This window comes from Paenibacillus hubeiensis, assembly GCF_032334105.1.
In the GTDB taxonomy this organism is placed as follows: Bacteria; Bacillota; Bacilli; order Paenibacillales; family Paenibacillaceae; genus Paenibacillus; species Paenibacillus hubeiensis.
In genome coordinates, this window is sequence record NZ_JAVYAE020000005.1 from 1 (window position 1) to 57,671 (window position 57,671).

Genomic DNA, 57,671 nt, shown 5'->3' on the forward strand with positions numbered 1-57,671 from the left:
TCAACTCCGCTCGACTTGCATGTATTAGGCATGCCGCCAGCGTTCGTCCTGAGCCAGGATCAAACTCTCCAATAAAGATGAATTTCGGTCACGAGGTTAATCGTGATGAAAATCATCTGAGGTATTGAAAAGAGCGATTAGCTCATTTTGAATCTGACGAGATAAAATATCTCAATGTCGCTCCGGTTTTCATACAGTCATACGACATGTACCAAAAACCTTCGCATTACTCACTCGTTGTTCAGTTTTCAAAGATCAAACAATTTCTTACCGTCCGTCTCGCGGCCGGAATAAAAATATAACATGTTTCATTAAGCAATTGCAACTTGTAAAAAAAACCATTTACTCAAACGACAATTCAACGAAAAATGAGCAGCTTCCCAAACTACAGACTGCTCATTGATTTGTTGAACTATTTTTCCCGTTAACGTAATAGTTTATTCTATTACTGCCTCATTTTTTAGCCGCTTGATAATTTCATTAACCGTCTCTTCTGGGGACAAATCTGATGAATCTAACCACAGTCCCAAGCGTGGAGTTTCATTTCGCAGTACGCGATCTAACTCATCAACGCTCCATATCCCATAACCTTTCTTTGTGCGGTTTGCCTCTCTCATTGCAACCACAGCAGTGTTTGGACATAGCACTACTAAATACAATGGGCGGTTATTAATATATGAGATGAAATCAGTAAGTAGTGGTCCGATGACAACATCTTGTACAACAACTGTATATCCCGACTTATAGTACATCTCCGCTGACAGAGCAGCGAGCTGATATCGCAGCCTCAGCTGATCGAACTCGTCACTTCCTGAATCAGGACGAACTTCTTTGCGGTTATTTACAATCATTCTCCGAAAAATGTCTCCACGTAAATGTACCGAATTATCAAATTGTTCAGAAAGTAACTGCGCTACGGTAGATTTTCCACTAGCCATGATTCCGGTGACCAGTATGATGCTTGGACTCTCCACTAACATAAAACCACCATCCTTTAAGTAATTACATAAACATAATATTTGATAAGAAAAAACGATAAAAGGTCGACGAATAGATATATTCAGTTATTACGCCCTTCAGCCTGTTAGACGATTGAAAGCAGCCAGTCACAATGATCGACTGCTTTTTATTGTTATTGAACTAACGTTTCCCGTTAGCGGAACGTTTGTATGTAAGTTATCTCATCACGTTTTTTATTTTGAGAAAAATATTAAAATAAATCGCTTGCACCTTACGTTACGTAAGGTTTTATAATCAGGCTACCGGGATCAAGCTAGCGACAAAGAACGGAGATGATCATGAAACCATATTGGAAGGTCGGGGATCTGGCCAAGCTGACGGGGTTAACCGTGCGTACGTTGCGCTTCTACGACCAGATTGGACTGCTCTCGCCGTCGGCTGCCACGGAATCGGGACATCGGCTCTACGACGACGATGATTTGTCACGACTCTATCAAATTATATCGCTGAAGGAGTTGGGCCTGTCGCTCGACGAAGTGAAAGCTGCACTAACGGGCCCCGGAATTGACCCGCTCGAGGTCGTCGACATGCAGATCGAGCGCGCGCAAGAGCAAATACGGCGGCAGCAGAAGCTGCTTGATCAGCTGAGGCACGTATCTAAGTTGATGAAAGGAAAGCAGCAGGTGACGGTAGACGATTTCACCACACTGCTGCAAGCGATGAAGAACGACTACGAGAAGCCGATCCTGAATCGTCAACACAGTTGGGAGCAACGCTTGGGCCTGCTGGGGATGTTTTTAGCAGGCGGGAATGAGGGAACAAACCCTACAAAAAAAGAACACAAGGAGGATTAAGAGCATGAAAGAAAAATTTGTAAGACATGGAACATTTGTAATTGAAAAAACGTATCCGGCATCCAGGGAGCAGGTATACCAAGCAATGGCTGACGCTGAAGCCAAAGCACGCTGGTTCACGAAGCCGGAAGTGTTCGAATTCCGGGTAGGCGGACGGGAATTCAGCAGCGGCGAAACGCCGGACGGCGGATTGTTCACATTCGACGCGACTTATCAGGAGATCGTTCCGCTTGAGCGGATTGTTTATACGTACGTAATGGACTTTAACGGCGTGCGGTTCTCGGTGTCCATTACTACGATTGAGCTTGCAGACACGGATGGAGGCACGAAGCTGACCTTTACGGAGCAAGGCACCTTCTTCGATGGGCTCGATGCGGTGGAGAATCGGGAACACGGGTCAAGGGAGCTTCTAGAGCTGCTGGGTCATTCGCTTACTCAGGGCGGAGATGCGGTTGCTGCGGAAGACGACGCCGATCTGATTCCCGGCCAATTGGAGTTTGCTCATACGCGTTTGTACGACTTCCCGAGCGAAGATGTTTACCGGGCGTGGGCGCAACCGGAGCTTCTGGCGCAGTGGTGGGGGCCTAACGGCTTCACAAGCACATTCCACGAATTCGACTTCCGCGAGGGCGGCTTCTGGCGCTTTACCTTTCACGGACCGGACGGCAAGGATTATCCGAACGAGAACAAGTTCATCGAAATCGAGTCGGGGAAACGCATCGTACTGGAGCATCAAGGCACTCCTGAATTCAGGTTGACGGCAACATTTACCGATATGGCCGGTCGGACGCGTGTGACATTCCGTCAACAGTTCAAAGACGAAAACTTATTCCAGCAAGCAAAATCATATTGCCCGGACAGCAACGAGCAGAACCTGGACCGTCTTCAAGCTGTGCTAGAAGGACGGCGCATATAGTAACCACGCGGAAGGACGGCCAGCCAGCGCCTGGATTTAGGTGTCGCGAGCAGGATTCATAAGCACCTCTGCTTGGAAAACGTCATTAAATTGATATACCCAATTGGAACTTTCCTACCCGTTAGATGAGGAAAAAGGCGGCCGGCTTTTGGGGCGGCTGCCTTCAAATGTCTTCATTGAGCTAACGTTTGGATGTGGGGGCCCAGTTCATTTCTTATTTAGTCTCCATAGAAGTTGTAGTCCTACTACTGCTCACATTTTTCTCAATCCATTTCGCTAAATGGACACAGGCCGCACCCGAATTCATCCTCTTTTCCGTCAATGTCTTTCCACAACACAACCTGAGGGCCTTGAATCTGCTGCCGAATTTCCGTTGTTAATAAAAGATTCAATTGACGAAATCACGTTCCCTTATTGCTCATACCGCTTCAAAAATCCCTCAACCAGCTCCGGGCGGGTCATCAGCGCAACCGATTCGTTCTCCAGCTCCTCTGCCTGATCGTCATCCGTCATGGACACAAAAAAGACGATGTCTTCCTTGGATTGCCCGTATTCGGCAAAAACTGACGGTTCCGTTTCCTGAACCACCCTTGCAATGATCTCGATCAATTGGTCCTTGTAGTCATATGCATTTTCTACGGCATACAACAGCTTGCTGATATCATTGAAATGCGTGTCGTCACCATATTGGTACTCCGAACAACCCCACCTGAAATAAATTTCATCCTCTTTCGAGTTACACAGCCCTTTCTTCTTCATGTCGGCAATATGCCGAGCCAGCGATTCCTCCGTATTTACGGCCAAAAATAAGGTGACGAAGTCGCTATCCGTGCCAAAAGCACAGGCATACACGCGTTCATTTCGCGTTTGTTCCAACGTTCTTTTCAAATCTTCCACAAAGCTTGCCCGAAAGCGCTCCTCAAATTGCTTCAAAAAATCAGTCATGATGGTTCGTCCTTTCCCCAATTTATTCCCTTCCACCCTAGCAACGCAGGTCCAAATAAGCTTCCCACTCCTCAATCGTCGACGTATTGATGCCATCTTAACGTTTAATCCAAAATAACGGTTTTGCTCGGATCATCCAGAAACTGAAACATCGTTTGAATCTGCTTCACCGTATTTCGCTCCAACGAGAGCTCTGGCAACCGGTCTCTATCAAAAAAGGCAACTTCGCTCGTTTCAACCCCGCCACTGGGCTGTCCGGCCACAATCTGGCATTCGATAAAGATTTTATACACGTGATATTGTTCCGGAGGATGATCGTGGAATTTTTTATCCATCACGGCAAGTATCCGCTTGGGTACCGTAATGTAACCTGATTCTTCTTCGATTTCTTTTACGGCGATTTCCGAAGGAGAATGTCCAATGTCAGCCCACCCGCCCGGCAATGCCCAGGCATTGTCGGCTTTTTCCCGCACCAGCAATATTTTTCCCTCTTTAAAGACGACTCCGCGTATGTCCACCTTAGGCGTGGCATATCCCGTTTCGCTTCCGAAGTGAAGCTTGATTTTCTCCCGGCTGACATTCGTATAATTCGCAAGCATTTCCATGCTAAGTTCTCTTAACTCTTCAAATCGTTCAAGGTCGTACACGTCCTTGGAGTATGTCAGCCCGGTTTGGGCGATCGCTTGAATTCGCTTAACCCAATCAAGCCATTGCATGTCTGAGCTCATCGACTTCCACCTGCTCTCTTGTATTTAGGCATCTGGAAAAAACGGGTCTTTCGTGTCTGCCGGATTCGCCGATCACATCAAAATGGGAGACAAATGCTCGATCACCATAGAGCGAATGCGTTGTTCCTCCGGGATCTGGTCAATCAGCAGATGGCCCTTGCCCGCATGTTCCAACCGTTCGCGCATGGCCGCAATGCGCCCTTTGTTCATATCGATAAAACGAAAATCCACCTGCCTTAGATGCTCCATTTCTGCCAATGGGTCAAAAGCTTCCGCTTTAATCGACGTGTTGATCTCTTTAAGCGTAATCGCTTCAAGGTTGCGCGCAGTCCATAGTTGGTCTATATTCCGCAGCGATTTCATGTAATCCAGCTCCAATTGTCTGAGCCTGTCCAGCTTCGAAAAATTGCACAGGTACTCCACCTTGGGCAATGCCAAATGCAGAAATTCCAAGTTGTGCAACAGGGCCAACTCGCCGATGTCGCTCAACTTACGGACTGCGGACAATCTCAACATGCTTACGTTCGAATCTCCCAACGCGGCAAGCGGAGCATTTAATTCACAACTGTCGATGCCGAGGTATTTGAGCAGCGGCAGCTCTGCCGCCACGTCCAACCGATCCACCTTACAATTTAGTACGAGCGTATCCAGATGAATGCATTCCGAAATCGGCGTTAGATCCGTGAATTTGCCGTGCAGCTCCAAATAGGTCAAGCGTTTATAGGACTCGATAAACTCCAAGTTTACCGCTTTTTTGGGCGAACTCACGTTCAGGAACTGCATTTGCTCCATGGCGCCAAGCGTGGACAGATCCTGCGATTGCCGGAGATCCAGCTTCAAGGCGGCTGCATGTTTCAGTTGCGCGAGCGTTTCGAGAAACTCCTTCGTGTAACTGGCTTTCTCATCCCTGTTCCACACGTGCAAAATGAGATCCGGCCGTCTAAAAAACACCTGCTTGTCCAAAGCAAACAAATCCTCCGTTTGATCCGCCCCGACTGCAATGCTGACCGTCGCGCGATGCCGCAAACAGCGGACTGCCTCATTCATTTTGTCCTCGTTCCAGGGAACGCCTTGCATGGAAGCATGCCAACTTCCGCTCATGATTTTCCCCCTTTGCATACGGCTTGTTTCCATCAATTGTAAATCAAATTCATGCGTTTGGAAACCAGATGCCTGGTGCCAGCATGACCTTCTGCGATGCACAATACCAAAATATATGTCAATGCAAAAAAAGGCGAGGATGGCGGAGTTTCCTCCTTTCCTTGCCTTTGACGATTCCTGCAACCAAATGCCAACGTTTATTCGGTCAGATCCGCATTTCGTGCAGCAGCTTCGGCGAGACTTCGATGTATGGTGCGCCATCGGCAGGTTTGATCGCCTTCACTTATCCGACATTTAGTAGCCATACTCCTGTACAGAAGCGAAGCCAGTTCGCCCGTTTCATCCAATACATCAGGCTGACCCTCGAGATATTGCAAGCTCGGCCATATCTTTATTCATAAGTCCTCAGGGCCTATTTCCGCGCAATTAAATATCCTGGATTCCATTCAAAAAGGAATAACGGATGCCTGTCTCCACTCTTCATACATCCATGGAGCCTTCCTCTCCACATGTTGAAGAAATGGAGCTAAATAGCCTATATTTGCAAGACTTTTCAGTATCCTTGCCGGATATGGTTGTACTGTCCTATACGAATTCACATGATCAATCACTTTGACTTTTCCTGCGGGAGTGACATAAACATGGCGTAATGCAGCATCAATTCTTGTAAATCCAACTCGTTTCATCTCATGAAGCATTGTTAATAATTCTTCAGCGAGAAATGAAGGAAATACTTGTCGGTGTGAAAGATATGCTTTAATTCCCTGCCCTCGGATAAGTTCCATGATGATGTAGTTTGGACCGACCTCATATACCTGAGGGACAAACGAAGCAGAGGAAGCTCTTCGGAGTGTCTCAGCCTCCTGATGAGTATCGAACTCGTTTACATAGACCTTGACGCATGTATTAACCGATAACTGAAAAACGGCTCCTTGCGCCCCTGCCCCAAGAAAAGGATATCCATCCGGGTTACGCCACTGTACGACATAAGGAAGATTAGGACTATGAATGCCAGGATACACTTGGATATTAAAGACTGTCATGATTCTATCACAACCCTCCATGTTGACTTCTCCACATAGGGAAATGGTCTTGCAGATGGCTTATCCAATAGGGAAGATAATTCTTTCGCACTTCTAATGCATGTGACACCGCAGCTATTTCCTCGTGACTAACCCCCCATTCAGCTGGCATTACAGCCATAACTTCGATCAGTTCGCCTGTGGGTAGAGCTATAATATTAGCTATTGCTTTGCCAAAAGGATCGGGACCATCCAAGAAAGGAACAAACATCGCATACAGTGCCCCCCAAAACATGGGATGTACTGAAACCGAATTAAACATCGACTGAATCGTCCAGTTGGGACCAGCGAATATATTGGCATTATCAATCATCCACAACTTTGGAGTTGGCGTTCGTGAAACCAAAATATTTTGTCCATTATCCCGCCTCAAATAACGGTCATTGTTATCCAACCAACAATCAAAAGCGATAATATCTGCCGCTTGGCCAATATTGCAACAACTAGCAAGCTCTGATTGTGAAGGGTAACTTGTACTATCAAAAATAAATTGACTGCCGTAATGCGGGCCATGTCCGAGATCGTACCCAAGTTCTAAATATTGTTTCCTTAATGAATCATTGATATAGATTACCTGACTGCAAGGAACAGGGATCCCCAATCGTCCTGCCAACCAGCAGCAAATCATCTCATTCGCTAAAGCGCGACTTCCTTGGGGATTCTTATTAAGTTTAACAACGTAGTAGTTACCATCATCACATTGCATAAGATGAGGTAAACTGGTACCCGTAAGTGATTGGACATAGGTAACGGCTTGAAGCATGAATCCACCTCCCCGAAAGCGAACCAATCTGATTTTACTAATATATGTTTCCTATAAACTTTTGGTATAGTCATGCTCCTATTGAAATACTCTGACTTCAACCGCTAGATAAGCCAAATTATTTCACATTCTGCTCTACTGGTTCTTCTCGGGAAAACACGTTTATAATCAATGTTTCCATTTCGTGAACCGCAGACTTGGGATAGCATGATCGTATCGAATAAAGAGGGTCAGATTTAGCGGAGGGGATAATACATGCCACGTACGTTTCAAATCAGCTCAGAGGAAAATGTAAGAAAAATACTCGCCCATTCCAAACATGCAGCGCTCAGAGCGCTGCAAAGTTACGATTTGGATTTGGATTGGGATCATATCCGGTTCAATCAATTGTCCGATACGTGTACGTTTGTTGTGCAAACAAGTAAAAGCCAGACCTTATTGCTGCGCATTCATCCGGGAATGAACAAGGAGGAACTGCGTTCTGAACTCGTTTGGCTGGATGCGCTGAATAGGTTGACGAACATTCCCGTTCCCCAAGGCGTTCCGAATCGGCATGGCGACAGCGTGTTGGAACTTAAAGGGGACCATGGCGACGATCTGCCCGTTTATGCGACATTAATGCGCTGGGTTGATGGCATAAACGAGGGCCGGGAACTTTCCGAGGAACAGGTTTTTAATGAAGGAGTCCTGCTTGCAAAGCTTCACCATGCATCCCGGCAATTCGAACCCCCAGCCGACTTCACTCGGCCTGAATGGGGTTTGCCAAGCTTCAATGCATCGATGATACGCCTGGCAGAGCATCACAAAGCCTTTCTTTCCCATGACGGGTTTGCGCTGTATCAATCCGCTGCCGAAAAAGTACGCACCCACTTGACCGGACTTGTCAAAGACACTACAAATTACGGATTAATCCATGGCGATCTGCATCAAGGAAACATCGTGTTTGACGGCAAGCATCCGCGTCCCATCGATTTCGGCAGATGCGGATTCGGATATTTCCTGTACGACGTGGCTCATACGATCTTGGGCCTGTATCCGGCTCAACGAAAACTTGTGCTTGAGGGGTACCAAAGCATTCGGAAACCAGCCGCGGATGGGCTGCAGGAACTGGAGTCGTTTGCCGTGATGGCCATGCTCGAAAATTTCGCCCACCATGCACCCGATCCAAGGGAGACCGACAGTCTGAAAGAAGAACAGTCGTATGCGCAAGCCATCTTGCGTCATTATTTGAGTGGCAGCCCCTTTCTATTTCAAGCGATAGAGCTATAGTCTCTTGCCATAATTCTGCCTAAATGCGTGTATCAATATGGAACACGCGGTTGTTTTGAACGGCTTTCAGCGCGTTTGACGCACGAAGCTCCATCCCATTCTCCACGCCAAAGAGGGCCGCACATGAAGTGCAGCCCTCTATTTGGAAAGCCGGGACGAACGTTATTGGCGGATCCAGGCATTGGCCAGGAGCATTGCGCCTTTGGCGGCATGGGTATCGGCCAGCGCATTCAGCATGACAAAGTCATGAATGATGCCTTGGAAGCGAACCGCCGTTACCGGTACTCCCGCTTCACGCAATTTGTTGGCATATGCCTCGCCTTCATCGCGAAGCACGTCAGCTTCACCGGTAATCACCAGCGCCTCAGGCAAGCCTTGCAATTGATTCAGGTTTGCGCGCAGCGGGGAAGCGTAGATTTCCGCTCTTTGTGCCGGATCGGTCGTATATTGGTCCCAGAACCATTGCATCCCATCCCGGCGCAGGAAGTAACCTTCCGCGAATTGGTGATAAGACGGGGTGTCGAACGACGCATCGGTTACTGGATAGAACAGAAGCTGTTTGCTGATTTTCGGGCCTTTGCGGTCTTTGGCCATCAGCGTAATAGCCGCCGTCATGTTGCCGCCGACGCTGTCCCCCGCTGCCGCAATAGCGTCGGATTTCAGGTTATGGCTGGCGCCTTCACTCGAGATCCACTCCAACACGGCGTAAATTTGCTCGATCGCAACAGGATAACGGACCTCTGGAGACAGGTCGTAGTTCGTGAACACGACGGCCGAATTCGAACCTACAGCCAGTTCGCGAATCAAACGGTCATGCGTATGGGCATTGCCGAACACCCATCCAGCCCCGTGAGTGTATAGAATGACCGGCAAAGCCCCGTTAGCGTTTTGCGGACGTACGATTCGGATCGATACTTCGCCCGTTGGTCCGCCCTGGATCGTTAAATCTTCAATATCAACCGCAGGTTTCGCGATATCACCGGACTGCACTTCGTCGACGGTTTCGCGTCCTTTGGCTGGACCCAGGTCAAACAAATACGGAGGATTGGCGGTATCTTCCACGAATTTTTGCGCTGCCGGTTCAAGAACTACCTTGTTTTCATTGTTTGGGTTGTTTGCTGTTGTCATGATAAATTCCTCCTAAAATGTGATGTTTGTTTTTATTCATATACAACGAAATAAAGAATCTTAAATTTAAAATACTTAATTTATAAACGAATTATAACCCGTTTAAAACCCATTGTCAACACTCTCCATTTTTTTACCCAAATCCATCCTGTTTTACGCGCCGGAGTCGCCTTGAATGCACGTAAAAAGTCTCAATATTATCAACCATCTGATTTCAGGATGGCGTTTATCCGCTCCCCTTGCGATTTCGAAACGAATATGCTCTGACCTCCCTTCTCATTTGACCCAAGTCCCTTTATGATAGAAGAATACTATTGGACAACAGGTTTGGAGGCTGCATCATCATGAAATTCGCCAATCGCATGAACCATTTTCAGGAAGGCATCTTTTCCCGACTGCTCGAAATCAAGCGCCAACGGATCGAGAACGGGCAGACCGTGATCGATCTGAGTGTCGGAGCTCCAAATACCCCTCCCGCGCAGCATATTATCGATGCATTGCTCGAAGCTGCCGGGGATACCCAAAATTATATTTACGCCATCAACGATCAGAGCGAGCTGCTGCAAGCGGTCAGCGAATGGTATGCACGGCGCTATCAGGTAGAATTGAACCCGGCTACGCAAATCTGCTCACTTCTTGGCTCACAGGAAGGCCTTGCCCATATTTCCCTGGCCATCGTGGACGAGGGCGACCTGGTGCTGGTCCCGGACCCTTGTTATCCGGTGTTCGCCGATGGGCCTCTTCTGGCAGGTGCAGAGCTTTATTACATGCCGCAAAAAGAGGAACACGGTTATGTCATCCAGCTGCAGGATATCCCGGAAGAAATCGCGAAACGAGCTAAGTTCATGCTCGTATCCTATCCGAACAATCCAACCACGGCCATGGCGCCCGAGCAGTTTTACCTGGATCTGATCGCGTTTGCCAAGCAGCATGACATCATCGTTCTGCACGACAACGCTTATAGCGAGCTGGTATTTGACGGGAACAGCTGCGGCAGCTTTCTTTCCTATCCCGGAGCCATGGAGGTCGGAGTCGAGTTCAATTCCCTCTCCAAAACATATGGACTCGCCGGTGCACGGATCGGATTCTGCGTCGGCAATCCGTCCGTCGTATCTATCCTGAAAAAGCTGAAATCCAACATGGACTATGGCATGTTCCTGCCGATCCAGAAGGCGGCCATCGCAGCCATTACCGGGGATCAGTCCGACGTGGACCGGGTACGGGCGATCTATGAGGAACGCCGTGACATTCTCTGCGAAGGCTTCGGCAGACTGGGCTGGCCTATTGCCAAACCGGATGCCACTATGTTTATTTGGAGCCGGATTCCCGACCATTACGCCACTTCCGAACAATTTGCCATGGACCTGGTAAGCCGGGCCGGCGTAATCGTGACACCCGGCAGTGCATTCGGTCCTTCCGGCGAAGGATATGTCCGCCTCGCGCTTGTTCAGGATCGTGAACAGCTCGAACAGGCGCTGCAATCCGTGGAAAGCAGCGGCATTCTGACATCAAACGAATAGAGTCAGCAAAGGAACCGTTCCTTATTAGCAGGAACGGTTCTTTTTGTGCAATTAGGGATGAACGTGAGTCCTTCCCTACCGTTGACCGTACACCCTCCAGGTAATGAATAAAAACAAACATTTTCCATCCCTTGCCTCTATCGAAACGGATTCGAAATTCCGAAATATATGCTAAGAGCACAGCTCAATATCCGATTTTGGGGAGATGGCCGCATGGTACAGCCAGTCAAAAAAAGGGGTAACAAAGCAACGAGCATCGCCAATACACTGTCCATGGTGCTGTTGGCCATTATCGTTGTCGTCTTTTCGATTTTGGGGACATTCATGTTTACCGGCACGCGAAGCATTCTGGTCAACCAGCAGGAGGCCCAGCTTCAGACGAAAACGCAGGCGATCGTCAGCCAATTCGATGCGTTGTTCAAAGAAAAAGGCTCGCTTGTCAAACAGATGTCCACAAATCATTTGTTCGAACAATATATTGAAACGACCGAATCGGCAGCGACGGCCACAACGTCACCTTATGCCGCAGAGGTTCAAGCCACGCTGGCCGCGATCGTCAAGGAAGAGCCTTCCTTTGCCGATGCATGGGTCGCGGGCATCGACGGAAACGGCTTCTGGCTGCAAAATGACGGCGTAGCCTCCGCCGCCGACTTCGATATCAAGACCCGTCCGTATTATGAACCGGTGATGGCCGCAGACGGACTTTATTTTTCCGAACCCTATAAGGACCTGGCATCCGGCAATATTCTGATAGGCATTTTCTACCCGGTCAAAAACGATGGGGGCGAACTGATCGGCTTTGTGGCAGCGGATATCGCATTCAAAGACATTCCGGCCATCATGAAGAGCTACTCGCTTGGCAGCACGGGATATTCCATCCTTGCATCCAAAACGGGAGATATTCTATATCACCCGGACGAGAGCAAAGTGCTGAACGAAAAAATCAATGAAATTCCAGGCGACCTCGGGAACGTCGGCAAAGAAATGCTTGCAGGCAAATCCGGCATACAGCTCATGGATGATCAAGGAGAACGCCGCTATATTGGATACGCCACCAGCAAAGATACCGGATGGTCTGTCGGACTGACCATTACCGAGAAGGAAGTGCTTTCGGAGCTGGCCAGCTTCAACCGGATTCTGATCGGCGGTTTCGTGGTCGCCGCGATCCTGCTTGTCCTGATTTGTTATGTTACGCTCCGCGCTCTGCTCCGGTCGATACCGAAGCTGCTGGCCAAAATCAAACAAGTGGAAGACGGAGATCTCACCGTTCAATTCGATATAAGCTCCAGCAATGAGATCGGACAGATCTCGCAGGGCATGCACAACATGACGCAAAAACTTCAAGCCATGATGCAAACGGTCGGCAGCACCGGTTCGGTGCTCAGCCAATCGTCCAAGGATTTGCAGGCCATATCCTCCAGAACGGCCGTCACGATGAATGATACCGCAACAGCCATTAACGAAATCGCCAATGCAACCAACTATCAGTCCGTTGAATCGGAGAACATTCTGCAAAAAACCGGCTCGTTGTCCGTACAAATCGACGAAATCGCCAGCGATGCCCGAGCCATTGAAACGATGGTCCAAGCGACTGCTGAACAAAGCGGACGAGGAATCGGCGTACTGGACCAGCTGTCCAGATGGGCAGAGGAAAACCACCAATCCACGCAGGCCATGTCGTCCATCATCCATGAGATTGACTTGAGTCGGGATGCCATCTCAGGCATCGTGGACACCGTCCATCAAATTGCAACCCAGACGAACCTGCTGGCTCTCAACGCTTCCATCGAAGCGGCGCGTGCGGGAGAACACGGGCGCGGATTTGCCGTCGTTGCCGGAGAAGTCCGCAAACTTGCCGAGCAGACCACTCTGGCCACAGAGGAGATTGGCCGGAAAGTGGGCGAAATTGCGGAGAAAACGAACGTATCGGTGGAGCATACCGCGCGCGGCCTGAGCATCGCCGAAGGAAACGCGCGATCCGTTGAGGAGACGAAGCAAGTCTTTTTCAGCATCAACAACGAACTCGAAGAACTGAGACAGCGCATGATCCAGATCAGCAGCAATACGGCCAAAGTGCACCGGCACAAAGATGAAATCGTGCAGGCGCTGGAGATCATCTCATCCACCACCGAAGAAAATTCTGCTTCCACCGAAGAAGTCAGCGCGAGCACGCAGGAGCAGCTGGAAAGCATCGAGCAGGTGGCGGAGCTGTCGCAGCGGTTAAACACGTTGTCCATCAAACTGCAAGAGGAGCTCAGCCAGTTCCGCATCGATTCCGTACAAGGGGCGGACCACTGATCCGCAGGGAGACACTGTGCGCGTTCGCCGAGAGCTGCGTGTAGAGCGTTTCCCCTAGCCTCAACTAGCCCGTAACAAATCACGTATAACGCGTTGAACGAAGCACATCGGATGCATTACATTATTGGCTTGGGAGTAACCCTGCTATATGGGGATCAGTAACACCGCGCATGCACGCAGCTCGACGATATCTGTAATTATCTGTAATGAACCTGCCCCACCTTATTTGGGGTATTTTCACTCATTTAGAATTTTGACGAACCTGACACACGCTATTCGGCCAACATTGCTACTCATAGGCTATAAAACTGCTGAATAAGGTGACTGAGTTTCGTTAGAAATTTTAGACAGCAAAAAAGCCTCAATATAAGGTGTCTGAAGTTCGTTAGCGCACGATGAAAAAGAGCCTGCATGACCAACCATGCAGGCTCTTTCAGTATGTTTATTTCGTAAAAGGGAAGAACGTTCAAGCAGCCGGCAGAAACGCGCGATATTATTTTACGGGTCTGCGCCAGTTGGAACGGTACATGAGATACAGGAAGTACGGCGCGCCGATGATCGCGATCAGCAATCCCGAAGGAATTTCCGTCGGTGCCATGACCGTTCGTCCGATGGTGTCGGTCAGCACCAGCAGCAAGGCGCCAACCAGCGCGGACAGAAACATCGAACGGCGCAGATGATGACCGGTCAGCAACCGGACCATATGCGGCGCAATCAGCCCGATGAATCCAACGGTCCCTACGCAAGCAACCGCGCCGGCTGCAAGCAGTACACCCGTCGCCATCGCAAGCAGGCGTGTCCGGCGCACATGCAGGCCCAGTCCCGAAGCGCTCTGATCATCAAACACAAGCAGTTCGAACCGGCGGGCCAGCCACCAGGCCACGGGAATCAGAATCACCAGGAAGGCAGCGATGATTTTCACCTGATCCCATGTGCGGGCATACGTGCTTCCGGTCAGCCAAATGTAGCTGCTTCCTCCGTATAATGAGCCTACGATGATCAGAATCTGAATGCCGGCTCCCGTAATGGCCGAGATTGCGATGCCGACCAGCAGCACGGCCGACGGATTCAGCCCTTTGTTCCAGGATAACGAGAAAATGATTCCCGCCGCAATGACTGCGCCGACGATAGCTGCCAAAGGCACCATGTAGATCGGAACGCCGGTCCACAATATCATGACCATCATCGCCCCAAGTCCCGCCCCGGACGTGACGCCTACGACCGAGGCGTCGGCGAGCGGATTGCGAACCGCCATCTGAATAAGCACGCCGGCAATGGCCAGAGCCGCTCCCGCCCCGGCGGCTACAAGCGTACGCGGAATGCGAAGCTGCACCATGGCCGAAAACGGACCGTCCGAGCTGAACAGGCTTGGCAGCAGATCTGCCAGCGGAATGCGCATTCCGCCAAACATCGTGCTCAGCAGCGTCACTCCAACGGTAACTACCGTGAACAGCACGGCCAGCCGCCGGAAAGGCCAGCGTCGCCCGCGCGAACCGGTGCTCATCGACGTGTTGGCGGCCGGTCCGTTCGCCGCTTTCATGCGGGTCAGCACCAGCCAGATCAACCAAGGCGCGCCGATGATCGCCATCATTGCCCCTGTAGGCAATTCCAGGCTCGACTTGTGAATCATTTTGGAAAGAACGTCCGCCGCAATTAACAGCGCTGCTCCCCATACAAAAGCGCCTGGCAAAAGCCAGCGATGGGAGCGGGCGCCGCTCAGTCGAACGAGATGCGGCGCGACCAGCCCGACGAATCCGATCGGGCCGATGACGCTTACGATGACTGCCGCAAGAAGTACCGATACGAGCAAACCTACGGCACGAATCATCCCTACCCGCTGTCCGAGCGACGCCGCCGTCGATTCGTCCAAATCAAGCACGTCCCACTGCCTGGACAAGAAAAAAGCAACCAGCGTAATGCCGATGACCCAAGGCCAGGCATAGGTTACGCCGCTCCAATCGTTTTGCACGAGCGTACCGGAACCCCATAGAAACAGACCTTGCGTTTCCATCGAAAAAAAGATATGTAAAGCACTCGTAAACGAACCGAGCACCATGGATATGATCATGCCCGAGAGCGCGAGCCTGACCGGGCTTGAAGACCGCCCTCCGCCCATAACGTAGGCCGCAACAGCAGCCAGGAGCCCACCGAGCGCTGCGAACAAAAACGGAGACTTTTGCAGTACGCCCGGGAACATCACCGTTCCGAACACAACGGCGAAATAAGCGCCGGCATTGATGCCAAGCGTGTCCGATGCAGCCAGCGGATTACGCGTGATCGTTTGCAGCATCGCACCTGCCACGGCAAGCGCTCCGCCGGACAAAATGCCGATGACCGTGCGCGGCATGCGCAGATCCCAGACCATGTTATGTTCCAGCGTATCCTGTCTGCCGGTCAGCGCATCAAAAACGGTATGCAGCGGGATCGAAGCTTCCCCGAAACACAAACTTACAAAAAAAAGCACGATGAGAGCGGTCAAGCCGCCCCCATAAATGCTTATCATTCGCCAGTTGAAAGATTGGCGCGCTGTCTGAACGGAACTCATTTCGTGATCGCCCCAACGACTTCGTCAACGAGCACTTTGGAAGACAGCGGACCGCCAAACGTCCAAGTTGTGCTCGCAATCGGGTAAGTGCGGTTTTCTTTCACAAAGTTCAAACCATTCCATACGGAATTATTTTTCACGCCTTCGCCAAAAACATCATCGTCCGGCTGCGTAATATAAATGAAGCTGCTATCCTGAACATCCGACAACGCTTCGATGCCTACCGTCGTAAAACCGTAATCTTCAAGCTTTTCCGGCTGCCAGTCATTGATCAGGCCAATCTTCGCCAGCGTGCTGGAAACGACGGAATTGTCCGTGAACATGCGCAGCGATGCTGCATTTTGGTACGTGAACGCTTGGGTCAGCACGTAGTGGAAATCGGATTTGCCGGCAGCAGCCAGTTTTTCCTTGGCATCCGCATAGTGCTGGTCAAGGTCAGCCAACACTTCCTTCGCTTTGTCTTCTTTGCCCAGCGCAGTTGCGATGGTATTAAAAATGGAGACCATGTGGTCGTGATCGTAACCGCCTTTGTACGTATCGAATTCCAGCGTAGGTGCAATAGCTTTCAGTTGATCGTGAATCGCCTCATGGGATCTTTTATCGGAAATGATGAGATCCGGCTTCAGAGAAGCAATCGTCTCCAGGTTCGGCTCGTTGCGTGCGCCGACATCGGTTACGTTGCTATCCAGCGCAGCTTCGGAAGTGACGTATACTTTATAATTTTCATTATCCGCGTTACCGACAGGCTGTACGCCCAGAGCAATGACATCTTCCGTAAATGTCCATTCCAGAACAACAACGCGTTCTGCCGGCTTGTCGAGTTTTACCTCGCCGCGATCGTCTGTTACTGTGATCGGACCTGCAGCATTTTCAGTCTGCGCACTGCCCGTATTTTGTTGGCCCGCTTCGGATGCGCTCCCGCCAGCACTATTATTCGAAGATCCACACCCCGCCAGCGCAAGAGCAAAAACAACCAATAGCGCAATTCCGTTCCAACCTTTTCTCATGTTCGTAAGTCTCCCCCTGTTTATATGTATAGACATGATAATAATTCTCATTATCACTCATAAAATTATGCGACATGATTGGGGGTTTGTCAACAACATTGATGATATCACTCAACAATTCTAGGAATGACAACTTAAAGGCCCGCCGGAAGCGAGCCCTTTTCTGCGGGATATTCTCTTTGACGTGATTGTCCACGCAAAGCCCTTCTTTTTACCTTTGTACAGCTTTTGGAATCAGCTTAACTGCATCGTTGTAATGCATGTATTGTCTTGGTCGTATGTAGAGATCTGTGCTTCGGCGACCTTTCCGTCATGAACCATCTTGACAAGATAACTTCTGTCTCTGGGCAGCCAAATGTCAACGAAACCATTGGATGCCGTCTTGAGCGAAGAATCTTTCATGAGCGTATTTCCTTCGGAATCGAGAATGGTGACGAGAAAATCCTCGTTTTTCATTTCCCCTTGGCAACCGGTCAGACTGTGGATCTCGCAGGGATGGGTTTGCTGTACATACGGGGCAATGGATAAAAAGAAGGCATCTTCCGGCAAATCATAATCCGCCGATTGACCGTCATTCCCTACGACCGTCAGCGTTTTTGCATCAATGGAGGCCGATTGGGCGGACACCTTGCCTGCCCCGATATCCTCGACCAGCTGTTTGATATTGATATGATCCCCGGATGGCAGCGCCGTTTCTTCTTTCTGCAAGTTTCCGGCAATCAGATACGTTCCCAATGCAACGACAACTAACACCCCTGCGGCCCACGTCGCTTTTTTCATCTGGCGTTCATCTCCTTGTCCGTTTTGTTTTATTATAAAGGAGAAGCTGTCCAAGTGAGCGATTCGACCGCCCATTTCACCATATTTTCACACTTTTAACCGATTGTTCCTGCCCCGTCGTTTCAGCGCTTTCCGTTCAAATCTCAGAGAGTACACGATCCGTTTTTATGCGCCATTAGCTGAACTGCCAAAAGCCTGCCACCGGCTCTTTCCCTCCACCCTTATCGAACCCGGAATAAAGAAACAACGCCCCATAACCAAAAACATACTCTTCGGCGAGACCATCCGCATAACCGTCTTCATCGATCTGAATGAAGAAATCATATCCCTCCTTCAGAAGAGCGGAAGTATAGTGTCTTTCATCCTGAATTAATCGGGGATTGCCCCCGATTTTCACGAGAAAAGCTTGCTCCCTCGCTTCTTCATCAGCCATGCGTATTGGTGCGCTCAGTGCATGCCTTTCCAAATCGGGATGGGCATATCGTGCTGACAGGCTTGGCGGTGAATGCGGGTGGCGAATGACCCTGACGGCGCAAGCCGGATAGATGTTATTTTCGAAATGCGTGTCCTCGTCGCAGGGCACAAAGACCGACAGCATGTCTCCAGCCTGCCCACCCCGTTCCAGCCCTGCAGTAACTTCAGCCGGCATAACCAGGGCCATGTAAAAGCGATAATCCCCGTCTGCAAGATTGTCTTGCTCCCGCTCATTGTCGAAATAAGCTGGTGCGCTGCCGCCAATCCACCCCGACGTAAAATCGTCCGATCGTTCGGCGTAATATAACAAGCTGTGAGTCCGTTCTTCGAAAAGCTCTTTCCAGAGTGACATATCTAAGCTCCCTTCCATATACAGCATCTTTCCACAAATAACGTAATATCAGGTTCGTTTGGCAAGCCAACGTTTAAGCAAAGGCAAAACCACGGCAGGCTGCATCGCCCCGGTATGGTCCATTCGCTCTCCTTTGACGATCTCAACGTCCCACCCATATGCTTCGAGTTCATGCCTGTGCCGCTTCAAGCGGTCCGCGATATCTACCCTGACGTTTCCAAACGATTCACCATATTCTATCAAATCAAGTTCCCCTGCAAAGGCCAATTTGGGCATGCCCGAGACGGGATGGATGATTCGGTCATCGAAATCGGCAAGATGCTGGTACATGGTCATGAACTGTTTGCATTGATCGGGATGGATGCTCACCTCCACCTCGTTCCAATCGATGTCTTCGGGCTCTACGAGCTTTTTGTCCTGCGCTCCCGTTTCCTGCCCTGCTCCTTCCTTGTTCTGATTCGATAGCGCCTGTTCATACGTTTTCGTCGTTACGGTCAACATTTCTTTATAGGGTCCGCCGTAGGGCGGGAAACCTCCCATGATCAGTCCGTTCAACCGATCCGTGCGAATGGAAAGTTGGAGTCCGGCAAGCGCCAGCCAGGAGTAACCGTAGTACCAGAATCGGTCCACTTGCATCTGGTCCGCGATTCGCAGCATATCATTGGTGATATGCTCAGGCGTAAAACGGTCAGGTTCAGGCTGTGCCATGTAATGTCCTTCATAATCAAAATACAGCACGCAAAAGTCGTCCGACAACCCTTGTACCAGTTTCTCGCCCAGTTCGGGGTCCACCCCCCACAATCGCAGCATTTCCGCCCCTTCGCCATATACGGCAGGTTTGGTCCCCGGCAGCATGACGACGCCATCTTTGGGGTTACCCACCAAGCCAACCTCGATCATTGAACCATTGGGCAGCGTTACCTTCTTTTTCAACAAACTCACTCCTTTTTCTTTACTTGTCTTCAGTCTATAACATGGATGCAATCTTTCGGTTCGGGTGCAAGTTTTCCTTAAAGAATGGTACCTGCAGCGGGAATATGTTATCGTAGCACTTTAAGGTTTAAGTTCAAGGTTAAGGAGCAGATGGACATGGACAGGATATTCACTCCCAGCGAGATGGCTTCCGCGTTAAACGTCAGCACGACCACGCTGCGCCGTTACGAGGAACAAGGGCTGATTCCCGATGTACCGCGTACTCCCGGCAATCGCAGAATATACATGGGTGTTCATTTACACGCATTTGTCGCGATCCGGAGCCTGCTGAGTGCTTATGATATTCCCGTGGTGTACGCAGCTATGCGGGAAATCAGGCAAGGTGAGAAGCTGAAGGCGTTATGGCTCGTAAACGGGCAGCTGACCCACGCACAGTCGGAGAAAGAACGGGTTGAAAAGATCTGGTCCATGCTGCGCGATTCAAACCGGGGAAATCCGATGGCGGCAGACGTGCCGGACGGACTGACGATTGGCAAGGCTGCAGGGCTGGCCGGGGTCAATGCCTCTGCCATTCGCCATTGGGAGAAGGAAGGGTTGATTCATTCGGAACGTGACCCCATGAACGGTTATCGGATCTACCCGGCAAACCAAACGAGAAGAATTTTGCTGATCAGCAGTTTGCGCAAAACGGTGTATTATATCGGCCATATGAAGCAGCTCCTCGAACTGTTGGAAGAACGTGACCCTGTTCAGGTCGAAAGCTCGCTCAGTCTTGCCATGACAAAGCTGAACGAGCGGCTCGTGCGGCAGTATGCAGGCATCCAGGCCCTTATGCGATACATCGAAGCACTTGATGAATATAAATCGTAACCGTCCACGTTCCATATTCGCCAAAACGCCATTACGGTCTGCCTTATCCATGATGAACGGAAAACAGGCGAGGAACATTCCCCGCCTGTTTTCTTTGTACAGCGACTGTTTTGGCACGAGCTGGCCTCACATCACCTTTGCTGTTTTGAGTTCCATTTCCCCATCCGACCCTGGCAGCCCCTCAGTCCCTCACGCCAAAGGCAAGCGTTAACGCGCTCTTGGCCTCCATGCCGAAACTCATCGTTTCGTATCCCGGCACCCTTACCTCCACGCTCTCCGAATGAGACCGGTCATTGAACAGCACCACGGCAATCGATCCGTCCACGTTCCGGAACGCTACCGTTGGCACGGCATCGTCACTGTTTGAACCTATGCGTACGGCTCCGGGACGAATATGTTTGCTGAAATGAGCCAGCGCGTAATAATCAAGCGTATAGGTGAGCTCCCGCGTTTGCTGGTTGATCTTCACGATGCCCCGGCATGTACTGTTGCCGAATCCCGGCACCGTCGGTCCGTTCTCTTCGTCCAGCGCCATATTCCACAGCACGAACGAACGGCTGTGATTGCGCAGAATGCCGATGCCCGTCCGCATCACGTTGCTGAACGCCTGCTCGAACGGCGGTATCCATTCTCCGCCAGATCCTTCCGTAAAGTGCACTTCTTTCTCCGGAAAAGCAGCCCACACATCGCTCTGCGCCGAGGAGCTTCCGCCGTACCAATGCCATGCCACTCCGTCTACCGCGTCGCTCGCCTGTTCCAACACTTCCAGCGGATATTCCGGCTTATCCCAGTTGTGGTCATAACAGAAAATTTTGGTGCTGATGCCGTTCGCTGCGAACTTCGGTTTCAGATGCTCGCGGACAAATCTGGCCTGATCGGCGGCCGGGAAAATCATGCCCGGATAATGCGGCGGCGAAAACAGCGCCTCGTTCTGAGGCGTTACGGCGTATACGGGGATGCCGTGCTCCGCGTAAGCCTGTACATAGCGAACGAAATAATCGGCGTACGTCGCGTACCACTCTTCTTTCAGCGTGCCGCCGATCATGGAGCCGCTGGTTTTCATCCAGCCTGGCGGGCTCCAGGGCGAGCCCATCATTTTAAGCTGCGGATTCAGCTGCAACGCCTCTTTCATCAGCGGAACGACGTCCTGCTCATCATGGGCGATCGTAAACCGCTCCAGTTCGGGGTCGGTCTCGCCCTCGGGCAGATCATTATAACTATAGAACTCGCGGGCATAATCGGAAGCGCCCATCGGATTGCGAATGACGGACAGGCCGATCCCCCGTTTATCGTCAAACAGCTTGGGCATCAGCTCCGCGCGCTGTTCCGCGCTCAACACCTGATGGATCAGATAAGCGGCCGAATCCGTGAATGACGCGCCGAATCCGTCCATTTCCTGATACCGCTCGCGGTCGTCAACGACGATGACGCGTGCATCGACGGAAGAAGGAGCCGGGGCCAGCTCCGCTTTCGTTTTTTTCGCAAACAATTGCCCTTCCCCGTTCGATTCGTAGATCAAAACTTCGCTTTTGCCCCTATCCATGTTCGTGTTCATGTTCACGCCTCCTGTCCCCGGTTACAGACCGAGCTTTTCCTTGTTGGCTTTCATTTTTTCACTGCGAATGTCCACGATTTTGCTCCAACCGTTGCTGTCCAAAAACTGCTTGTAATCGTTCAGAATGGCCTCGAACTGCGCATCATCCTTGGCCCGGATCATGCTGACCATCGTGCTGTTCCATTTGGTGTTGATCGCGGTCAGTCCGCGAGCTTCCGGCGTGCCCTGATCCGGGTCGATGTTTTCCAGAATAAAGTGAGGTACCAATTTGCCCTCGCCCCATTGCTGCATTTGCTTGATCGATTCCGGGAAGGCGTCTTCGCTAAAGGCTTTGTGTTTGTCGTGCCCGAAGAACATGAATTCGCCCATGCGATACTCCTTTTTGAATTTGTCCGCATTGGTCTGCTGCAGCTCCTTGATTTCCGGCGTGAACTGAACCGAACCATCCGCATTCTTCACATAGGTCTCGCCTTCGATGCCGTAGTTCATGAGCATCTGTCCTTCCTCGCTCAGCAGGTACGTGAACAACTGCATCGATTTGGCCGGATCGGCATTTTGTTTGGTGATAAAACTCACCATCCAGCCGGAGATCCCGGATTGGTTCAGCTTGGGCTCGTTGCCCGCCGTGCTTTGCGGCCCGTCCACGGCCATATATGCCTTGTCCGGATTAGCCGACATGAAAATTTGCAGGTTGCCCCCCTGCTGCGGCGTGCCGTCCAGCAGAATCGTCGCGTATTTGCCGGACTTGACCTTCTCTTCGAATGCAGTGCCGTCATCCGCAAAGCTGTCGTCGCTGATGTTCCCGTCCCGGTGAACCTGGTTCAGCGTCCGGAGCCATGCCAAATAATCGTCGTCCAGGTTGCGGTTGTAGAAACCGCCATTGCCGTCCTCCAGCGGAACGCCGATAAAATCCTGCAGCACGTCGCCGAGGGACCCGGTGCCTTCGCCGATCGAGTTGAACCCGAACGGGATCAGCTCTGGAAACCGTTCCTTGATCTGCTGCATGGCAGAACGGAATTCCTCCGGCGTGCCGAAGTCGGGACGACCAAGCGCCTCATAGACGTCCTTGCGAATGATGAACGCCGTTTTGGCCGGGATCGTGCCATCGTTGTAATCCGCCTGCGTATTGGAGTAATTCGGATATCCATACGTTTTGCCGTCGGACAGCTGGAACCATTTGAGCGTATCCTGGGCGGCGACGGTGTTAAAATACGGATCGTACTTTTCCGCCAGATCGTTCAACGGAAGCGCCCATGAGGAAGCTTTTTGCACAACCGGGGAGTTGATGCCGAACGTCGTGATAAGATCCGGCATCTCTCCGCCTGCAAAAAACGTGTTCAACTTTGTGTCGTCTCCGGTAATGAACTTGATGTCCAGGTTCAGGTCTTCCTTGATTTTTTTCGTAACGACGTCTTTGCCGTAATCCGTGTTCCACCAGTCCGCGTTGACATACCAGGTAAGCTGCGTCGGTTCCTCCTTGGTATCCAGCTTCCAGGCAGGTGTACTTGCATCCGGCGTGTAGCGCCCTTCAATGGATACCCAGTTATCTCCCTTGGAGCCGCTCCCCCCTCCGCAGGCGCTGGCAACGAGCATAACAGCCATTAGAACAGCGGTCAGGGTAATCCTTTTCGATCTTTTGCGTTGCATTTTCATGGACATATAACATTCCCTCCTTTTGGATATAAAGCGCTTACTCTTTGACAGCACCAAGCATCATGCCGGAGATAAAGTACTTTTGCAGCAGCGGATAAATAATGACGATCGGCAATGTCGTGATCACGATGGTTGCCAGCTGCACACCCTTGGTCGCCGTTTCGATCACAACAGACCCCGCCACATTTTGCATCGATTGCGTTTGCGACTGAACGATGATCTCGTACAGCTTCATCTGCAGCGGATACAATGCTTCGCTCGTGACATACAGCTTCGTCGTCATAAAGTCGTTCCATTGGCCAACCCCGTTAAATAGTGCAATCGTCGCCATGGCCGGCATCGATAACGGAATGAACAGGCTGAGGAAAATGCGCCAATCCCCCGCACCGTCAATCTTTGCCGACTCCTCCAGCGAATCGGGCACCCCTCTGAAAAAATTCATCAGAATGATCACGTCGTAGTAACTTAGCAGGGCAGGAATGATGTACACCCAGAAGCTGTCCAGCATGCCCAGGTCCTTGATCAGCAAATAGGTCGGAATCATGCCGCCTGAGAAAAACATCGTAATGACGCCCATGGAAACGTACACTTTGCGCCCCCGCACGTATCGTTTGCTGAGGCCGTACGCCACCATCGCACAGAAGAAAACATGGGTCACAACGCCGATGACCGTTTTGGAGATCGAGATGAAGAAGGCCTGCCATATGGAGGAATCCCGGAACACGGCCCGATAGTTTTCCAGGGACAGCTCGGAGGGCCAGAAGATGTACCCTCCCTCTGCCAGCGCTCTGCTGGAAGCGAATGATGAAACGATGACGTTCCATAGCGGAACCACAATCGCGATCATCGTGATGACGAGCAGCACGACATTCACCGCGTTAAAAATTCGGCTGTCGGTATCGCCCTTGATTGCTTTTGAACTCACGGATTTCCCTCCTTTTATCGCTCTCCGCTTTACAGAACGGATTGATTGTCGTTAAGCTTGCTTGTTATTTTGTTGGCGGTGACGAGCAGAATGACCGAAACGATCGATACGCCAAGACCGACTGCAGTCGCGTAGGAAAAGTCTCCCTGCGTCATCCCCATGCGGTACACGTAAGAATTGATGACCTCCGCCTTTTCCCTGTTCTGGGAGTTCATCAGCACGAGCGTCTGATCGAGGTTAGAACCCAACAAGCCGCTGACGGTCAGGATCAGATTCAGGCTGATGATCATCTTCATGTTCGGAATCGTAATGTTCCAGATTTGACGCATCCGGTTCGCTCCGTCGATTTTGGCCGCTTCGTAATACGTCGGGTCGATTTTAGCCATCACCGCGAGGTACAGAATCGTGCCCCAGCCCGCCTCCTTCCAAATGTCGGAGAGAACCGCGATCCACCAATATTTGCTCGGGTCAAGCAAAATATTTTGCGGCTGGCTGATGAGGCCTAAGGACAACAGGATCTGGTTGAAGAGGCCGGTCGTCGACACCCAGGTGATCAGCATGCCGCCAAGCACGATCCAGGACAGAAAATGCGGAAGATACGATATCGTCTGCACGATTTTTTTGAAACGGCTCCCGCTGACCTCGTAAATCATGATCGCCAGAATGATCGGCACCACGAAGCCGATGGCCAGCTTCAGAAAGCTGATGCCCAGCGTATTGACGACCGAATCCCAGAAATACGGATCGGTCAGGATGATCCTGAAGTTATCCAGCCCTACCCAAGGCGCGCTGTCGATCGTATCGATGACCGTATAATTTTTGAAAGCAATGGTCAGACCGTAGATCGGGATAAAATTGAATACGATCATGAAAATGACGCCAGGCAAAATCATGGATTGAAGCTCCCACTGCCTGATGAAATCCGTGCAAAATGCCTTGGCACGCTGCACGACAGGCTTTTTGCCCGGCGGCCGCACCATTGCGCCCGCTGCCTCAGCCGACGTAGCCGCCGCTGGTTTGCTCATGTGTCTCGCCCCTTTTTATTCGTTTTTATAAAATTCGCCCAAATAATAAAAACGTTTTTATTTTTGAGCAAAAAAATTTATCCCCAGATTTTTTTCAAATCCCCTTTTTCAAAGGGAAAATCCGGTGATAAGCCTATGCTTCCGAAGCAGCTTTCTTTCAGAAAGCTTTTAGAACGCTTCGCTTCTCCAGATTGTTCTGCCTCTCCGTTAACGTGTGCATCTTTTTTGCGGTTTATATCATTTCCTTATCCCTGCCATGAAAGCGTTTACCATTTTGCCAAAGGAGGCCCTCTTATCGCGAGGGTTACTCCCGTGCCATCTTGATCTGCGTGGAATTGCGCACGACCAGCTCGCCCGGCAGCTTTTCATGACGGCCTTTCTCGTCTTTCTCGATCATACGAATCAGATCGTTCACGACGAGCATCCCTTGTCTTGCAATTTGGTTGCGTACCGTTGTGAGCGGAGGCGTGAAATACTGTGCAATGTCGATATCGTCGAATCCAACGACGCTGACGTCTCCCGGAATGTCGTAGCCAAGCGACTTCAGCGCACGCATCGCTCCGATGGCGCTCAAGTCATTGCCTGCGAGGAACGCGTCCGGCAGCTTGCCGGCATGCACGTTAACGAATGATTTGACTGCGCCGTACGAGCTTTCTTCCTCGAAGTATCCCTGCAAAATGTAATCCTCATCCTGCGGCAGATTGTAATCGCGCAAGGCATCCAAGTAACCGGCCTTCCGCTGCTCGCTGTCGAACATCGTTTCAACGCCGGAAATGTAGGCGATTTTTTTGTGCCCGAGGCTGATCAAATATTTCGTGGCCTCATACGCATCGACATAGGAATCGAAGATGATGCTGCCCATCGATTCGCTCTGGATTTCGCGGTCCAGGAACATGGCCTTGACCCGGTTTTGCTCCATGACGGCAATGTCGTTTTCATTCACCCGCATCTCCTCGTACACGATGACTCCATCCACGCGTCCGCCCAATATGTTGCTCATGATGACCTGCTTATCCTTCGTTACGAAGATGTTCAGCCCGTATCCATGGCGGTCGCATTCGCGGGACATCGTCTCGACGAGCGTATAGAAATATGGCCCCGACACACTGGTCGTGAAAAAGCCGAGCATTTTCGATTTGCCGGATTTCAGCAGCTTGCCGTTGATGTTCGGTACATAATTCAACCGTTTCGCCACGTCGAGAATATGCGATTTGGTCTCGGGATTCAGCACGTCCACGCCATTAAGCGCATTGGAGACCGTAGAGATGGACACGCCGGCTTCCTTTGCTACATCTTTGATCGTTACCTTTCTCATCTGCGACTTCCTTTTTATAAAAACGTTTTTATGGAATGAATATACTATACAAGCGTTTTCATGGCAATCCTTTTTTTCGTGCACATCGATTTTTTTTCAGGAAAACTCTCTCGCAAAAATGAAAAAGGCTGCACCAAATGATCTTATCTCATCTGGAGCAGCCCTTCTTTTATTACTTATTTCGAGGTTGAACGTTCCTGCCCAGCAGCCAGAAAGCCAATGCACCGGCCGAAACAAAGGCAAGCGCCATGCCGACGAGCCCTTGCAGCAAATTCAGGCTGCCTTCTTCGATCCACAAAGGGAGTTCAAGCAGCCCGAGCGTACTGCCCAGCGCAAACGTCTTTACCTTCAGCAGTCCCATGTACAAGCCGCCAACCGCGCCTCCCGCAAGGGCCGAAACAAAAGCGGCTCGCCGCCTCATGTTTACGGCATACATCGCGGGTTCGATAAAACCAATCAGCGCTGTGCCAGCAGCCCAGTAGGCAAGCCTCCTGTGATCAGACTTGCGCTCGCGCAATGCAGCGGCCATGGCCGCTCCAGCCTGTCCCATCACAGCCACCGTGAAAGCCGGCAATAACATCATGGAACCATTCGTGACCAACTCACTGATCAAAATCGGAACAACAACAAATTGCATCCCCAGCAGCATCAACAACGCGTAGAACGCACCGACAAGAACGATCGTGAGCACTGGAGTCTTATCCATCATCGAAGTGATGGTTTCCGTCAAATGGTTCTGCGCATACATGCCAATGGGACCTAACACAAGCAGCATGACCGGGATCATCACCAGTAACGCCAGCGCGGCGGGCAAAACGCCTTGAAGCCCCTTCGGCAATACGCGCCCCAACGCTCGTTCGATCCATGCAGCGCCCACTACCGCCAGAATGACCCACAGAGGGGCCGTATAGAATGATGACACCGGGACAAGATCAACGCCAAACAGACTGAATGCCTGCTCCCCGCTCATCACTCCTGCCACGGTTGGATACAAAGTAAAAACACCAATGCCAGCCGCTGCGTATGGATTGCTGTTCATCCTCCGAGCCGTACTGAACGCGACCAACACAGGCAAAAAATAAATCAAAGCGTCCGCTATGCTGCTAAATACGATGTATACCGTGCTATTCATATCCACAATATCCGTCACATCAAGCGTATCCAGTAACACAAACGTCAAAAGCACGAACTTGATCAAGAGCACTCCCAAAAGAGCAGGCATTAAAGGCCTGAATACGTCGGAAACAAAATGCATGATCGAAAAAGGTTTCCTTCTTTTTCCCGTTCGCCCCGCTTCTTGCGACCCAATGGCGTTTGCATGATCCTCCCCTTCGATACCCAGGAATGCCGACAAAGCTTGATATCCATCTGATGCCTCGTCCCGAAGTACCATCTGTGCGCCGCTTTTGCTTGCGTGAATCTCTGCCTCCATCTCGGCGACATCCATCGCCGACAGATTCATGTCGCTACTACGCTTTAACTCTACAACGGTTTTGCCGTTCTCGTGCTTGACTTGCTTGATGTTCTCCATTCCTCCTGCGAGTCGTAAAACGGAGTCCATCAGTACTCTGTCATTCATATGTACAATCTCCTTATGCTGCGGTAAAACCGAGTTTTGTGAAGCTACTATTCTATATACACATTTCCACAAAAAAACTTCAATAGGCAATATAAACTAATTTCCCTTTTATGTGTATTCGCATATATTCAGAAAAAAAGAGCTGTACATTTGCCCAAGATGGCAAACATACAACTCTGTTCCAACGGGTGAAAACCGACTACGACAATGCCAACATGGCGTTCATGTCTTCCTTTGCTGTCGTTATCAGTTTAAGTCCAAACATGTCGACGAGCACGTCGAGCACGCCTTGCGAGATGAATTCCGGCGGCTTCGGTCCGATCCGGATATCCTGAATGCCCAGGCTGAACAGTCCCAGCAAAATGGCCACGGCTTTTTGCTCGAACCAGGACAATACGATGCTGACCGGCAGCTCGTTCACGGTGCAGCCGAAGGCATCGGCGAGGGCAAGCGCGATTTTGACCGTCGAACCGGAATTGTTGCATTGTCCCAGATCGATATAACGCGGAATGCCTGTGTCGCCAACCGTCCCGTAATCCACGTCGTTGAAGCGGAACTTGCCGCAAGAGGTCGTCAAAATCACCGTATCGTTCGGCAGGCTCGTTGCCAGTTCCCGATAATAGTTTCCGCCTTTGCCCGGCGCATCGCAGCCTGCAATGACGAAGAAGCGGCGAATATGCCCGTCTTTAACCGCTTGAATGATTTCGGGAGCCAGACCGATGACCGTTTCGTGGTGATATCCTGTCGTCAATACCTGCTCCGATGGTACATCAGCCGCAGGCAAGGACAAAGCACGCTCGATCAGCGGCGCGAAGTCGTCATTCACGATTTTGGTCACGCCCTCCAGTCCGGCAACCTCGTAGGAGAAGAAGCGGTCCGCGTAACTGCCCTTGATTGGCATAACGCAGTTCGTGGTGGCCAGAATGGCGCCCGGGAACTGCTCGAACAGCCTGCGCTGGTCATACCATGCTTTGCCGATGTTGCCTTTCAAATGGGCATATTTCTTGAGCGCGGGATAACCGTGCGCCGGCAGCATCTCCGAATGGGTATAAATGTTGATGCCTGTTCCTTCCGTCTGGCGCAGCAATTCTTCCAGCGCATATAGATTGTGCCCTGTCACGACGATGCACTGTCCTTCGATCCGGTTCTGGCTGACGGTAATCGGCTGCGGGATGCCGAAACGGTCCGTATGGGCGCGATCCAGCACATCCATAATACGTATGGCCGCATTCCCTACCCTCATTGCCATGTCCAGATGTTCCTGCACGTTGAAATTCGAGTTCGTTAACGTCATATATAACGCTTCATGCGTAACACGGTTTACCTCGGGGTCTTCATAACCCAGCTGTCTGGCATGCGTGGCATATGCTGCGATTCCCTTCAACGCAAAGATCATCGTATCCTGCAGGCTGGCAATCGTCTCGTCTTTGCCGCACACCCCGATCACCTTGCAGCCGCCCGTTGGTGTCTGCTCGCACTGGTAACAAAACATAACATTCCCTCCATGCATGATCAGTCTGTTTTTTTCCCATTCAGCGTAACAGACCACGATTCGGGCAAGTGTGACGGCGCACACATTTACCAATCATTTTCCATGCCGTTCCCAAGATCAGCCGGGACGCTTTTTTCGTTCCAACGATCATTTATTGAGCAGCTTTATGCCAGAGGGTCAATGCCCTCGTTGACAATTAACGATTACATGTGTAATCTATTCACTAGCGACAATTGATTACATATGTAATCGAAGAAAGAAGGATGATCATCCATGAAGAAACTCCCTCGTATTTCGGAAGCGGAATGGGAAGTGATGAAGGTGTTATGGAGCAGGTCTCCTGCATCCGCCCAGGAAGTCATTGAACGACTCAACCCTGAATCATCTTGGAAGCCGGCCACCGTGAAAACCTTGATCAGCCGCTTGCTCAAGAAGGAAGTGATCGGATTCGAACAGGAGGGAAAGAGTTACCTCTATTATCCGCTGGTCAGTGAAGAGGAGTGTCAGCGGGCAGAGAGCCATTCATTCCTTGAGCGACTGTACGGAGGGGCCATAAAGCCGATGCTAGTCCAATTTCTCAAAGAGGAGAAGCTGTCCCGCGAGGAAATCGAAGAGTTGAAGCGGATCCTCGACGAGAGGAAGGGCTCATCATGAATGCCATCGCTGCGTGGATACCCTCCTTTGTAAAGTGGGTCATTGAGACCTCGTTCATGGCAACCGTGATGGCCATTCTTATTTTGGCGATCCGAATGGTGCTGAAGCATCGTTTGCCGATCAAATGGCAATACGGGATGTGGTTTGTGTTGATGGCAAGAATGATCCTTCCTTGGGCACCTGAGAGCGGTATGAGCATGTATAACATGTTCCCGTTCTTGGAACGGCAAACTCCCGTAGCGATTATGAATCCCGTGCAGGACATATCCGGAGGACTGCCGCCCATGCAGACATTGTCGCCGCCGAATAGAGAAGCGAACGACGCATCCGAGATCCCTTCAAACATTGGAATTCCAACGCTGGATCTCGTCATGTTCATCCTATGGGCAGCCGGCTCACTCGCCCTTCTCGGAACCATGCTCAAGGCGAATCGGGATTATGGACGACGACTTGGAAAGGCGCAACCTATGCCCGCCGAGTCCGATCTCGTCCGGCTGCTGGACCGATGCAAAGACGAACTGGGAATCAGACGCCGCGTTCCGCTTCTTGTTTCGGCCGAGGTGGACGGGCCGAGTTTGTACGGACTCGTGCGCCCCCGAATTTTGCTGCCCGCCCATAGCCCTGAGACGTTTGGCTCCAAGGAATTGCGTTATATCTTCCTGCATGAGCTGGTGCACTTGAAACGCAAAGACATCGCAGCCAATGTGATGATGACCGCATTGCTCCTTGTACAGTGGTTTAACCCGATTCTTTGGTATGCCTATCGTAAAATGCGGGAAGATCAAGAGCTGTCGTGCGATGCGGCGGCCATCTCACATATCGGCGCGGGCGAAGTACAGGACTACGGCTACACCATCGTTAAACTGCTTGAGCGCAACGTTTCGCGTCCTGTGCCACTGCTGGCTGCCACCAAGTTTTCGCCGAAACTACCCCAACTGAAGAGGAGAGTTACGATGATTGCAACATTTAAAAAACATTCAATAAAGTGGACCGCTGCCGGATTCGTCCTTATTCTGCTGTTAGTTTCCGTGTCGCTCACAAACGCCAGAGCTGAAGAGGCAAACCCTGCCTTGATGAGAGAGCTCGCCGAAATGGAACAAGCGAATGCGCCTCTTCTTAAGACGGTTGACCCCGCCATTCGCGGCCAGGTTGAAGACACCATCCGTGAGGTGATGACCGATCTTGGCATGGCGCTGCCATTAAAGAGAGCAGAGCATGTTCCGAATTCGAACCAATGGTTTCTCGAGTTCGAAGGCGATGGAACCGGAATGACGTCGCTGTGGGTAAACGATGAGACAGGCAAGTTCGAGAACGCTTCGATCGGAATCGATTTGTCCCAGGATCGCTTGGAAGCTGCGCTGATGCATCAATACGAGCAAGCTTTGAAGAAGCAGGGCTACGCTAAACAAGCGGATATTTCGGTGCATCGCGTCATCGACAATATGCTGGAGAACGGCCCGTATCAGGTCCAGACCAATATAACAGATGCGAATACGCGGGTTGTTTTTTTGGACGGGAAGATCATCCAATTTATCGCAGATGGCTCTTAACAGCACAACGAGCGAGCACCTTGCATCCACAACGATTAAGCGCTACTGCGGCGCTTTTTTTCGTTCCAACGATCATTTATCGAGCAGCTTTATGCCAAAGGCAATCCATCTGCCGTCAATGTCCTCGACGACAAAATCGCGGTTCGCATAATCGGTTTGCCTCAACTCCCGAACAATGCGGACATCGGCTTGTTTGAATTCATGCTGCAGAGCTTCCTGATTACGGGTGATAAAATAAGCGTCATACCCATAGCCATATAACTCCCTGTTCGGAATCACCCTTTGCCCGTTTGACATGGTCAAAATGACCTCGGTAGCATCCCGGTACAAGCAAATATGCGGCTCCTCTGTATGCAAATATTCATAGGCCCGGAAACCGAGTTTTTGCACATAAAATGCTGCAGTACGTTTGATATCGGTTGTCGGAAAAACCGAATGCGACATCAACAAATCGTGACTCATTTTCATTTCTCCTTTATGTAATACTTCCATTTCGTAAATATACCGCCCCTCCATCGTATATACCTGTCCGGGACAGCGTCCATGCCAAACATGATTATGAACCATCTTTATCAGCCTGCATTTTAATTATGACATTATTGCCATATATAAATTTCAAGGTTACAATGAATTATTAGAATCGCGGCAGCCTGCAGGTTCGTTTGATTCATAGGCTGCCTTTGCGAACATACTATAGAAAAACAGACAGGAAGGATCCAATGAAAGACAAAATCGTCATGCCGCTATGGACATGCTGCCTCTTCATCGTGGTCATGAACACTACCATGTTTAACGTTTCCCTGCCCGTGATCATTCAGGATCTGCACATCACCTCGGATCTTGGGTCGTGGGTTATTTCGAGTTATTCTATCGGCTATGCGCTCTCTACCGTTATTTTCAGCCGACTCTCCGACCATGTGCCTGTACGCAAACTGGTTACGGTTGGACTGATCATCCTCGGTTGTTCATCCGTCCTGGGACTGTTCGCCCACAATTTCACCCTGTTATTGATCACGCGCATCCTGCAATCGGCAGGAGCCGGAGTCATGGCCGGACTGGGTTTGGTCATCGCGAGCCGTTATGTTCCGGTGGAGCGCAGGGGCGCCGCCATCGCGATGATTTCGTCCGGGAGCGCCATGGCCTTCGGACTTGGCCCGATCGTCGGCGGACTTGTCAGTGAATACTTGGGCTGGAACGGACTGTTTGCGATTACCGTGCTGGTGCTTGCGGCCTTGCCGTTTTTGCTGCGTTTTTTGCCGCGAGAAACGATTCGGGCCGAAAAATCGTTCGATATCACCGGTGCAGCACTTACCGTAGTGAACGCCACGACGGTGCTTGTGGCCGTGACGCAGCAGTCGTTGATCTGGCTGCTCATCGGCCTGGTTTCGCTCGCCGTGCATATTGCTTATATCCGCAAAGCAAACGGCTCGTTCATCAATCGTGAGGTGTTTGCGACCAAAGGTTATTCGCGTCTGCTGATCATCGGCTTTTGCGTGCTGATCGTCAATCTGGGCAATCTGTTCCTGATGCCGCTTGTGCTTGCCGACCTGTTCGGACGCTCGTCGCTGGCGATTGGACTGCTGATTGCACCAGGAGCGATCGTTGCGACATTCCTGGCGCGGTTTGTCGGCCGCTGGATTGATCGTTTCGGAAACATGCGCTTCCTGATCATCGGCCATATATTGCTTGCCAGTGTATTGCTTTTATACGTATTCGGGTTGAAATATTCGGCCTTGATCATCACCGTGGGTTACTTGTTTTTCTCCCCTGCATTGTCGGCCTCCATCGCCTCAATGAACAACGAGGCTTCACGGGTGCTGCCCAAAGCGCGGATCGGTGCCGGCATGGGTCTTCTGCAATTGATCCAGTTTTTCGGCGGCTCTCTCTCCGTGGCTGTCTGCGGGCTGCTGCTGCACAGCTTTCCGGGGGTCCCGGTGAAAGAAGCCTATCCTTACGTGTACGGCTGCCTGCTGCTCGTTTGCCTGATTTCGCTCACGCTGGTGCTTCTCTACGCTCGCTCTACGCGCAGTAATTCAGCAGCATCCGCAGCTGCAAACTGACACCTCCCTATAAGGCGCGATCCAGAAAATCGAATGCATCAACACCGGTCATGCCGCATATAGCAAAAAAGGTCCGCTTCAACAGCGGGCCTTTTCCCATTTTCATATTAAATAATAATCACGGAGACGGTTTCGCGGACAAAGCGGTTTTCCATGCCTCCGTGACGGAAACAGGAGCTTTGGTGCTATTCTCGCCTCCACCCTCTTTCGACCAAAGCGGCGGATAATAGGCAAATACTTCGCCTGGCCGGAGCTGCCCCATCGTATCCTGCCAGTCATTCCAACGAAACATCTCGTAAAACTGCTGCAAATTTCCGTTGGCCAGCCAATTGATGAACCCTGAATAGGCCAGCTCCGTCGATTCCCATTCCATCGTGTCCGGCGCAAAATAATAGATATGACCGGTGCGTCCGAACCTGCCCGTATCGAGCGCAAAAAATCCGCCTGCCGCATCATAAGCCACCACCAACACGCCCGGTAACGCCGGAACGGTAGACTGCTCGTCCAATCCGTTCCAGAATGTCAGGCTGCCGTAGCTGCCTTCGCCTCCGGAACCAAGCAACGTGATCCAGCCATGGTCGAATCGCATTCCCCCGGTCTCATACGCTACAGTCCCCAAATAAGAACGGGTGCTGACTTGCAGCCGCACAAGCGTTTCTTCTGCCGCTTCGCGCCGTGCAGGGACGTAGTTCCATGCATTCTCGCCGCTGTCCAGCAGCTCCCGCAATTCCTCCCAGGCGTGATGTTCCCGATCATATAGCTGATCCGCATTCAATGCATCCATCATAAAACTCCTTTCATGCGTCAAAACTTGCGTTGATGACGTTCATGTACAATATAAGTCACAGGTCAATCGCCTGTTTGCTGCGGCACAGCTCAGGCAGCGAGGTCGCAACCTGCACGCCATCTTCGTAACTCAAATTGCCCGAATGGGCCATCAAAATGGGGTATTCCCCCTTAACCGCCGCTGACCGCATATCGAACATGTAGTGATTGCCGTTTCCGTCCAAGGCAAAGGATACGGCACCCGGCATATACTCCGGCAGTTCGTATGCCAGGTTCATTTCCCTGAAATCCGCCGTGCCAAAAAGCTGAAAGTAACGCTCCCCGTTCTGAAACTCGCCGCCATTGGAGAACAGCAGCAGTTCGATATAACTTTCCGGCAGCATCCTCTCGGGGAACGACCAATCCGCCGGATCAGGCCGTCCTCCATGGACATGCAGCGCGGGCATGCTCGCCAAAAGCTTCTCCCGCCCTGCCCGAATCTCTCCGACCTCCTCTTCGTTCAGCCGGGCATTCCACTGTCCCAAAAATTGCTCGAGCTCTGCCTTCGACGCCCCCGGCTGCCTGGACCACTCATGTTCAAATACATCACTCCACATGCTCGTCCCTCCTTCTCCTGCACATTTGGCATGCACCAAGAAAACGCAGCATGCATCTTGGGCCGCCATTCGTTCTTTCCCTTTTTTACCATTCCGACTATGAGCATATCACGGCCTTTTTCCCCGTTCAAACCCTGTCCATCTTTCCGTTCGTCCCGTAAGAAAAAGCAAAAAGTCTGTTCACACCCTTTACAATCTGACCATCGTCAGGTAATATCAATAAATCATGTCGCGCGACAACAATAAAAAAGACGGAGGATTAAACATGGTTACCCTGACTCATAACAAAACGAATGCACGATTATGGGGAAAATCGTTCATTTTCATCATGCTGGCCAACGCCCTGCTGTTCATGGCCTTCGAAATGCTGCTCCCTACCTTACCGCTGTTCGTATCAAGCCTGGGTGGTGACGCATCGCAGATCGGACTCGTCACAGGCATCTTCATGTTTTCGGCAATTCTGGTCCGCCCTTTCACCGCAATCCTGGCAACCAAATGGAATAAAAAAATGCTGCTCATCGCAGGCATCGCCATCTGTGCGCTGGTTACCGGTTCATACTACCTCGCGTCAGGCATCGGCATGATTTTGCTGCTCCGGGTCATTCATGGTTTTGGCTTCGGACTCGCGACAACATACTTCGCAACCATTGCCACCGAGAACATTCCCAAGCAGCGCCGGGGTGAAGGCATGGGTTACTTCGGCGTCGGCGAGACGGTGGCCATTTCCGTCGGCCCCTTGCTCGGAACGAGCCTGCTGCTGCAATTCAACTACCAAAGCCTGTTTATGGGCGGCATGTGCATTTTGCTGCTGGCGCTGCTCATGACCGTGTTTGTATCCCGAAAACCGGTGCAGCAAAATGATTCTCAAACGTCGGAGACGCCTCATACAGCCGTCAAACTCATCGAAAAAAAGGTGCTGTTCCCCTCCATTCTCATCATGCTGGTCGGTATTGCGGCAGGTTCGATCATGTCGTTTGTCGCGTTGTTCGCTGAAGAAAAAGGCTTTACGCAGGTCGCCTGGTTTTTCTTCGTCATCGCCATCGCCAGCTTTGTCGTCCGGCTGTTTTCCGGCAAAATGTTTGACCGGCTGGGGCCCGGCTCCGTGCTCGTGCCATCAGCCGTCTTCGCCATCGCGGGATTGTCGGTGCTGACCATCGCGCAAAATGACGTGCACTTCCTCGTCGCCGGCGCGTTGTACGGCTTCGGGTTTGGAGCCATTTTCCCCGCGATCCAGACGTGGTGCGTAAATTTGGTGGAAGAGCATGAGCATGAAAATGCCATGGCATCGTTTTTCAACTTTTTCGATCTCGGCATCGGCGGCGGCTCGCTCGTACTGGGTATGTTGGCATCTGCATTTTCTTATACGTTGGTGTATGATATAGCCATAGGCATCTTCGTGGTGTACATCTTGCTGTACGTCATGTACGCCCGAAGACGGCGCCAAACGACCCATCATTCACTGGAGGCAGACATTTGAGCAAACAACGAATCAAGGATATTGCCATACAACATTTTATCCGCTTCGGGTACGAGGGCACCAAAATGGCCCAGATTGCCGAGGAAACCGGGATTCGCAAACAATCCCTTTCCTACCATTTTGCATCCAAAAAAGCGCTGCTTGTGGAAATTTACGAGGAAGTGGTACAGGAAGAGCAGCAGTTCGTGCGCGAGTTTTTCGCTCAATCGGCAGGGCAGACCCTGGAACAGCAGCTGCACTCGTTTTTGCAGGAGCATAAAAATCGTTTCCTCACGCATCCCAACGTGGCTTTTATGTACATTCTGTCTTTCATTACGCCCTTGGAAGTCCATGACTTCGTGCTGGCTCAGTACCGAACCTATCTGCGCACACTCAAGGAAGAACTTGCTGGCGTGTTCGTGCAGCACCCTGACATTCGCCTGAGTCCCGAGGAAGCGACCGTCGCTTTTGTCACGCTGATGGACGGCCTTGACGTTCAGCTCGTGTACGAAACGCGGCAATCCTTCGAACAGGCACTCGCCATCGCCTGGAACGTGTTCTGGACCGGCATCCAGCGGAGCCTTTCCTCCTGAACGACAAAGAGCCTTCTCCCTAGGGAAAGGCTTCTTTGTCGTTTGCGCTGCCAACTAACGATTATTATTTAACCGTCAGAATGACGCGTTGGTACCGTTTCAACTGATGTTTGCCGTTATCCTGAACCTCGGCTACGATATGGATCGTATCGCCTGCCTTGGCATCTTGGGGCACGGTAAAGGTAACCGTGTCGGTGTCGCTGCCTTGCAACTCGATCGTGTCGATTTTCTCGTCTTTGCCGACCTCGCGATGCAAGCCCAGCAGCAGGTCACCGGCTTTCTCTTCCACGACCTTGTTCTCCACCGGGGAATCCTGATACGTATCGGCTTCGGCGTATCTCCACCATGTATACGTAAGTTGGTCCCCATCCGGGTCCGTACCTTCCGCATGCAGCGTCACCTGTTCGCCAGGGCTTGCTTTCAAGTCGATGCCTTCCTTGACGGTCAGCGCCGGATTATGGTTTGCGCCTTCGAACGTGTCTGCAGCGGCCCAATCGGCACGTGCGGCAAAGTCATCCTGAATGTCGTCAAACCATCTCATCAGGGAATATTCCGCTTCGTAACGTTTGGTGTACGGATCGTAATCCAGCACGTTGTTGCGGAACAGCTTGTCATTCACGACGCCGAAGCGTCCGCCCCAGCCGCCGTAGGAAGGATCCTCCATGCTGCGCAGGCCGTTATCGATCAAATAGAAGAAGGACGGGGAGTCCCCTTCGGAAATAAAGTCGTATTTTGCATACTGCGGGTTCTTCTTGATATACTCCGGATCTCCGCGCTGCTCTTCAGGCAGCTCGCCTTCGATCATTTTGCCGTCGGCCATCGTTGCATACATGTCCAACAGCTTGCCATGCCCGGTCAACAGGTTTTCTTTCATCCAGTCGCCGTGCAGCTTGCCATTGACTTCCTCGGCATGCATTTTCCATGCATAAGCGAAGTGCCAGAAGTTCGATTGATCGTTCAGGATGCGGATGTCCGGCCAGCTTTTGGCGATGTAATCGTTATAGCTGTCATCCTGGTCAAGAATGATGTAGAGCACCAGTTTGTCGCTGACTTTTTTGCGAATGTCATCCCACTCGTCCGTGCCTTTATATTGATCCTCAATCGATTTGAGCGCACGGGCCGTCGTATTGGTCCCACCCCACGTTTGCACGTACAGATCACGCTGATCGTCGTCGAGGAACAATGTTTTCAGAAATTCGGAGCCTTCGGTTTCTTTTTCCATTTCGCCTTTGTTGGAGATGTTCCCGATTTTCGTCATGACGCGCAGATCTTCCGGTTTAGGATAACCGTCCGCATGTTTGATCAGGTTGGGGTAGATTTCGCCATAGGCATCAATCATGTCGTACACCCACTGCGTGCCCGTCCAGCGGAATGGCTTGATTCCCGCATCCGGATCTCCGGCGTAGTGGTACACCGAGCTGGTCAGCACGATGCCTGCCAGGTCCATTTCATTGGAGTACAGCAGGAAGCGAATGACCGAGTTCATATCATCGACTTCGCCGTCGGTCGTAATGACCGTCCTCGCTTTAGCTGCCGTCGTTTGATCCGTTGTTCCCTTGTCTTCATTTTGCTCTTGCTGCGCTGACGGGCTCGGTGCCTCATTGCCCGCCTGCGGCGTTTTGGAGGCGCATCCGCTAATGACCAACGTGCAGATGCAGCATGTGATCAATGTCCTGAGCCACATTGGTTTCTTCATCCTCTTCTCCCTTTCTGCGTTCGACCTGATGTGTGGTGCCGAAGGGTTTTTCTTACAGCCTTTCTTTTAATATCGGCCAAAAAAAAACAAAAAAACCCGAGTATCTATGCATGCGGACAGAGTCCGTGCACGTGATAATCAGGTTTTGCCTGCGCTAGCAGTCACAATCCTTCGTATGAATATGACTGTAACACATTTCTGTACAAATGTAAACGTTACCAATGTAAATTTAGTTCGTCATTGCGAATAACGATGGATGGCATTCATTCAAAAAGCGGCTGCAGCATGCCGGCCGGAATCGTGCTGCTTGTTCTGTTTTCTCGGGAAATCCTCCCATTTGGTATACTGTGCATGTAGAATCTAAGATAAAAGGCATACCGGTCCATTCATTGTCGCAGAGGAGGAACCATTTATGATCTATGTTGCATTGCTTCGGGGCATCAATGTCGGGGGCAACAACAAAATCAACATGAAACAACTGAAAGAGACGTTTGAAAAATCAGGCTTCACCGACGTGGTGACCTACATCAACTCCGGTAACATCATCTTTGTCGATCATCGCGAACGAGCCAACGCCCATGCCGAAATCTCCCTCCAGCTTGAACAAGCGATTGCGGACGATTTTGGCTTGCAAATCCCGGTCATCGTGCGGAACATCCATGAAGTCGAAGTGGTCATCAAGGCACTTCCGGAGGACTGGAGCAATGGTGACCAGAGCAAAAGCGACGTTCTGTTCCTCTGGGACGAAATCAATGATGTTTCGGTGTTGGACAGGCTGCCCATCAAACCCGGAATCGGGACGCTGATCTACGTTTCGGGAGCCGTATTATATTCCGTCAGCAGGGAAGATGCCGCCAAAAGCGGCATGAACAAACTCGTCGGCTCCAAGCTCTACAAATTCATTACGGTCCGAAACGTCAATACGACGCGACAAATTTACAAGCTGATGCAAGCGATCGACGAGAAAAAGAATTAACTTTCACTGATTTAACACAACGCGCCCTTTCATTTTACCTGCTTTTAACGTTTCCTCGTTAACATGATAAACATCACTATCATATTTCCACACAAACGTTAAAGGGGATCGGTCCATTTGAAAAAGAAGACGCCTTGGCTGGCCATGATGTCCATGTCAGCCATTCTGGCTGCGGGCACGGCAGCTTATGCACCACACACTCATGCATCCGGCACGTCTGAAGCCACTAGCGATCATGTCATTTTGCGTACGGCTATTCAGAACATGCAGGGTGCCGTTACCTGGGACAGCAGCAGCCGCAGCGTCGAGATCCGGATGGACGGCGTCCGCGCACAGCTCCCGGTCGGCTCGGATTCCATCACCATCAATGGTTCAACATTGGCTCTGGACAGCAAGGCGTATCTTCAAAACGGAACCACTTACGTTTCTCCAAATACATTGAAGCAGATCCAGAAGCAGGTGATCGCGGCCCAAAACAACACCGGCTTCGAACTCGCAGCATCGTTTCAAATGCCGAGCGGCAAAGCCGAAATCGCAGCTTCCACCCCTGATGGACAGCGTTTGCTGGTAACCGAAGCGGATGAAGGCAGCATCTCCGTATTGGACATCTCGGATCTGGGCCAAGTGAGCGTACTGCAAACCGTGAGTTTCCATGACCTCTCGCCAAAGACTGAAGTGACGAGCGTTACGGTATCCAAAGACGGCAAATACGGACTGGCGGTCGTTCGAACCGGCGATACGGACACCGAAGCGAACAAAGGCATTTTGGCCGTTGTTGACCTTGACAGCTACCGTACCGTCAAAACGTACGAGCTCGGCATCGGTCCGGATTCCATCGCGCTTTCGCCGGACGGACAACATGCCGTCATCGCCATCGAAGACGAGGAGATCAACAAAGCCACAGACGAAATCGATTACGCCAACGCCAAACGGCCTGGCAGCATCATGATCGTTTCGTTTGCTGGGGGCAATCCGCTGGAAGGCAAAGTCACGAATGTGCCCGTATCCCTGGAAGATGTGAAAGGCGCAGCCTATCCGCATGATCCGCAGCCCGAATACGTTGCGATTAGCCCTGACAGCAAAACCGCGGCCATCACCCTGCAAGAAAACAATGCCGTGGCCATCGTTGATCTGCAAACCAAAACGCTGAGCACCATTTTTGCTCTCGGCACGACGTCTCACGCGGCAGACCTGAAGGATGACGGCATCGTACAATTTACGGACAGCCTCACTGCACGTTATGAACCGGACGGCGTCGCGTTTACGCCAGACGGAAAGTATATCCTTACCGCCAATGAAGGAGATCTGGGCAAAAACGAATTCGATGACGGCGTGAAGGCGGGCGGACGCGGCATCAGCGTCTGGGATCTGCAAGGGAAACGCGTCTATGACAGCCAAAACCTGATCGATGAAGCGACGGCCAAAGCAGGCCTGTACCCGGATGATCGCAGTCCGAACAAAGGCAGCGAGGTGGAAAACCTGACCGTATCCACGGTGGACGGCCGTACCTATGCCGCCGTTGCGTCCGAACGTGCCGATGCAATCCTTTTCTTCGATCTGGCAGACCCTGCGAACCCGGATTATCTCGGACTGATCCGGGCGGCCGGCGAATCCCCTGAAGGCATTCATCGCGTGAATGGCCGCAGTCTGTTCGTCAGCGCGGACGAAAGCACGGGAACGATCAGCTTTTACGAGAAAAAGTAAACGGCCTCACAGGCCATAGAGCAGTGACCTCATCGGCATAACAACACATGAGTAACCAAGAAGGAGCGAATTCCCGTGACATCATTGTCAAAGGGAGATTCACTCCTTCTTCTTTGTGAGGAAGCTGCTCAGGGGCAGCTCCCTAGCTATTTCGAAATGTCCTTGTTGATCAGACTCTTTCGTTCGTAAATGTAATGCCCCTTTCGTTCATTCCCAGAAGAAACGACCGTTGAACACTTTTTCGTCGAGCAGCTTGAACGTTTCCTCTGACAATTCCTTTTTCATTTTGGCACGGACGGCTGCTTTATCCAGATTGTATTGGGAGGACATGCCGATTTCGGTCTCTTCGTTGTTTGCATCAAAACGCATGATTGGTGCCGTCGCATCCTTCGTCCACGGCGTCCATGCCGCGAGCTCATTGCTGCCGCCATTGCCTGGATGACCCGTGTACAGGAATTGTTTCAGGTACGCCGCCATCGCATCGGACAACGCTTCGCGGCCCGGCTTGTTGGCGTCCGTGAAGTAACCTTCCGGGAAGTAGGACGCAATGCCGTCTGCGCGGCCGGTGTAGAAGTCCATGTCCGCTCCGTGCGGCGCGCCGAGCAGCGTTCGGAGCTTGTCGGAAATGACGCCAGGCTGCGTGCCCCATGCAAAGCGGTATGCGTATACGGACGGTTGCCCGGAAAGCTTGGTCAATCGTTCGGCTACGCGCTCCGCGTTGAAGCCCGCATAGGCCTCGCTGCCGTATTTGAGCGCTGCGGCATACTGCTCGGCTTTCGTTTTGTCCGTAAACAACGTGCCGTCATTGATCGCCGGGGAGAAGTTCGGATCGCCGAAGGCAAAGCCGGAAAACTCGGTTTCCAGGCTGCCCAGCAGGACGGGCACTTTGGCATAATCCCCGCTGCCGATCGCGTCGAAGCCCTGCTTCGGAATCACCGTCCCGTCACGGAACAGATGCGGGAACGGCTCCATGCGGATGGCCGTGCCGCCGAATGCGCTCACCAGCTTATCCGCAGGCAAGCCGCGCAGATAAGCTGCCAGTTCTTCCTTGGACTGCTTGGCGATCCACGCTTTCGCCTCTTCGGCAGTCGCCGCCTTGCCTTCATCCACGAGCAGCTTCTCCAGCACGTCGCCGGACTTCTTCTCGCCCTCTTCCGGCGCTGCCGTCGTCAAACCGCCGCTGAATGCCGCGACCTTCTGGAACAGCCCCTCGCCCAGCGGCGAAATCATGGCCGCGAGCACGTCGCGCGCGCCTGCCGACTGTCCGGCGAGCGTAACGTTATCCGCGTCGCCGCCGAAGCTTTTAATATTTTCCTGGACCCATTTCAAGGCTTGAAGGGTATCCAGCAGACCGAAGTTGCCCGAATCGTCGAGGGCGTCACCGGTCTCCAGCGCAGCGTTTTTGAAAAATCCGAGCGCACCGAGGCGGTACTCCACCGAAATGATGATGCTGTTCGTTTTGCGGGCCAATTGCTCGCCCTGGAACTCCTTGGTGGACCCGGTCATATTGCCGCCCCCATGCACGAATACCATGACCGGAAGCTTGGAGCTCGTCGTATTCGGACGCCAGATGTTCAGATACAGCGAATCCTCGCTGCCCACCGTCTTGGTACCGGACAGCTGCAGGCTTTTCTCCGCAAACTCCTTCGCCGATCTCGTTTCCGTCCATGCCTCCGGATCAACCGGTGCTTTCCAGCGTAATTCGCCTACCGGCGGTGCCGCGTAAGGAACGCCCAACCAGCCGAGGGTGCCGTATTGCTCGTATGCCACGCCGTCGATCGGGCCGTACTTGGTCTGCTGCAGCGTTTGCGGCGTGAACGCCTTGGGTTCGGCGCTGTTTTTCCAGCTTTGTTCCAAGGTGCCTCTGCCGTTCTTGAGCTGGGCCTGCAGCGCCTGCGCGGTGGCCTCCGCCAACTGGCGGTTGGTCAACTCGCCGGCTTGCCCCAGCGCCGCCATGCCTTTGCCGACAGCAAACGCGGCCGCCCCGCCTGTTTCGTAATCCGTGCCTTCTTCGTATCCAAGCGCTTTCAGCAGCATGAACGCATACCCTTCTGCCGTAATCGGCGCGGACGGCTCAAATCGGTTGTCCGTTGCTCCTTGCTGCAAATATGGATGAAGTTTGAGATATCCGACGACCGGCTGCAACACTTTGCCCGCAAGCTGCGCATCATCGTATGTATCCGTGCCTTGATAAGAGAGCGCTTCCTTCTCCAGTCCGGATAAACGCAAGTACATGACTGCGGCCTGAATGCGGGTTGCTTTTTTATTCAAATACGCTGCGGTAACCCCCTGTCCGCTGCCACGGATCAGCTGGGATTGGATCAGTTTGTCGATGGCCGCGGACGAAGCGGAAGCCGCTCCGGAAGTTTCGGCCGCATAGGCAGGCAAACCGGATACGCATAATCCCAAAATGCTGGCGATGGCCATCGTGCGTTTCATTTTTTTCATTTTTCTCATGTGCAAAATCTCCTCGCTGTCGGATCATGTGTGATGTGCTGTCACCATTGCTTAAGTCAAAAACGGCTGTCCCTATGAAGCATTCCAAGGTTCGTCTGTGATCTCTCTATCTGCCCTTGTAAGCCTGATGCCCCTTCTCCTTTCCTGCGAATTTCGGCTGCGATGGGTGCTTTGAATTGTACCTCCAGGCAAACGATACTAAAAAAACCCGAATCAAAGGCAAATCGTCGCATCTTGCGCCGTGATCTGCCCTCAATCCAGGTTTTGCCTGCAATCAGTTACAACCCTTGGGTATGAGGTGAATGAAGTTTCAATACGTTGTCCCGATCCCCATTGGAAGCTGTTATGCTTCATCATTGGAAGCCGGTAACCTACAGGTATTGCCCGAATATAAGCGGTTACAATCCTGTTGTTATCGTGATGTTAGCACACAATGTAAGCGATATCAATACCATATTTCATATTTCGCCCAAAAAAATGGCCAGCAGGAAGCCGCCTTGTCCGGAGAATATTCTCCGGCATAGACGGCCTGTACATTACTGATTTCCGTTTCCGCTTTCGGCAGACCTCGCCAATCGCTCCAGCAGCTCGACCGCCGGCATGAGAACACGCTCGTCGATATCGAAAGAAGGATGATGATGCGGTGCCGGCAGGTCGCTGCCAACGATCATGTACGTTCCCTTGCCGCCTTGCTCCTGCACACGTCGGATCATGTAACTTGCATCTTCGCTGCCCAGGGCAGCGCTGTCTTCAAGGACGACAGCACGGCGGAATCCTTCGATGCTCTCCGCTTCCTTCGCCGCCAGCTCGGCCAGCTCCAGATCGCAATGAATCGGAATGGCGCCGCCGATCACCTCCACCGTTGCTTCCAGTTCATGCATGGCCGCGCTGCTCTCGATGATGTTGCGCACGCGCCGTTCCAGCTCGCGATTCGTCTCATCGCTCGTCGAGCGGGTCTCAATGACCATGCGCGCCTGTTCGGGAATGATGTTCGCTCCCGTTCCGCCCTCCAAAATGCCGACATTGATGCGGGTATCCGCCGAGCTGAAACGCGGCAGCGCATGAATGTTCAGCAAGGCCGTCGCCGCGCCAAGCAGCGCATTTCGGCCCTCTTCCGGGGAAGCTCCCGCATGGGAAGACACGCCGGTGAAACGCGCCTCCAGCTTGGTCGTGGCCAGGAAGCCGCCGGACGCGCCGCGGAATTCGCCGGACGGCACATCGGTGCCGAGGTGCATGCAGAACAGGCGGTCCACCTGTTCCAGCATGCCTTTTTCGACCATGGCGTAAGCGCCGCGCACCCCTTCCTCGGCAGGTTGGAACAACAGGCGGACTTTGCCTGCGAACTGCCTGTCGCGCAGCCGTTCGGCCAAGGCAAGGCCGATCGCCGTATGGCCGTCATGCGCGCAGGCATGCATCAGCCCTTCATGCCGCGAGCGGAACCCCCCCGCTTGCGGAACATGCTGTTCCGAGGCGCTTTCGCGGATCGGCAGGGCGTCCATGTCAAAGCGGAACGCGGTGGTCGGTCCTGCGTGTACACCCTCCAGCTCCGCCACGACCGCGGTGAAGCCGCCGCGCATATGCTGCACGATGGACGGCTCCGCTCCTTCACTTAGAGCACGCTGGTACGCGTCTTCCAACACCTCCGGTTTGGGCAGGCCCCGTCTCGATGCATCGTCAATCGCATCTTTGCCATAGATGACCTGATACCCCCATTCCGTCAATAGCTGCACCACTTTGGTGGCCGTGCGAAATTCGGTGAAGCCCAGTTCGGGATGTTGGTGCAAATCCCGACGAAGCGTAATAATGTCCATCATTTGGTTTTACCCCTTTCTTGTTTGATCTCCTGATCGGTTACAGTCTCGGATATACTCCCGGACCCAGCGGCAGGTTGAATACGTACCACAGAACGACCATGATGACCCAAGCTGCGAAGAATACGATCGAATACGGCAAAATCAAGGAATAATACGTCCCCATCTTCGCGTCCTTGCGATACTCCTGCAGGAAACCGACGAAGAGCGGCACGAAAGGCGATACGGGCGCGAGCGGAATGATGACCGAATCGGATACGCGGAAAATGACTTGCGTGAATGCCGGATGGAAGCCGAGCAGCATCATCATCGGAATGAACACCGGTGCCAGAATCGACCAGATCGCCGACCCGCTCGCAATGAACATGGTCAGCAGCGCGGACAGGAAGATGAGTCCGATAACGACCGGAATCCCGTTAACGCCGAGCTTCTCCAGCAGATCGGTAATCGTCAATGCCAGAAACTTGCCCATGTTGCTCCAGTTGAACATGGCGACGAATTGGGCGAGCGGGAATACCATGACGATGAACCCGGCCATCGTTTTGATCGGTTCGACCAGCAGTTTCGGCAGATCATTCTGGTTTTGGATCACTTTTAATTTAATGCCGTAAGTCAGCGCTACGGTAAAGAAGAAAAGCAAAATGACAGGAACAATCCCTGAAAGGAACGGCGACCCCATCACGCCGCCCGTCTCCGGATTGCGCAGAATGCCATTGGACGGAACGACCAACAATGCCACGATGGCGATAAAGATCAATGCCGCAATGCCTGCGGCGCGCAAAGCTCGATTTTCTTCCGGCGTAGGCGCTTCAAGCTTATAGATGCGCTCTCCTTCATATTTTCCCAGTCTTGGCTCCAGGAACTTATCCGTCATGAATCCGGCGACCAGCGTAAGCACAATGACCGAAACGGACATGAAATACCAGTTGTCCAACACCGTTACGCCAACGTTCGGGTCGACGGAAGCGGCTATTTCGGTGCTTATTCCGGACAAAAGCACGTCCGTGGTCACGATCAGCATATTCGCGGTGAATCCGGCCCCGACTCCCGCAATCGCGGCGATCAATCCCGCTACGGGGTGCCTGCCTACGGCCAAAAAGATGAGCGCTCCCAGCGGGGGCATGATTACCAGAGCCGCATCCGACGACACGTGGCTGAAGAACGCGATGAAAATGACGAGGTAGCTTGCATAACGTGCAGGCACGCGAACAGCCATTTTGCGCATGACCGCTTCCAGAAGCCCTACTTTCTCGGCAAGACCGATCCCCAGTACAAGGGACAGAATCGAAGCCAGAGGTTTGAAATCGGCAAAGTTTTTAACCACATTCGGCAGCAGCCACTGAATCCCTTCCGCGCTGAGCAGATTTTTGACCTGCACCTTCTCTCCGTCGATCGGATTGTGGGCCGTTGCATTAAAAAACGATAAAATCAGTGTGGCAACCATAAGTGCGGCGATCAGATAAATAAACAAGATAAACGGATTGGGAAGTTTGTTCCCGACTCTCTCGACCCAACCAAAAAGCCCTGTGTTCTCATGTCTTTCCGCTTTGACCATGCATTTTACCCCCTGACTGAGATGGAACTGCACCCGGATGACTGAACCTGTCCGCAGGAACGATCCTTGTCCCCTTTGCAGAACAATAACGCACATTTAACGAAAATGTCGCAATTAATTTAGGACATTATATAATTAATGCCGAGAAAAACTCAATACCTGTGTTACGTATTTTGACACAAAATAAAAAAACGATGTGCCGTCCTCCTTTGCTCCTGTCCTCCACTGGCGGACATGACAACTTAGATGGCATCATCGCTTAGGTTCTTGATCATTGGTATGGATTCATCTTGAAATGGATGTCCTTATATCTAACACGTTAGCCGGTACCGATTGCTTGGCCTTCCACGGCGGGTGTTCAGTTCGTTTCCGGTAATTTCCGCCAAAGAAAAAGCGGTCAGGCTGCCCATGATGCGCTGCACGTGTCTAATGGTCATGGACAGTCCGGAAGCCAAGTCGCTGGCCGTAAATTCTTCCTTGCCCATCCTTCGGACATATACTTTGATCTTCTGGAAGGTGCGAATGCTGACGCCGGCCTTGTTCAGCTTCTCCAACAGTTCAGCGTCGTTGGAAAACGTTTCGTACGCCAGCTCCTGTTCCTCGCCGGCCGCTTCCACGATCGTTCCGTCCGTTTCATAAACGATGATCCGTCCGGCTTCATCATCCTTTGCGTACTGAATCGCCTTGCGGGCATGACGCTCCGCATCGAAGGCCGTTTCGCCGAATCCGATGCCTGCATAACAAGGCAAATCCGTATCCAGTTCAAGCTGATGCAAGGTGGAGTGCAGCGAATCCATGCTGCGGGCCATGCCGCCCCTGGAGCCGTACATCAGGTATCTGCCCGTTCCGTCCTGATGCAGGGAACCATCGATTTGCTCGCAATGGTGCAGGAGCAGGCTGCGGATTTTCAATTCCATGTATTGCAGTTGGTATCGCTCCGCTCCATGTTCACCCGCCTCATGCAGGCGATCCACCTCAACCATCAGCACGCCGATTTGGCTTTCCTTGAAAGCAGAGCTGCGGATCCGTTCCACCAGCATGCGTACCGCCTGCACCGTTTCCAGCTTGGTAGAGTTGATTTTAAACACGGGGATCCCCCGTTTAAGCAAACCCTCATAGACGGCATACAAGCAGGTAATCGCCGCTTTGACGGTTCCCCGCTCGAAATGCCCGACATGGAATGCGATCATTTCCTCCACATCGTAATCGGTCGAAAAGACGTATTTGCGTAATCGTTCCTCGGGAAAGTCAAGCTCGTGCAGGCTGTCCATCAGCCCCCAGCCCTCATTTTCCGTCATATCGATGGAAATGTCCTGGATGGCTTCTTCCGAAGCGTATATAGCCTGCAGTATGGCTTTGTACAGACTTGCGCCCGTAGGCGGGCAATAAATGGCGTGTTCCTGTTCCCGCAGAACGGCCTGGGCCGCCAGATAAGGAATGGGCCCCGTGAATACCCACCCATGAACATGTCCACGGTATTTTTCGATAATGTCTGCAGTTTCCCGCGCATGCTCGTAGGGATACAGCTCATAGCTTGTTCCCAGCTCCTGCCCCTGCAAGGCATTCATTGTCCGCTCAATCGACGGCTGCGGCCCGACGATGCCGATTCGGTACATTCGCGCCCCTCCTCATCCCCAATTGGATTGTTCGTAACTACTTATTGTAAAAAGGTGAATCCTTCCCTTGAAATTGGCCCAATGATAGCAAATTATGTTCCAGAATGATCATCAACTGATCCGTCATTTCCGCTGGCGTGTAGGGCATGGATTGCACAACCCACCATTCCACCAAGCCGGCGACCGATAGGCTTAAAAACTGGATGAGAACGTCCTTTTTCACGTTCGTATGAACTTGTACGCGCTGAACCTGCTCCTGAATGCCCTGCTCCATCAATGAGATCATTTTCTTGCGAAAAGCCGGAACGCCCTTGCTCGTCATCAGCGTGGAATAGATGGCGGCATGCCGCTCCAGAAATTCGAACGTACGCAGCAGCAGAGCACGCGACTGGTCGCGGTCAGGCTCCCCGTCCGGCATGCAGCTGTCGTACAGTAACTGCAAGTACGTTTCGACGCATTCGTCCAACAGGGCGTATTTATCCGCAAAATGCAAATAGATGGTTCCCCGGTTTACGTTCGCTCGGTCCGCAATCGCTTGAATCGTGATTTTCTCGAAGCCGAGTTCCTCCACCAACCCGATAAAAGCTTCCATGATGGCTTGTCTCGTCCTTTGAATACGTCTGTCCATATGCGTACCTCTCTATTTTTATTAGACAACCAAGACCCGTTTTGTTGAATTCTCAACAGAATGCAAGAGATCGGCGATTGATCCGCTGTTTTGTCGAATGATATGTTTATTTTAGTCAACAAACGTCATTTATTCAACAATTGTTTATTCGATATAAGGAGGTTCATTTATGAACGTATTGGTTTATGGAGCAGGTGTTCTAGGCAGCTATTTGGCACATGTTCTTGCACGAGGAGGCAACGAGGTTAGCCTGCTGGCTCGAGGAAAACGGGCAGAAGAGCTGGAGAAAGACGGCCTGGTGATCCGCCACTATTTCCAGCGCAAAACAACGGTGGATCGGATCCGCGTCATCCGGAGCTTGGAGCCGGACCATCATTTCGATCTTATCTTTGTGGTCATGAAATATACGGACTTCGCCTCGATTCTGCCGATTCTGGCCGCCAACAAAAGTGAAAATATCGTCCTCGTCGGAAACAATGTGGATGCAGATGAGATGCAAACCTACGTACACGAACACAGTCCTATACCCAAAAACATCGCTTTCGGATTCCAAACGACGGCAGGACGTCGCGAAAACGGTCGTGTAGACTGTATTCGCATAGGCCCCGGGCAGATGGTTATCGGCGGGCTCGACGGGGAAATCCCTTTCCGGTCGGCTCTTGATCAAGCATTTTCGAAAACAAAGTACAAGCTTATCTATGAGGAAAATATCGACGCTTGGTTAAAGAATCATATCATACTGATCGTGGCGATGAACTTCGTTATCGTGATCCATAGCTATCAGATGAAAAACATCGCCCGCGATAGCCAGATGCTGCGCCAGATGATCGCAGCGATGGACGAAGGATTTCAGGTCCTCGAATCCCTCGGTTATCCGCTGATCCCCGCCGCACAAGCTTCGCTGGTCCGCAAGTACCCTGGCCTCATGCGGCTGGTCATGAAAATATTCCATATGCTGCCCGCCAGCCAGCTGGTTGACGGATCAGTAAATGAAATTGCGGCTTTAAGCCGCGTATTTCGTCTCTGGAAGGAGCAGACAGGGGTCCGGACTCCGCATTGGGACGCATTGGAAAAACAGTTCAACGCAAAGACGCGTTAAAATAACGAAAAAACTTTTTTTCGCTGCAGGTTGCGTCAAAAAACCAAAAGGGGCTGATCATGACCGGCAAGGATTGTCAGGCATGATCAGCCCCCTTTTATGTTTTTCATTCGCTGCGGCTTGACGAATTGCACGTATCCGATCATCAAGCCGATATATTCGCCCCACTAATCGTAAAATTTACACTTGGTTAACTTAGGGAAAACGTCCATTTATTATTTCGCCTGTACACTAGGTTCAGTACATACAAACACACACCATATTTAGGAGGCTGTATTCATGTTAAACCGGTTGAATGCCCGTGCGGCTAAAATGCTGCTCGCGATGACCACGATCGTTGCGGCAAGCATGGGAAGCACCAGCGCTGCCTGGGCTGAAGAAAACACTGCAGCGACATCGTCTTCTTCCCCGATCAAAAACGTAATCATCCTGATCCCGGACGGCATGGCTCATGAAGCGACCACGCTGGCCCGTTGGTACAAAGGCTCTGCCCTGACGCTCGATTCCATGGCAAGCGGTCTCGTGCGCACCTATTCTGCAGACGCGGCAATTGCGGATTCCGCGCCGGCAGGTACGGCATTTGCGACAGGCCACAAATCCCATACCGGATATGTTGGCGTCCTGCCGGATAAAGCGACCATGCCAGGGCAAAAGGCAATCGCTGCCGGCGATGCCAAAAAACCGATCGCTTCCGTGCTGGAAGCATCCAAACTGGCAGGCAAAGCAACCGGCATCATCGCTACTTCGGAAATCATGCATGCCACGCCAGCCGATTTCTCGGCACATTACCCTGATCGCAAAAATTACGACGCACTCAGCAAACAACAAGTGTTTAACGGCATCGATGTCGTGCTTGGCGGCGGAAGCAGCTACCTGGTACCCGACGGACGGAAAGACGGCGAAAACCTAGTATCTTCCATCAAAGCGCTGGGATACGATTACGTTACGACGCCTGAGGCGATGAAAGCTTCCAATTCGAACAAGCTTTGGGGGATGTTCGCTCCAGCGGGCATGTCGTACGACATGGATCGCGATCCTGCGAAACAGCCAAGCCTGGCCGAAATGACGTCCAAAGCCATCGACGTTCTTTCCAAGGACGAGGACGGTTTCTTCCTGATGGTCGAAGGCAGCAAAGTCGACTGGGCTTCCCATGCCAATGATCCGATCGGTGTCATCAGCGACGTGCTGGCATTCGACGATGCCGTGAAAGTAGCGCTCGACTTTGCGAAAGCCGACGGCGAAACGGCGGTCGTTGCGGTAACCGACCATGCGAACGGCGGTCTGACCATCGGTAATGCGGCTACAACGGGCACGTACGATGAGGAGCCATTGTCCACGTTTATCGGCCCGCTGAAAAAAGCCAAACTGACCGGCGAGGGCTTGGAATCCAAGCTCAATGCCAAACGCACCAACATCAAAGCCGTCATGAAACAATATTTCGGCATCACGGATCTGACGACCGAAGAAGTGGCCGCCATCAAAGCGGCGAAGCCGGGCAGCCTGAACTATGTCGTCGGTCCAATGATCAGCAAACGTTCCGGCATCGGCTGGACGACCGGCGGACATACGGGCGGAGACGTCGTTCTCTATACGTACGCACCGAACAATGACCGTCCATTCGGCGTCATCGACAATACCGATGTGGCCAAATACATGGCACGCGTGCTCGGACTGGATCTGGAAAGCACCAGCAAACAATTGTTTGTGCCTGCGAAACAAGCCTTTACGGCCAAAGGCGCGACCTACAAGCTGGACCTGAAGGATGCCAAAAATCCGAAGATCCTCGTGACTAAAGGCAGCACCAAGCTGGAACTGCAAATTTACAAAAACGTCGCCCTGGTCAATGGCAAAAAGACGGCACTGGAAGGCGTGATCGTGTATAACGGCGTTGACGCTTTCGTACCGCAAGGTGCCGTGGATTTGATCCAGTAAACGCTGATCGCATTTAATGTTCACGCAATAAAGAGCACTGCCAGCAATATGCAGCACTCTGCCTGCAAACTTTATGGGCTGCCGAATTCCTTCGGCAGTCTTTTGTTGTCTGTCGAAGTGAATTCGCTGCAGCAGCTTCGCCTCGTGATGGCCCCTCTTTCGTTTCCATGGTAGGACCACGTTCCAGCTTGTCGTATAATGGGCATAACATCCTGAATTTTCATGACAAAAAGGAGAGAATTCCCCATGTTGATTGGACTAAACTGGATTACCCTGCGGGTGCGGGATTTGGAGGCATCGCTTGCTTTTTATCACGGCGTGCTTGGCCTGCCTGTTCACCGCAGGTTCGAAAGCCGGGGACGGCAAATCGCCATGCTTGGCACGGAGAACGAAACGAAGCTGGAGCTGATCGAAAACAGCGGGACCATTCTGAAGCCGGAAGCAGGCATTTCTATTGGCTACGAGGTATCGTCGCTGGAGGAAACCATAGCCAGGCTGAAAGAGCTGGGCGTCCCGGTCGCACGCGGACCCATCGAGCCCAACCCCCGTTTGCGGTTTATTTACATTGTCGATCCGGACGGCTTCGAAGTTCAGCTTGCCGAGCATTCCTAAGAAGATCCCAACAACCGCCTGCGCGGCTTACAGCTTCATTTTGCGCATGATCGGCACGCCTACCCGGTTCAGCAGCCTGTCCAGCAGCGACCAGCACCAACGCCTTGCGAGCGGCAGATGTCGGTCGTACACGGCTGAATATTCGAAATCGGCCACTGCGCCGCGATTGCGTTTGAACTGTGCTGCACCTGCGCTCTCATGAAGCAGGCAGCCGTTCTCCTTGGCTTGCCCGATCAGGCAGGCCGACAGCATCCGGTACAGGCCGACGGACTGCGGCAGCGCCGTGTCATAGCCGAACAACGGGGTTGTCATCATTCCATTGCGGCAGAAATAACCCATGACCGCGTCGAGCCGCCCTTCTTTTCGCAAACCGTAAAGCGTCAGCGTGCCAGAGGCTTTCGCCAGCGCGATGAACGGCTCGCCGAACTGGGGATTGTCGTACGAATACTTTTCAAGGTAAAGCAGTCGGTACAACTCGGCAATTCGCGGAATGTCCGCATCCGTCATCTCCGCTTCGGAGACAAGGGTATATCCGTTTTTGGCCAGCAGGTCGTAATCGCGCTTCAGCAGCCACCGCGACTTCGAATTGCCGAATGTCGGGTCATTCGCCCGGTACAGATAAATCTGCCTGCTCGGAATCATTTTGCAGCCGGCCTCGCCGAGAGCGGCCATAATTTCGGGATGCAAGCCGGGGCATAAGGAGCGAAAAACGACGGCATGGTCCGGGAAGCGTTCCCGTACCGCATGCATCAAGGCGACCGCCTGCTCGCCCGTCATGGCAGGAAACAGGTTCGTGGACAACAGCCAGTTGTTGACGTGCACGACCTTGTTGAATTTCGAACGGCGCATCCCCCAGCCGACCAGATTCAGCAGCCGGGACAACCCTTTTTCGAGCAGCGGACGTTGAAGCAGCGACAATTCCTGTTTCGCATAACGCACATAATGCGTGTACGGGGAGCAAACATAAGCATTTTCGTATTGCGCATCGTTTACGGTCAAAGGCAGAATAAGGTCATCGATCCGGACGAGCATTAGCGTCGTCTCGACGTTTGCCATGTAATGCTTCGTGCCCTCCAGCATAAGCGGCTCCAGATATGCTCTCGCATATCGGCCATCATCCGTATCAGGCCAATCCATGTGACCGACGTCGGTCCGATCATAAATGTGCACGCGTACGCCGAGGCTGCTTCCTCCCCCGACGCGCGGTCGTTCTGCTGCTTCATGGAGGACACTTCCCCCTTTGACTCCACTCCCGTTAGTTATGTCTCGTTCCATCTTGGTTGCTACCTCGCATTTCCGCAATCATTGTATCCCTGACCGCTAAGGCCAAGGTTTCACATTCCTATCAGACACGACGAATCTTCCGGCTCATAGCGAGCATTTCTCTTTAATCAACAGGGCCAGCCTGCGATAAGTCGCACCATCCATGTGGCTTTCGGCCTCTTCTTCGTCCATATCCAGCCAATATTCGGCTTCCATGAGCTCATACATGTCAAGCATCGTTATTTCCGCGCATGCGGGGTGCTCAAACACGGCAACCATAGGTTCCGGTCCGTCGTCCCAGTTGTACCCGTCCACAACCGCATGCAGCAGTACGTCCGAATCGAGCTGACGAATTCGCGTGATGACCTCATCCATGGATTCCTCGTACAGAATCGCATCGACCCGCTCCTGTTCTTCATCCGTCAAGGTTAGCCTAACCGCTCCCGGCATCTCGAGCAGCAGGTCCGCGATTTTCGGATGGTTTCGGGAGGCATACCATGCCGTTCCCGCGATCCCCATCGGCGAATCCAATCTCGCCCCATGCTCGATCAGCAGCCGGATCGCCTCCTCCTGTTTGAACTTGACCGCCTTTTTAAGCGCCGTGTCCCCTAGTTTATCCGCGACTTCCAGGTCCGGATTTTGCTGTAACACGTAGCGAATGCCTTCGATCGGCATGCGGTGCGTCAGCAGCAGCATGAGCGGTGTCCGTCCTCGTTCATCCGTTTCATTCACGTCCAACATTGTCACGGCTTCTCGAACCTGTTCAGCGTTTTTCGATTTGCTGATTTCCTGCCAGTTCATCTATTCGTTTACCTCCTGGTGTAGGAAAGAAGGGCGATCTCTCCAGCATTTTTGACAAATTCTTCATTCTCCCATTATAGTGGGATTTCATATACGTGCACAAATGCTTCTAATGTTCATTGCGTTCACAAGGAGGTAGATTTAGGCATTTCATTCGATTTCTTTTCTGAATTTTATCCTTCGCCGGGGGACATCATCGCTCTGCACGAACTGCCCGGCGATCCATTCGACAGTTTAGGAGCTGGGCACGATGGGCATTCTCTCAACGTTATCATGATATTTCTCTTAGTACGAGTTCGAGAGAGACAGCGATACATGCATATGTGGCTCATGAAATACACATACAGTCTCGAACGCGTTGGGAATGGCCGCGAAAAAAAAGGTTTAGGCCTTTAGGGAGGATGAAAGAAGTTGAATACAAAAAAGAAGTGGTTTGTACTGCCTTGTAGTCTTGTTCTGTTGCTAGCACTTGGTATTTGGTATGTCCTAAGTTCTGATATTTTGCTAGGATGGTCATCCCCATCTAAGCAACAGGAATATTACACAGGTACAGTTGTTGAAATCGTTGAGAAAAATTCCACAATTGATGGCGATAAAGTACTTCATTCTATTAAACTCGACACGGGAGATGTGCTAAACATAACCAAAAATACGATGTTCTTTGATCAGACAAGTGACGTCAAACGAACAGAAACCGATTTTGATGTAATACAAAAAGGTGTTGAAGTCGAAGCTTGGAGTAGACAAGTCAATAATCATATGTTTGAAGCATTTGAAATAACAGCAAAATAGAAAACAAGCCTTTATCAAGGCTTCAGGCTGTCGAGACTTTCTCGACAGCCTGAGAACCGGCTCCGGCCGGTTTTGTCCTTGTATAGATTTAAAAGGTTCTGAAGTTTGTACGCTTCGTGCCCGTTATTCTTTACTCCGCCCAGCCAGTTCTTATTGAGCGCTATCCTGCGATTCTTCCTGATCGGTTACCAAATTGTTCAGTCCGTGTATCAACTGTTCCAGCTCGCCGAAGCTGGCGACCATCCGCTGAGTCAACATACGCTGCTCCTCCATGCCGGCCAAAATTTGTGCCGCCGCCGCGCTGGACTGCTCGGTAACGCTGGAAATTTCCGACACCTCATTGACCACTCTGGTGGAGGATGCCTTCATCGTTTCGGAGCTGCCCTCGATATCCGCGGCTTGGCTCAGCACCAATCGGGAATTTTGGCTGATGGTACGGAATGCCTCTTCCGTCAGCCTTGCATTCTCTTTCCCCTCTTTCAAGGTAAGGCGGAGATTTTCGAATCGATCCGTAAGTGCCTGCGTCTGTTCCCTGAGCCTGGACAGAATGCCTGCAATATCAGACGCAGATTGCCCGGAATGCTCTGCCAGCTTGCGCACCTCTTCGGATACAACGGCGAACCCCCTGCCATGCTCGCCCGCGCGTGCCGCTTCGATGGCCGCATTGAGCGCAAGCAGATTGGTCTGGCTTGCAATGTCCAAAATGCTGTCCAGCATCAAGCCGATGGATTCGCTCTCATCATTGAACTTCTTCATGTCATCGGCCGTCGTGTTGATCGCATCGTATAATTCAAGCATTTTCAGGTTGAGCTGGTCCATGTTGGCCGTTCCGTTCTCGGTGCTTTCAGCCATGCTGGAAGACAGTTCTTTCATTTTGTTCGAGTTGGACGCAACCTCGCGAATGTGCTGATCGGAGACGGCAAGCGATTCGGAAATTTCCGCCACGCTGCTGGCCTGGAATTCGA

General features: G+C 51.9%; 48 protein-coding genes and 1 rRNA gene (1 of these 49 running past the window's edge). 17 read left to right on the plus strand and 32 right to left on the minus strand.

From position 1 onward, the window contains the following. A 16S ribosomal RNA gene (locus tag RSX24_RS15320) occupies window positions 1-75 on the minus strand; the annotation flags it as partial. A 362-nt stretch (window positions 76-437) separates the two neighbouring features. Further along, a complete protein-coding gene (locus tag RSX24_RS15325; protein WP_343261068.1) occupies window positions 438-980 on the minus strand; it encodes an AAA family ATPase in 543 nt (180 codons plus the stop codon). A 318-nt stretch (window positions 981-1,298) separates the two neighbouring features. Between RSX24_RS15325 and RSX24_RS15330 the strand changes: the two genes are divergently transcribed. Both RSX24_RS15330 and RSX24_RS15335 read left to right on the plus strand, forming a co-directional pair. Then, on the plus strand, window positions 1,299-1,814 hold the full coding sequence (locus RSX24_RS15330; RefSeq protein ID WP_339273954.1) for a MerR family transcriptional regulator: 516 nt from the start codon (window positions 1,299-1,301) through the stop codon (window positions 1,812-1,814). Window positions 1,815-1,818: 4 nt separating this feature from the next. Beyond that, window positions 1,819-2,730: an SRPBCC family protein gene (locus RSX24_RS15335; RefSeq protein WP_343261069.1), complete on the plus strand. Its 912-nt coding sequence runs from the start codon at window positions 1,819-1,821 to the stop codon at window positions 2,728-2,730. A 411-nt stretch (window positions 2,731-3,141) separates the two neighbouring features. Here the strand turns inward: RSX24_RS15335 and RSX24_RS15340 are convergent, their stop codons facing one another. The 5 genes from RSX24_RS15340 to RSX24_RS15360 all read right to left on the minus strand — a co-directional run bounded on the left by RSX24_RS15340 (window position 3,142) and on the right by RSX24_RS15360 (window position 7,349). Next, window positions 3,142-3,675, minus strand: coding sequence for a DUF4303 domain-containing protein (locus RSX24_RS15340; RefSeq protein WP_343261070.1), 534 nt, complete (start codon window positions 3,673-3,675; stop codon window positions 3,142-3,144). A gap of 104 nt (window positions 3,676-3,779) precedes the next feature. Beyond that, window positions 3,780-4,403, minus strand: a complete 624-nt coding sequence (locus RSX24_RS15345; protein ID WP_343261071.1) for an NUDIX hydrolase — start codon at window positions 4,401-4,403, stop codon at window positions 3,780-3,782. Between the two features lie 72 nt (window positions 4,404-4,475). Then, window positions 4,476-5,504 carry a leucine-rich repeat domain-containing protein gene (locus tag RSX24_RS15350; RefSeq protein WP_343261072.1) on the minus strand — a complete coding sequence of 343 codons (1,029 nt, stop codon included), beginning with the start codon at window positions 5,502-5,504 and terminating at the stop codon, window positions 4,476-4,478. Window positions 5,505-5,950: 446 nt separating this feature from the next. Beyond that, window positions 5,951-6,547, minus strand: coding sequence for a serine/threonine protein kinase (locus tag RSX24_RS15355; protein WP_343261073.1), 597 nt, complete (start codon window positions 6,545-6,547; stop codon window positions 5,951-5,953). A gap of 7 nt (window positions 6,548-6,554) precedes the next feature. Next, window positions 6,555-7,349 (minus strand): HipA family kinase, encoded by a 795-nt coding sequence (locus RSX24_RS15360; RefSeq protein ID WP_343261074.1) that lies wholly within the window; start codon window positions 7,347-7,349, stop codon window positions 6,555-6,557. A 255-nt stretch (window positions 7,350-7,604) separates the two neighbouring features. On the opposite strand from RSX24_RS15360, the gene RSX24_RS15365 reads away from it, so the two are divergent. Next, the gene (locus tag RSX24_RS15365) at window positions 7,605-8,618 is read left to right on the plus strand and encodes a phosphotransferase enzyme family protein (RefSeq protein WP_343261075.1); all 1,014 of its coding nucleotides are present in this window, start codon (window positions 7,605-7,607) and stop codon (window positions 8,616-8,618) included. A gap of 162 nt (window positions 8,619-8,780) precedes the next feature. Here RSX24_RS15365 and RSX24_RS15370 read toward each other — a convergent pair whose 3' ends face one another. Continuing rightward, window positions 8,781-9,746: an alpha/beta hydrolase gene (locus RSX24_RS15370; protein WP_236415804.1), complete on the minus strand. Its 966-nt coding sequence runs from the start codon at window positions 9,744-9,746 to the stop codon at window positions 8,781-8,783. 344 nt (window positions 9,747-10,090) lie between these two features. On the opposite strand from RSX24_RS15370, the gene RSX24_RS15375 reads away from it, so the two are divergent. Together RSX24_RS15375 and RSX24_RS15380 are read left to right on the plus strand one after the other, a co-directional pair. Then, on the plus strand, window positions 10,091-11,266 hold the full coding sequence (locus tag RSX24_RS15375; protein WP_343261076.1) for an aminotransferase class I/II-fold pyridoxal phosphate-dependent enzyme: 1,176 nt from the start codon (window positions 10,091-10,093) through the stop codon (window positions 11,264-11,266). A 213-nt stretch (window positions 11,267-11,479) separates the two neighbouring features. Beyond that, entirely contained in the window at window positions 11,480-13,564 is a 2,085-nt protein-coding gene (locus tag RSX24_RS15380) for a methyl-accepting chemotaxis protein (RefSeq protein ID WP_339273963.1), read from the plus strand. Window positions 13,565-14,057: 493 nt separating this feature from the next. Here the strand turns inward: RSX24_RS15380 and RSX24_RS15385 are convergent, their stop codons facing one another. The 5 genes from RSX24_RS15385 to RSX24_RS15405 form a co-directional block, all read right to left on the minus strand. Further along, on the minus strand, window positions 14,058-16,109 hold the full coding sequence (locus RSX24_RS15385; RefSeq protein WP_343261077.1) for an iron ABC transporter permease: 2,052 nt from the start codon (window positions 16,107-16,109) through the stop codon (window positions 14,058-14,060). Further along, window positions 16,106-17,116: an ABC transporter substrate-binding protein gene (locus RSX24_RS15390; RefSeq protein ID WP_236415796.1), complete on the minus strand. Its 1,011-nt coding sequence runs from the start codon at window positions 17,114-17,116 to the stop codon at window positions 16,106-16,108. The genes RSX24_RS15385 and RSX24_RS15390 overlap by 4 nt, the downstream gene beginning before the upstream one ends. 234 nt (window positions 17,117-17,350) lie before the next feature. Further along, window positions 17,351-17,896 (minus strand): CueP family metal-binding protein, encoded by a 546-nt coding sequence (locus RSX24_RS15395; RefSeq protein ID WP_343261078.1) that lies wholly within the window; start codon window positions 17,894-17,896, stop codon window positions 17,351-17,353. A 175-nt stretch (window positions 17,897-18,071) separates the two neighbouring features. Next, window positions 18,072-18,722 (minus strand): hypothetical protein, encoded by a 651-nt coding sequence (locus tag RSX24_RS15400; RefSeq protein WP_343261079.1) that lies wholly within the window; start codon window positions 18,720-18,722, stop codon window positions 18,072-18,074. Between the two features lie 48 nt (window positions 18,723-18,770). After that, entirely contained in the window at window positions 18,771-19,655 is an 885-nt protein-coding gene (locus RSX24_RS15405) for an alpha/beta fold hydrolase (RefSeq protein ID WP_343261080.1), read from the minus strand. 156 nt (window positions 19,656-19,811) lie between these two features. On the opposite strand from RSX24_RS15405, the gene RSX24_RS15410 reads away from it, so the two are divergent. Further along, window positions 19,812-20,525, plus strand: a complete 714-nt coding sequence (locus RSX24_RS15410; protein WP_343261081.1) for a MerR family DNA-binding transcriptional regulator — start codon at window positions 19,812-19,814, stop codon at window positions 20,523-20,525. A gap of 181 nt (window positions 20,526-20,706) precedes the next feature. Here RSX24_RS15410 and RSX24_RS15415 read toward each other — a convergent pair whose 3' ends face one another. The 7 genes from RSX24_RS15415 to hcp form a co-directional block, all read right to left on the minus strand. Continuing rightward, complete coding sequence (locus RSX24_RS15415; protein WP_343261082.1) at window positions 20,707-22,080, minus strand: glycoside hydrolase family 30 protein; 1,374 nt, start codon at window positions 22,078-22,080, stop codon at window positions 20,707-20,709. A 21-nt stretch (window positions 22,081-22,101) separates the two neighbouring features. Beyond that, window positions 22,102-23,733 carry a type 2 periplasmic-binding domain-containing protein gene (locus RSX24_RS15420; protein WP_438286843.1) on the minus strand — a complete coding sequence of 544 codons (1,632 nt, stop codon included), beginning with the start codon at window positions 23,731-23,733 and terminating at the stop codon, window positions 22,102-22,104. A 37-nt stretch (window positions 23,734-23,770) separates the two neighbouring features. Then, window positions 23,771-24,658 (minus strand): carbohydrate ABC transporter permease, encoded by an 888-nt coding sequence (locus RSX24_RS15425; protein ID WP_236415782.1) that lies wholly within the window; start codon window positions 24,656-24,658, stop codon window positions 23,771-23,773. 29 nt (window positions 24,659-24,687) lie between these two features. Beyond that, window positions 24,688-25,683: an ABC transporter permease gene (locus RSX24_RS15430; RefSeq protein WP_236415780.1), complete on the minus strand. Its 996-nt coding sequence runs from the start codon at window positions 25,681-25,683 to the stop codon at window positions 24,688-24,690. Between the two features lie 304 nt (window positions 25,684-25,987). After that, entirely contained in the window at window positions 25,988-26,998 is a 1,011-nt protein-coding gene (locus tag RSX24_RS15435; RefSeq protein ID WP_236415778.1) for a LacI family DNA-binding transcriptional regulator, read from the minus strand. Window positions 26,999-27,170: 172 nt separating this feature from the next. Beyond that, window positions 27,171-28,577: a PTS transporter subunit EIIC gene (locus RSX24_RS15440; protein ID WP_236415776.1), complete on the minus strand. Its 1,407-nt coding sequence runs from the start codon at window positions 28,575-28,577 to the stop codon at window positions 27,171-27,173. A gap of 199 nt (window positions 28,578-28,776) precedes the next feature. After that, window positions 28,777-30,069: a hydroxylamine reductase gene (gene hcp / locus RSX24_RS15445; RefSeq protein WP_343261084.1), complete on the minus strand. Its 1,293-nt coding sequence runs from the start codon at window positions 30,067-30,069 to the stop codon at window positions 28,777-28,779. A 273-nt stretch (window positions 30,070-30,342) separates the two neighbouring features. Between hcp and RSX24_RS15450 the strand changes: the two genes are divergently transcribed. Beyond that, the gene (locus RSX24_RS15450; RefSeq protein WP_236415774.1) at window positions 30,343-30,723 is read left to right on the plus strand and encodes a BlaI/MecI/CopY family transcriptional regulator; all 381 of its coding nucleotides are present in this window, start codon (window positions 30,343-30,345) and stop codon (window positions 30,721-30,723) included. Next, complete coding sequence (locus tag RSX24_RS15455; protein WP_343261085.1) at window positions 30,720-32,273, plus strand: M56 family metallopeptidase; 1,554 nt, start codon at window positions 30,720-30,722, stop codon at window positions 32,271-32,273. The genes RSX24_RS15450 and RSX24_RS15455 overlap by 4 nt, the downstream gene beginning before the upstream one ends. 72 nt (window positions 32,274-32,345) lie before the next feature. Here the strand turns inward: RSX24_RS15455 and RSX24_RS15460 are convergent, their stop codons facing one another. Beyond that, entirely contained in the window at window positions 32,346-32,735 is a 390-nt protein-coding gene (locus RSX24_RS15460; protein WP_236415772.1) for a VOC family protein, read from the minus strand. Window positions 32,736-32,992: 257 nt separating this feature from the next. On the opposite strand from RSX24_RS15460, the gene RSX24_RS15465 reads away from it, so the two are divergent. Further along, window positions 32,993-34,333, plus strand: a complete 1,341-nt coding sequence (locus RSX24_RS15465) for an MFS transporter (RefSeq protein WP_343261086.1) — start codon at window positions 32,993-32,995, stop codon at window positions 34,331-34,333. 118 nt (window positions 34,334-34,451) lie between these two features. Here the strand turns inward: RSX24_RS15465 and RSX24_RS15470 are convergent, their stop codons facing one another. Continuing rightward, on the minus strand, window positions 34,452-35,117 hold the full coding sequence (locus tag RSX24_RS15470; protein WP_343261087.1) for a DUF2625 family protein: 666 nt from the start codon (window positions 35,115-35,117) through the stop codon (window positions 34,452-34,454). A gap of 58 nt (window positions 35,118-35,175) precedes the next feature. Continuing rightward, on the minus strand, window positions 35,176-35,715 hold the full coding sequence (locus RSX24_RS15475) for an SMI1/KNR4 family protein (RefSeq protein ID WP_343261088.1): 540 nt from the start codon (window positions 35,713-35,715) through the stop codon (window positions 35,176-35,178). A 265-nt stretch (window positions 35,716-35,980) separates the two neighbouring features. On the opposite strand from RSX24_RS15475, the gene RSX24_RS15480 reads away from it, so the two are divergent. Further along, entirely contained in the window at window positions 35,981-37,192 is a 1,212-nt protein-coding gene (locus RSX24_RS15480; RefSeq protein ID WP_343261089.1) for an MFS transporter, read from the plus strand. Continuing rightward, window positions 37,189-37,764, plus strand: coding sequence for a TetR/AcrR family transcriptional regulator (locus tag RSX24_RS15485; protein ID WP_343261090.1), 576 nt, complete (start codon window positions 37,189-37,191; stop codon window positions 37,762-37,764). Before RSX24_RS15480 ends, RSX24_RS15485 begins: the two co-directional genes overlap by 4 nt. A 64-nt stretch (window positions 37,765-37,828) precedes the next feature. On the opposite strand, the gene RSX24_RS15490 is transcribed toward RSX24_RS15485, so the two are convergent. Further along, a complete protein-coding gene (locus RSX24_RS15490; protein ID WP_343261091.1) occupies window positions 37,829-39,460 on the minus strand; it encodes a DUF1593 domain-containing protein in 1,632 nt (543 codons plus the stop codon). A gap of 412 nt (window positions 39,461-39,872) precedes the next feature. Between RSX24_RS15490 and RSX24_RS15495 the strand changes: the two genes are divergently transcribed. Both RSX24_RS15495 and RSX24_RS15500 read left to right on the plus strand, forming a co-directional pair. Then, window positions 39,873-40,436, plus strand: a complete 564-nt coding sequence (locus RSX24_RS15495) for a DUF1697 domain-containing protein (RefSeq protein WP_343261092.1) — start codon at window positions 39,873-39,875, stop codon at window positions 40,434-40,436. A 117-nt stretch (window positions 40,437-40,553) separates the two neighbouring features. Further along, entirely contained in the window at window positions 40,554-42,140 is a 1,587-nt protein-coding gene (locus RSX24_RS15500) for a choice-of-anchor I domain-containing protein (RefSeq protein WP_343261093.1), read from the plus strand. 207 nt (window positions 42,141-42,347) lie between these two features. Here RSX24_RS15500 and RSX24_RS15505 read toward each other — a convergent pair whose 3' ends face one another. From RSX24_RS15505 to RSX24_RS15525, 5 genes are all read right to left on the minus strand, one after another. Further along, the gene (locus RSX24_RS15505) at window positions 42,348-44,597 is read right to left on the minus strand and encodes a carboxylesterase/lipase family protein (RefSeq protein WP_343261094.1); all 2,250 of its coding nucleotides are present in this window, start codon (window positions 44,595-44,597) and stop codon (window positions 42,348-42,350) included. A gap of 536 nt (window positions 44,598-45,133) precedes the next feature. After that, the gene (locus RSX24_RS15510) at window positions 45,134-46,411 is read right to left on the minus strand and encodes an amidohydrolase (RefSeq protein ID WP_343261095.1); all 1,278 of its coding nucleotides are present in this window, start codon (window positions 46,409-46,411) and stop codon (window positions 45,134-45,136) included. A 37-nt stretch (window positions 46,412-46,448) separates the two neighbouring features. Continuing rightward, a complete protein-coding gene (locus RSX24_RS15515) occupies window positions 46,449-47,963 on the minus strand; it encodes an AbgT family transporter (protein ID WP_343261096.1) in 1,515 nt (504 codons plus the stop codon). Between the two features lie 311 nt (window positions 47,964-48,274). After that, window positions 48,275-49,579 (minus strand): hypothetical protein, encoded by a 1,305-nt coding sequence (locus tag RSX24_RS15520; RefSeq protein WP_236415761.1) that lies wholly within the window; start codon window positions 49,577-49,579, stop codon window positions 48,275-48,277. 37 nt (window positions 49,580-49,616) lie between these two features. Beyond that, window positions 49,617-50,207 (minus strand): TetR/AcrR family transcriptional regulator, encoded by a 591-nt coding sequence (locus RSX24_RS15525; RefSeq protein WP_343261097.1) that lies wholly within the window; start codon window positions 50,205-50,207, stop codon window positions 49,617-49,619. A gap of 169 nt (window positions 50,208-50,376) precedes the next feature. Here RSX24_RS15525 and RSX24_RS15530 point away from each other — a divergent pair, with 169 nt between their 5' ends. The 3 genes from RSX24_RS15530 to RSX24_RS15540 all read left to right on the plus strand — a co-directional run bounded on the left by RSX24_RS15530 (window position 50,377) and on the right by RSX24_RS15540 (window position 53,850). Next, the gene (locus RSX24_RS15530) at window positions 50,377-51,306 is read left to right on the plus strand and encodes a ketopantoate reductase family protein (protein WP_343261098.1); all 930 of its coding nucleotides are present in this window, start codon (window positions 50,377-50,379) and stop codon (window positions 51,304-51,306) included. Window positions 51,307-51,654: 348 nt separating this feature from the next. Further along, complete coding sequence (locus tag RSX24_RS15535) at window positions 51,655-53,238, plus strand: alkaline phosphatase (RefSeq protein ID WP_438286844.1); 1,584 nt, start codon at window positions 51,655-51,657, stop codon at window positions 53,236-53,238. 246 nt (window positions 53,239-53,484) lie between these two features. Continuing rightward, window positions 53,485-53,850 (plus strand): VOC family protein, encoded by a 366-nt coding sequence (locus RSX24_RS15540; RefSeq protein ID WP_343261100.1) that lies wholly within the window; start codon window positions 53,485-53,487, stop codon window positions 53,848-53,850. Window positions 53,851-53,877: 27 nt separating this feature from the next. On the opposite strand, the gene RSX24_RS15545 is transcribed toward RSX24_RS15540, so the two are convergent. Together RSX24_RS15545 and RSX24_RS15550 are read right to left on the minus strand one after the other, a co-directional pair. Then, complete coding sequence (locus tag RSX24_RS15545; RefSeq protein WP_343261101.1) at window positions 53,878-55,125, minus strand: GNAT family N-acetyltransferase; 1,248 nt, start codon at window positions 55,123-55,125, stop codon at window positions 53,878-53,880. Window positions 55,126-55,218: 93 nt separating this feature from the next. Further along, entirely contained in the window at window positions 55,219-55,914 is a 696-nt protein-coding gene (locus RSX24_RS15550) for a DUF4274 domain-containing protein (protein WP_343261102.1), read from the minus strand. 411 nt (window positions 55,915-56,325) lie between these two features. Here RSX24_RS15550 and RSX24_RS15555 point away from each other — a divergent pair, with 411 nt between their 5' ends. Continuing rightward, window positions 56,326-56,706: a hypothetical protein gene (locus tag RSX24_RS15555; protein ID WP_343261103.1), complete on the plus strand. Its 381-nt coding sequence runs from the start codon at window positions 56,326-56,328 to the stop codon at window positions 56,704-56,706. Window positions 56,707-56,856: 150 nt separating this feature from the next. On the opposite strand, the gene RSX24_RS15560 is transcribed toward RSX24_RS15555, so the two are convergent. Beyond that, a protein-coding gene (locus RSX24_RS15560; protein ID WP_343261104.1) for a methyl-accepting chemotaxis protein crosses the window boundary here: on the minus strand, window positions 56,857-57,671 show its 3' portion. 661 nt of this gene lie beyond the right edge of the window; 815 of the gene's 1,476 nt are visible here — the last part of the coding sequence; its start codon lies beyond the right edge, outside the window; its stop codon occupies window positions 56,857-56,859.

Coding starts and splice junctions, on each gene's coding strand:
- RSX24_RS15325 (WP_343261068.1), bottom strand. CDS start 980: ATGTTAGTGGAGAGTCCAAGCATCATACTGGTCACCGGAATCATGGCT.
- RSX24_RS15330 (WP_339273954.1), top strand. CDS start 1,299: ATGAAACCATATTGGAAGGTCGGGGATCTGGCCAAGCTGACGGGGTTA.
- RSX24_RS15335 (WP_343261069.1), top strand. CDS start 1,819: ATGAAAGAAAAATTTGTAAGACATGGAACATTTGTAATTGAAAAAACG.
- RSX24_RS15340 (WP_343261070.1), bottom strand. CDS start 3,675: ATGACTGATTTTTTGAAGCAATTTGAGGAGCGCTTTCGGGCAAGCTTT.
- RSX24_RS15345 (WP_343261071.1), bottom strand. CDS start 4,403: ATGAGCTCAGACATGCAATGGCTTGATTGGGTTAAGCGAATTCAAGCG.
- RSX24_RS15350 (WP_343261072.1), bottom strand. CDS start 5,504: ATGAGCGGAAGTTGGCATGCTTCCATGCAAGGCGTTCCCTGGAACGAG.
- RSX24_RS15355 (WP_343261073.1), bottom strand. CDS start 6,547: ATGACAGTCTTTAATATCCAAGTGTATCCTGGCATTCATAGTCCTAAT.
- RSX24_RS15360 (WP_343261074.1), bottom strand. CDS start 7,349: ATGCTTCAAGCCGTTACCTATGTCCAATCACTTACGGGTACCAGTTTA.
- RSX24_RS15365 (WP_343261075.1), top strand. CDS start 7,605: ATGCCACGTACGTTTCAAATCAGCTCAGAGGAAAATGTAAGAAAAATA.
- RSX24_RS15370 (WP_236415804.1), bottom strand. CDS start 9,746: ATGACAACAGCAAACAACCCAAACAATGAAAACAAGGTAGTTCTTGAA.
- RSX24_RS15375 (WP_343261076.1), top strand. CDS start 10,091: ATGAAATTCGCCAATCGCATGAACCATTTTCAGGAAGGCATCTTTTCC.
- RSX24_RS15380 (WP_339273963.1), top strand. CDS start 11,480: ATGGTACAGCCAGTCAAAAAAAGGGGTAACAAAGCAACGAGCATCGCC.
- RSX24_RS15385 (WP_343261077.1), bottom strand. CDS start 16,109: ATGAGTTCCGTTCAGACAGCGCGCCAATCTTTCAACTGGCGAATGATA.
- RSX24_RS15390 (WP_236415796.1), bottom strand. CDS start 17,116: ATGAGAAAAGGTTGGAACGGAATTGCGCTATTGGTTGTTTTTGCTCTT.
- RSX24_RS15395 (WP_343261078.1), bottom strand. CDS start 17,896: ATGAAAAAAGCGACGTGGGCCGCAGGGGTGTTAGTTGTCGTTGCATTG.
- RSX24_RS15400 (WP_343261079.1), bottom strand. CDS start 18,722: ATGTCACTCTGGAAAGAGCTTTTCGAAGAACGGACTCACAGCTTGTTA.
- RSX24_RS15410 (WP_343261081.1), top strand. CDS start 19,812: ATGGACAGGATATTCACTCCCAGCGAGATGGCTTCCGCGTTAAACGTC.
- RSX24_RS15415 (WP_343261082.1), bottom strand. CDS start 22,080: ATGAACACGAACATGGATAGGGGCAAAAGCGAAGTTTTGATCTACGAA.
- RSX24_RS15420 (WP_438286843.1), bottom strand. CDS start 23,733: ATGAAAATGCAACGCAAAAGATCGAAAAGGATTACCCTGACCGCTGTT.
- RSX24_RS15430 (WP_236415780.1), bottom strand. CDS start 25,683: ATGAGCAAACCAGCGGCGGCTACGTCGGCTGAGGCAGCGGGCGCAATG.
- RSX24_RS15435 (WP_236415778.1), bottom strand. CDS start 26,998: ATGAGAAAGGTAACGATCAAAGATGTAGCAAAGGAAGCCGGCGTGTCC.
- RSX24_RS15440 (WP_236415776.1), bottom strand. CDS start 28,577: ATGAATGACAGAGTACTGATGGACTCCGTTTTACGACTCGCAGGAGGA.
- hcp (WP_343261084.1), bottom strand. CDS start 30,069: ATGTTTTGTTACCAGTGCGAGCAGACACCAACGGGCGGCTGCAAGGTG.
- RSX24_RS15450 (WP_236415774.1), top strand. CDS start 30,343: ATGAAGAAACTCCCTCGTATTTCGGAAGCGGAATGGGAAGTGATGAAG.
- RSX24_RS15455 (WP_343261085.1), top strand. CDS start 30,720: ATGAATGCCATCGCTGCGTGGATACCCTCCTTTGTAAAGTGGGTCATT.
- RSX24_RS15460 (WP_236415772.1), bottom strand. CDS start 32,735: ATGAGTCACGATTTGTTGATGTCGCATTCGGTTTTTCCGACAACCGAT.
- RSX24_RS15465 (WP_343261086.1), top strand. CDS start 32,993: ATGAAAGACAAAATCGTCATGCCGCTATGGACATGCTGCCTCTTCATC.
- RSX24_RS15470 (WP_343261087.1), bottom strand. CDS start 35,117: ATGGATGCATTGAATGCGGATCAGCTATATGATCGGGAACATCACGCC.
- RSX24_RS15475 (WP_343261088.1), bottom strand. CDS start 35,715: ATGTGGAGTGATGTATTTGAACATGAGTGGTCCAGGCAGCCGGGGGCG.
- RSX24_RS15480 (WP_343261089.1), top strand. CDS start 35,981: ATGGTTACCCTGACTCATAACAAAACGAATGCACGATTATGGGGAAAA.
- RSX24_RS15490 (WP_343261091.1), bottom strand. CDS start 39,460: ATGAAGAAACCAATGTGGCTCAGGACATTGATCACATGCTGCATCTGC.
- RSX24_RS15495 (WP_343261092.1), top strand. CDS start 39,873: ATGATCTATGTTGCATTGCTTCGGGGCATCAATGTCGGGGGCAACAAC.
- RSX24_RS15505 (WP_343261094.1), bottom strand. CDS start 44,597: ATGAGAAAAATGAAAAAAATGAAACGCACGATGGCCATCGCCAGCATT.
- RSX24_RS15510 (WP_343261095.1), bottom strand. CDS start 46,411: ATGATGGACATTATTACGCTTCGTCGGGATTTGCACCAACATCCCGAA.
- RSX24_RS15515 (WP_343261096.1), bottom strand. CDS start 47,963: ATGGTCAAAGCGGAAAGACATGAGAACACAGGGCTTTTTGGTTGGGTC.
- RSX24_RS15520 (WP_236415761.1), bottom strand. CDS start 49,579: ATGTACCGAATCGGCATCGTCGGGCCGCAGCCGTCGATTGAGCGGACA.
- RSX24_RS15525 (WP_343261097.1), bottom strand. CDS start 50,207: ATGGACAGACGTATTCAAAGGACGAGACAAGCCATCATGGAAGCTTTT.
- RSX24_RS15530 (WP_343261098.1), top strand. CDS start 50,377: ATGAACGTATTGGTTTATGGAGCAGGTGTTCTAGGCAGCTATTTGGCA.
- RSX24_RS15535 (WP_438286844.1), top strand. CDS start 51,655: ATGGGAAGCACCAGCGCTGCCTGGGCTGAAGAAAACACTGCAGCGACA.
- RSX24_RS15540 (WP_343261100.1), top strand. CDS start 53,485: ATGTTGATTGGACTAAACTGGATTACCCTGCGGGTGCGGGATTTGGAG.
- RSX24_RS15545 (WP_343261101.1), bottom strand. CDS start 55,125: ATGGAACGAGACATAACTAACGGGAGTGGAGTCAAAGGGGGAAGTGTC.
- RSX24_RS15550 (WP_343261102.1), bottom strand. CDS start 55,914: ATGAACTGGCAGGAAATCAGCAAATCGAAAAACGCTGAACAGGTTCGA.